Origin of the sequence: Campylobacter sp. 110 (assembly GCF_002383965.1) — a bacterium.
Taxonomy (GTDB): domain Bacteria; phylum Campylobacterota; class Campylobacteria; order Campylobacterales; family Campylobacteraceae; genus Campylobacter_D; species Campylobacter_D coli.
In genome coordinates, this window is sequence record NZ_NXBD01000019.1 from 1 (window position 1) to 48,206 (window position 48,206).

Here is a 48,206-nt window from a genome sequence, read left to right on the forward strand (position 1 = left end):
TCTTCTAATTCTCAAGCAGCTTCTTTAGAAGAAACTGCAGCAGCTTTAGAAGAGATCACTTCTTCTATGCAAAATGTTTCAGTTAAAACTAGTGATGTTATCACTCAATCTGAAGAGATTAAAAATGTTACAGGTATTATAGGTGATATTGCAGATCAAATCAATCTTTTAGCTTTAAATGCTGCTATTGAAGCTGCACGTGCTGGAGAACATGGTAGAGGCTTTGCAGTTGTTGCAGATGAAGTTAGAAAGTTAGCTGAGAGAACTCAAAAGTCTTTATCTGAAATAGAAGCTAATACTAATTTATTGGTTCAATCTATCAATGATATGGCAGAATCTATTAAAGAGCAAACTGCAGGTATCACTCAAATCAATGAGAGTGTAGCTCAAATTGATCAAACCACTAAGGATAATGTAGAGATTGCTAATGAATCTGCTATTATTTCTAATACTGTAAGTGATATAGCTAATAGCATACTTGAAGATGTGAAAAAGAAAAGGTTTTGATTGATTGTTCACTAACACCTAGTTTGAACTAGGTGTTAGTAGAATTTACAAATAGATAATTTAATAATTTAGTATTTTTTATGCTATGATTTTATTAATTTAAAAATAAGGACTATTAATGAATCTTTGGGATAAAAAAGCTAAGAGCTACGCAAGATACAATCAAAAACTCAATTCCATACAAGAGCAAAGTTTTAAAGAATTAGAAAAACTAAATATAAGCTTTAAAGATAAAAAGATTATAGATATAGGATGTGGCACAGGAGTATGGACTTTACACTTAGCACAAAATGCAAAAGAAATCACTGCTCTTGATAATGCAAAAGCTATGTTAGAAATTTTAAAAGAAGATGCTAACAAGCTCCAACCAACAAATATCAAATACGAAAATTGCACTTTTACAGAATGGATAAATAAAAATCAAAACGCTCAATTTGACATAGCATTTTTAAGTATGTCCCCTGCTTTGCAAGATAAAAAAGACTATTTAAACTTTATGCGATTGGCTAAAATTCGAATTTATCTTGGCTGGGCCGATTATAGAAAGAGTGATTTTTTAGATCCTATATTTAAACATTTTAATACAGAATTTAAGGGTATTTATAAACAAGATTTGGAAAGTTATTTGTTAGAAAATAATGTGAAATTTCATAAATTTATCTTTGATGAAACACGCATAGCAGAAAGAAAAAAAGATGAAGCCATAGAAAATGCCTTGTGGCATTTAAATATGAATGGAGTTAAAGCTTCTAAGCAAGATTTAGAAACTTTTGTGAAAGGCGATATCAAAGAAACCATACAATCAAAAATCAAACTTTTGGTTTTTTAATCCTTGAGATAAAATTCTATCTTAAGGTAGATATATAATCTTGTAATACTGAAATATTTTTATCAAAATGCTCATTTTATAAAATTAAACTTAAAAGTAATTTTAGATTATTTTAGTTATTATTTTTTTCTAATATTATAGGAGATTTTATGGATATAAATACTGTATTGATGATGATTTCAGACAAAATTCCATCCAATAGCTTGCCCCTTGTGCAAGATAAGCTTAAAAATGCAAGTGAAGATAAAATCAACTCTCTTGCTATCTTACCTTTTAAAAGTCATATTATAGGTTTGATCTTAGGTCTGTTTTTAGGTGCCTTTGGAATTGATCGTTTTTATAAGGGTGATATAGGTTTGGGTATTGCTAAACTTATAACTTGGTTAGTAGGTGTTGTTACCATTTGGATTTATATCGGTGGTTTAATTTTATTCGTTTTATGGATATGGTGCATTATGGATTGGTTTTTAGTATGGAAAGGCATCAAAAAAGACAATCTCAATAAAATCTTAGCTGTATTATGAAAATAGCAACTTAGATAAAAACTAGTTTTAAAACTAGTTTTTATTTTACTCTAAATTTTAAACTTTCCCCTGCCATAAAAGGAACTACTTTTTCACTTTCGTTTTTATATTCGTTTGGAACTTGCCATTCTTGATTTTCTAAAACAATGATTTTTTCTTTTTCAAAGGTTAAATTATGCACTTTACAAGCATTATCCGAAATAAATCTTTGTAAATTAGCTTCATTTGAATTTTTACTAAAAAGATCAGCCAAAACACAAAGTGCTACACTCGCACTAAATACACCCGCTGCACAACCGCAACATTCTTTTTCATGCTTAGAATGTGGCGCACTATCGCTTCCAAACATCACTTTTTCATATCCACCAAAAGCAAGCTCACAAAGCGCTTCTTTATCTTTATAATGCTTTGCTATAGGCTTGCAAAAAAGATGGGGCTGCATTTTTCCACCGATAACATCATCTAAAGTGATGATTAAATGATGTAAAGTAATGCTTGCATATAAATTTTCATAATCTTTCAAAAGTTCACATAAGGTTTGAGTCGTAATATGCTCCATAACAATCTTAAGACGCGGAAAATTTTTAGCTAAATTTTCATAGATTTTAGCAAAATTGCTTTCCCTATCCATCACAAAATCATTGGTTTCTCCATGCACTAAAAGTGGAATTTGTAAATCACTCATCGCTTTTAAAGTGGGTTTTAAATTCTCTATATCAAAGCTTGAAACCCCACCTTTTGAATTTGTGGTGATGCCCGCAGGATAAAGCTTGATACCAAAAATTTCATCTTTGGCACTTTCAAGAAATTTTTCATCATAATTTTTAAAAAAAAGAGTCATTAAAGGAGTGAAATTCTCATTTTCACAAGTATTTATTATACGCGTTTTATAAGATTTTAAACTCTCTAAATCACAAAGCGGTGGAACTAAATTTGGCATAATCACACCCGCACGAAAATCTTTAGCACTAAAAGGTGCAACCAAGCTTAGCATGTTTTTATCTCTTAAATGCAAATGCATATCTAGTGGGTTTTTAAGTGTCATTTTTTCTCCTAAATCAATCAGCAAATTTTATCCTATAAAGCTAAAAATAATAATAAAAAGTGGTTCTAAGATAAAGAATACTTAAAATAAAAATTTATTTTCTAATCACAAGGGATGCAAAATTGATAAAATCCATTTTTCAACTTTTTAAAAAGCTTTTTTTCTTCTAAAAATTTAAAAGTGGCGATGATGGTAGGTTTGCTTTGGTTTAATCGTGCTTCAAGCTCGCTTATTTTTATCATCACAAAACCATTTTCATCCGCATTTTCACATAGAAATTGAAGTAGTTCAAAGCGTTTTTTACCTAAAATTTCTCTCATTAAATTTTCAATTTTTACAGCCATAATTTTCCTAAGATAAATCCCCAAATAAAAAGTGCTAAACACACACTAAAAAACACTGCCGTACTCGCACAATCTTTAGCAATTTTTGCCTTTTCATGCCATTCATTTGTAATCAAATCCACACAAGCTTCAATAGCCGAATTTAAAGCCTCTATAATTAAAATAAGCATTAAAACACTTACTAATAATAAATGCTCCAAAAAACTAACTTTTAAGAAAAAACTAAAAACTATCGCAGGGATAATAATACAAAGTTCAATTCTAAACGCCATTTCATTTTTAAATAAAGCAAAAATCCCTTCTAAAGCATATCTTGCATTATTTAAAAAATGATATTTAAGCTTCATGGATTTGCCTTAAGTTTAGGATTTAATAAATCATATTCTGGCTCATAAACACTTGTTTTTACATCAAAATATCCTAAAAGAGTGCTAAAAAGATTATCTTGAGAAAGATTTAAGCTTTTGTGATTTTGGGCTGTGGTCATTAAATTTTCATCACTACTCCAAAAAATAACAGGGATGTGGGTTTGATAACTCGGCGCTATAGTATAAGGCATTCCGTGTAAATAAATTCCATTTTCACCCAAACTTTCTCCATGATCTGAAAGGTATATTAAAGAACTCTCATAATCTTTTTTTTCTTTTAAAAGTTTGATAATCTCACTTAAAAGATAATCCGTATAAAGCAAAGTATTGTCATAAGTATTGATTAAAGCTTCACTATCACATTTTGAAAGTTCATTAGTATCACAAGTTGGGATAAATTTTTTAAATTCGCTTGGATAACGCTTATAATAAGCTGGTCCATGAGAGCCTTGTAAATGAAGAACTATGATATTTTGAGTATCTAAGCTATCTAATCTTTCTTTTAAAAAAGGTAACAAATTTTCATCCCAATCACTAGAAAGTTGCTGTTTATCTGATAATCTATCGCAAACCCCTTTACACCCACCTGAATTATTATCTATCCAAGAAGCTTTTACGCCTGTTTTTTGCAAGATATCCATAACATTTTCTTGATATTCACTACTTGAATAGTTTTGACGCTTTGAAAGAGAAAACATACAAGGCAGACTCACCGCTGTAGCAGTGCCGCATGAAGAAAAATTATCAAAAAATACTACATTATTTTTATTGGTATAAAAATTGGTATCATTTTTAGTATATCCTCCAAGAGAATAATTCGCCGCTCTAGCAGTTTCACCTACGACTAAAACTAAAAGTTTTTTACTGCTATTATTTTCCCTAAAAGCATCATCACCTATGGTTTTAAATTCGGACTTTGGTTTTAAAAAACACACATAATAACGATATACAGCATAAATTGGATAAAAAGGAACATTATACATTCTTATTTCATTGTAAGTTCTAAAAAAAGGTATAAAGGTTTTACTTAAAGGCACAAAGGCGATTAAAAAGATAGAACAACCCAACAAAGCACTTAAAACTCTAACCCGTATCTTTTTAAAGAAACCTTGCTCTGTATTATTTTCAATACGAATTCTTAAAATAAAAACACAAAAAAGCAAGACGACAATAGCCAATAAAACCAAACGCCAACTTAGCAAATCTTTCACTTCTTTTATGTCAGTTTGCATAACATTTTGTATCATATCTGAATCAATTAAAACTCCATAAAAAGTGATAAAATAAAGACTGGTACAGGATGATAAAATAAAAAATATAGACAATATTTTAGTTAAATATTTTACAAAAATAAGTGAAAAAATCATATGAACCAAACCAAAATAAGCTACGATAAAAACTAAAGTAAGCAGTAAATTTTGGGATAATTTTTCATAAACAAATGAATGTAGATTAAAATTTAAAAGTGTAATGAGTATGGAATTAAAAAGTACAAATCCAAACCAAGAAAGTTTAAATTTAAACATATTCTCCCCTTAAAAATAACTAAAAAGCAAAGTTTAGAAAGAAAAAACTAACCATTAGTAATATTTTTTATTAATTATGATATTATTTTTATTTCAAAAATTTAAGGATTAACTGATGAAACTACTTTCATGGAATGTCAATGGCTTAAGAGCTATTTGTGATAAAAATGCGCTTGATTGGATAATAAAAGAAAATATTGATTTTATAGGTTTTCAAGAAATTAAAGCACATGAAGATAAATTTCCTAAAAAAATTTATGAATACCCTTTTAAGCATATGTATTCTAATTCTGCCAAAAGGGCTGGATACTCGGGTGTTATGAGCCTTTGCAATTTTGATAGTGAAGTTAAAAAATGTGAATTTTTTGATGATGAAGAAGGCAGAGTTTTAGAACATCGTTTTAAAAACATAGCACTTTTTAATATCTATTTTCCAAATGGACAAAAAGATGAAGAGCGTTTAAGCTTTAAGATGAAATTTTATGCAGATTTTTTAGTGTATTTGGATAAGCTTTTAAAGGATGGCTTTGAAATTATCATTTGTGGTGATGTCAATACCGCACACAAAGAAATCGATCTTACCCATCCAAAGGCAAATGCCAATACCTCGGGATTTTTACCGATAGAAAGAGCTTGGATTGATGATTTGCTAAAGCTTGGTTTTATTGATACTTTTAGAGAGATCAATGGCGATATCAAAGAAAAATACTCGTGGTGGAGTTATAGAATGAAGGCAAGAGAAAGAAATGTGGGCTGGAGGATTGATTATTTTTTCATTTCAAAGGGTTTAAAAGATAAACTTAAAAACGCTTTCATAAGAGATGATATTTTTGGCTCTGATCACGCACCTGTAGGTATAGAAATAGATATTTAATATCCCAAAAATGGGATATTATTTTTTAACGAATTTTTTTGCTTTTTCCCAAAGTCTTACACCGAGCTTTTTAGCTTTTTTGGAATTTAAATCTTTGTATTTTTCCCCTGCTGCTTTCTCAAGCTCAAGAATTTCTTGCTTAAAGCGATGCAGTTTTCTTTGAGTTAGTCTATTAAAATCATTGATTTTTGGGTTTTTCTTGATATCATTTAAAACCAAAAGCAATTGCTCCCTACTCTCAACAGCAAGGCGTTTAAATTTAGCAAAAAGATTATCAAGCTCATGCTCTAATAAATTTTCAACTATATCCTTTGATGGATTTTTTTGCTCTTTGATTTCTCTTTTTAAAAGTGCAATAAAATCATCTTCTATGCCTATTAACTCTTTACTTTTTAAACTCACATCTTCTTCGAATTTTGCGTAAGCAAGTGTGGTTTTAAATTTTTCCATTGCCAAAACAATACCATCCCTTGTGCCTTTAATCACGCCTAAACAAAGATCTTTTGCATAAGCCATAGATTCATTAGCTATTTCAAAAGCGGTATTTAAAACAATACTTGAAATTTTTAAAATTCTTTCTTTTTCAAAATGAGCTTCACAAATGGCATTATATACGAGATTTTTAGCTATTTCACTACTTGTAAGTTCTATATCTTCAGCCTTTTCTAATGTAGTTAAAAAAGCACTTTCAGCGGTTTCTTTTAAAATTCCAAGAATTTCTATATCAAATAAAATAGCATCATTTAAACCACCGCTAAATTCATCACAAAAAGAACATTCTTGTAAAATATTCTCGAATTCAAAAAAATTATCGCTGATTTGATTTTTAATCAAATTCTTTTGATTTTCAATCTGTTTGTTTAATAATTCAGCTTCGCTAATATACTCATAAAGCGAATTTTGAGCATCTACAATACTCGCCTTAACCAAAGCTTTGATAACCTTTGTAACATTTTCATCATCAAAAAAATCAAGTTTTTTTAAAATGGTTAAAAACTCAACCAAAAGAGAATTTAAAACTTTTTTTGTTTCATGAGGATTATGTGAAATTTGCTTATACGCAAGATTAAAACTTAAATCCTCAAGCAAGTCTTTCACTTCATCTTTTTTGAGATTGGATAAAGAATTCTCAAATATAATCAAAGTATTTTTCATTATAATCCCCTTCTTTCTTAAAGCACAAATTTGGCTTTAGCTTTTAATTTTTCAAAAATATCCAAACGATCCTTTTTGCTATCTACATAAACACTGAGTAAAAAACTTTGATATTTTCCACTAGAACTTGCATTAGAATGTTTGTATTTAAAATCTCTTTGTCCCAAAAGCTCTTCAAACAAAGCTCCTGCATGAACATGCGCTTCAAAAATCACCTTATAATCCCAAAAAGTAGGATAATTAACAATAGGCTCTTGTTTAAGATCGCACAAATTTACCACTTTTACCCCCTTCTTTGCTTTCAAGTATAATTTCACTTATTTTCATTGTTTTATCGATGGCTTTAATCATATCATAGATAGTTAAAAGTCCTATGCTAACGCCGCTTAAAGCTTCCATTTCTACCCCTGTTTTACCCTCGCATTTTACCGTTACTATAAGTTTAAAAGTATAATCTTTTGGAAATTCAACTATATCTGTCTCAACCTTAGAAATCATCAAAGGATGGCACATAGGGATAATTTCACTGGTTTTTTTAGCACCCATGATAGCTGCTATAACAGCGGTTTGAAGTACGGGGCCTTTTTTTGCAGTATTGTTTTTTATAGCCTTAAAAGCTTCTTCGCTCATACTGATCATACCGCTTGCTGTAGCCACTCTTTTACTTATATCTTTTTGGCTTACATCTACCATTTTAGGGCGGTTGTTTTCATCCAAATGAGTCAATTCCATCATCAACCTTTTTTAAAAAATATAAAAAATTATAGCAAAAGCAATCAAATTTAAGCTAAAATTAGATTTTATTTTGTTTATCAAGGAGTAAATAATGGCTTATGATGATGAAGATTTAGAATTTGATGATTATGAAGGTGAAGAGGATAAGTATGCTCACAATCATCACAAATCCTATAATTATGATGATGATGATTATGACTTTGATGATGAAGCAAATGATGATGATTTTTATGAAATGGATTAAAAATGAGAAAAATTCTTAGTAAAAAAGATATAAAAACGCTAGGACTTTCATCTTTAGGTGGAACCTTGGAATTTTATGATTTTATTATCTTTGCATTCTTTTCAAGTTATATTTCAAAAAACTTCTTCCCTGAAAATTTAAGCCCTTTTTGGCAACTTTTTAATACCTATGGTATATTTGCAGCAGCTTATATAGTAAGACCGCTAGGCGGTATAGTGATGGCACATTTTGGCGATAAATTTGGGCGCAAAAAAATGTTTATGCTAAGTATTTTGCTTATGGTAATACCAACTTTTGCACTGGCCTTTATCCCTTCTTATGAAAGTATTGGTTATCTTTGTGTAGTATTTTTAATGCTTATAAGAATAGCTCAAGGTATTTCCATAGGAGGAGAATTACCCGGTGCTTGGATTTTTGTATATGAGCATTCACCGCAAGGACAAAGAAGAACTTATATAGGCTTTTTAACAGCTTCTGTGGTGGGTGGAATTTTACTTGGAAGTATAGTATTTTTATTGATGCACAAAATTTACACTCAAGAAGAATTATACGAATGGGCTTGGAGAGTTCCTTTCTTTTTAGGTGGAATTTTTGGACTTATTTCAATATATCTTAGAAAATTTTTAAGTGAAACTCCTGTTTTTGAGCAAATGAGAAAAGAAAATGTTTTAGAAAAATTTCCACTTAAAGAAGTATTTAAAAGAGCAAAAGCAGGTGTTCTTATCTCTATGCTAATCACTTGGGTTTTAACAGGTTGTATTATTGTAATGATTTTATTTATCCCAAAATATATGGCAGAAATTTTACAATTTGATACCAATTTCCAAACTTATTTACAAATGGGTGGAATTTTCTTTATTTCTTTGGGTTGTATTATAAGTGGAATTTTAGCTGATAAAATAGGTATTTTTAAATCTAGTATTATTTTTTCCTTGTTTTTTGGCTTAGCTTGTGCGTTTTATTTTCACTTTCTTTACAATACAAATGCCGATATAACTCTAGTCAGTATTTTTTACTTACTAGCTTGTCTTTTTGGTGGAGTGATGAATTTTTGTCCTTTAATAATGAATGAAACTTTTGAAGCAAAGATTAAATTTTCAGGACTTTCTTTTTCTTACAATATCGCCTATGCCATTGCAGGAGGTATAACCCCTCAACTTACACTTTTATTGCATAAATTTGCATTTGCAAATTTAGATAATACGTGGCGTTTTTCTTTGGGTTATTATATGTTTTTAATCGTTTTATTGGCTTTATTATCAGCTTTTATTTTTAGATATCTTAATAATACCCAACGCACATACTCTCAGTGATTTTTATACGCTTTTCAAAAGGCGTGGGGCTAAAAAAATGGCATTTTTCTATGTAAATATGCTGATGATAATTTAGCCCTAAAAAATCATAAAATTTTTTTAAATTTACAAATTTAATACCATGAATTTCTTTTAAATCTAAAAGTTTATAGATTGAAGAATTATTTTTTTTTACAAGATGCGATGGAGCTAATCCTGTAAAAGAACAAAAGGCACTTGCTAGCACAAAACCACTTAAATCACTACATTGTTTTAAAACTTCTCGATGTTTTTCTAAAATGGAATTCTTGTGTAAAAAAATAATACGAGTCCCTTGATATCTACCAATTTCTACTTTTTTCCAAAATTTATAAGCATTTTTTGAAATTCCAGCTAAACGATGAAATTCCGCGTTTAAAACATAATGGTCTAAAAATTCATTAGGTGGTAAAATAATACTTTTCATTTATTTAATAAAACAAATTTTTTAGCCTTCTTTTATCAAGTTTTCTTTAACCTCTTTTGGAAGTTTTGAAATAAAATTATCAAGATTAAAATCAATCCCTTGACTTTGAGCCTCATTAATCAAAGCGATAGAAGCCTTGATATTAAAAGAAGAAAAATTATTATGAGGCGTAAAAAGATGATCAACAACTGAAAGAGCGTAAGCTGATTTTTTAACCTCATTTCTAGCTGCGTGCGGAGAGCGAGCAAAACAAATAGTTTCAACTAGCATATCATCAAATTTCCAACGATAAAGCAAAAATCCTAAGAATGAAATATGATCAACACCTAAAAATTCATTCTCTACCATAGATAAATCACTAAAATTATTTTTTTCCAATCTAGCCAAGAACTCGGCATCTTTTTTATTTTGAATAAGAAAATTAGAAAAAACTACAATACCAAGTCTTAAAAGCATAGAACAAGACACTAGTAAATGCGATAGCTTTTTATCCTCATTGCCCAACCAATCCATGATAAAAGAAGTTTCCTCGCTGCATTTATTTACAAATTCTGTCGTGCTTAATCCATAAGGTGATACATCGATTTTAAAACTATCTCTAATTGAATCTGCCATGATAGTATTAACGATATTACCTATACCCAAAAGAGAGACAACTTGAGCCAAAGAGGTGATTTCTCTTGAAAAACCATAAAAGGGAGAATTAGCCAAGCGTAAAAGCTTAGCAGTCATTAAAGGATCACTTGAAATAATATTAGCAATTTCATCAATTTTTACATTAGAACCCGATTCGTTGATATATTTTCTTAGTTTATTTATAGTATCAGGCAAAGGAGGTAAAACTTCAACACTTCGGAGTAAAATTTCATTCATATCAGTTGCCATATATTTTCCTTGGGCTATAATTTTTATTAATCTATTATTATAACTAAATTTTAATTTACTTATACGATGATTTTTAATATATATGCAAGAAAGTTTCTAAAATGGTCTTATTGTGTTACAAAACTCTATGGCTTATAAGTGATATTTTAATTTTATTATCATATAATTTTTATGATTTTATTAATAAATCCTAAATAAAATTAGTTTTTAATGAGTTATATTTTAAAATTTAAATGCAGTTTATATTGACAATCATGAGTTAAGATTTAAATCTTAACTCATTAAATTAAAGCGCTTTTTTTGCAGCTTCTGCGATTTTTGCAAAAGCAGCAGCATCATTCATTGCTAAATCAGCTAGAATTTTTCTATCAAGCTCAATGCCTGCTTTTTTAAGTCCATTAATAAATTTAGAATAACTTAAATCATTTAATCTGCAAGCAGCATTGATACGCACAATCCAAAGACGGCGAAAATCTCTTTTCTTGCGGCGTCTATCACGATACGCATAAACAAGACTTCTTTCTAATTGTTCTTTTGCTTTTCTAAAATGTTTGTGGCGTCCGCTATAAAAACCGCGTGCTAATTTTAGAACTTTTTTATGTCTGCGGCGTCTTACAACACCTGTTTTTACTCTTGCCATTTTTATTTCCTTTCATAAAGTGGCGTCCATTTTGGAGCTTGCCCTTAAATTTTTAGCAACTTAAGGAGAGTTTGAATGACTTATGTCAAAAACTTAAATTCCTAGCATTTTTTCTACAGCTTTTACATTAGTGCTGTGCACATATTTAGCTGTGCGAAGATCACGCATTCTTTTTGCAGGTTTCTTAGTCAAAATATGGCTTCTAAAAGCAGAGCCTCTTTTGATTTTATTTTTACCTACTTTGAAGCGTTTAACTGCGCTTTTTACGCTTTTCATCTTTGGCATACGCTTTCCTTTCGGATAAATTTTTAAATTTTTTCAAAAAGAAAATCTAAATGCTAGCAAATTTTTGCTAATTTTTGACTGAATTTTGTATTTAAAAAAACTTGGCACACCTTTTGCTTATAAAAAACTAGCAATATTTTTGAAAGATTTTAAAATGACTATAAATTCGGCAAACCCTTATCAAAATTTGGCCTTATCTAATCCTTTGCAAAATAGCCAAGCTTTGAATTTAATCAAAGATAAGAAAGGTTCAAATTTAGAAGAAAATGAAAACAATTTAGAAAATTTAAATTATATTTTTAACACCACTTCTTATGCAAGCGAATTTGGCTTTAGGATAGATGAGAGAGGTTTTTTTGAAAAAGACTTAAATAAAATCGCTAATATACCCGGATCTTATAATATCAACATCAAAAGTGTTAGAAATATAGCCAAAGAATTAACAAGACAAGATGCAACTTTAAATTATAACAAAATAGACCTACCCTATCTTTTAAACAGCTATTATAGCTCGCTAAAGTCTGTCAATTTAGAATTTAGCGAAAATGATAATGCTAATTTAAGTCGCGATATGATTTCAAAATTTGCTACCGGATTTTCCACTGAAAATGGGGAATTTTTAGGCAAAATTTCAAGAATTTACAACAATCAAGAAGAATTAAACTCCACGCTAAACAAAACTCTAAGCCTAAATACTTTAATGCTAGATAACAAAATTACTAATTTTCACTTCGATAGAGCTTTAAACAATACCTCATCTAATGAAATTTTAAAACCTTACCTAACCAAAAATGCTGAAGTTTCAAAATCAGGGCTTTTGATGAATTTTATTTATCATGATATCAAAACACAAAATGATAACGAGCTTAATTTTTTTATGAAACCTGCGAGTTTGGATCTCAATGCTCATACTAATTTTCAAAAAATCCTTAGAGGGGAAATGGATATAAAAGACTATATCAAACAACAAAACGAACAAAAAATGAGCTTTGATCTATATCTTTATGTGAATGGAGTAGATAAAAAAACCGCTTCTCAAGATAAGCTTTCAGTTTTTTTTCAACAATATGTTAATTATCAAAAAGATATGGATTTAAGAGAATTTGCAAATTCAAGCTCTATCTTCCAAATTTATATTGATGAAAATCATAGCGAATTTAACTCTCTTAAAGAAGAATATCAAAGCCAAAATAAAGATTTAGAAAAGCTAGATAATGCTAATAATATGCGTTCTAGCTCTATAGAAAATTTCTTAGATCGTCGTCAAAAACAAGCCAATTTAAATAAGATATTAAATTCTTATTTATCAGTATTACTTTAAAGTAATTTTATAAATATTTAAAAATACAAATTTTAATCCATAATTCTTTGTATTTTTTTACTTTAATATTCATATTTTTGCTATAATTTTTAAACTAGAATTTATATTTTTCTGTTATTATCCATTTTCATAAAAAGATAAAAAATATCCGAATTAAAATTTAAGGAAATTAAAGTGAAAGTATATTTAGATAATAATGCAACAACGATGCTTGATCCAAGTACATACGAATTAATGTTGCCATTTTTAAAAGACATGTATGGAAATCCAAACAGTCTTCACCAATGGGGCAGCGCAACTCATCCTGCCCTAAGAGAAGCTATGGATAAACTTTATGCGGGACTTGGCGCAAATGATTTAGATGATATAGTTATAACATCCTGTGCTACTGAGAGTATCAACTGGGTGCTTAAGGGTATATATTTTGATCATATTTTAGATAAAGAACGCAATGAAGTGATTATCTCTAGCGTAGAACATCCAGCAGTAGCTGCAGCAGCTCAATTTTTAAAAAGTTTAGGTGTAAAGCTTATAGAACTTCCAGTAAATGAAGAAGGAGTTTCTACTCCTCAAGATTTACAAAATGTAATCAGCGATAAAACCGCACTTGTTAGCGTAATGTGGGCCAATAATGAAACAGGAATGATTTTTGATATTCAAAAAATGGCAGAAATTGCTCATGAATTTGGAGCGCTTTTTCATACAGATGCTACCCAAGCAGTAGGAAAAATCAAAGTAAATTTAAACCAAGCAGGAGTTGATTTTGCTTCATTTTCAGCTCATAAATTTCATGGACCAAAGGGTGTGGGTGGACTTTTTATAAAAAAAGGACTTAAGCTTACTCCACTTTTACACGGCGGAGAACACATGGGTGGTCGTAGAAGCGGAACTTTAAATGTACCTTATATAGTGGCTATGGCAGAAGCTTTGCGTATTGCAAACACTATGCTTGATTTTGAAGATTCTCATATACGCCGTTTAAGAGATAAACTAGAAGATCAAATTTTAGCCTTGCCTGATACAACAGTGGTTGGAAAAAGAGAACACCGTGTGCCTAATACAATCTTAGCAAGTATTAAAGGAGTTGAAGGCGAAGCAATGCTTTGGGATTTAAATAAAAATGGTATAGCTGCAAGTACGGGCTCAGCCTGTGCAAGTGAAGCTTTAGAAAGCAATCCTATTATGGAAGCTATCGGAGCTGAAAATGACTTAGCGCATACAGCTTTAAGGCTTTCTTTGTCACGTTTTAATACTGAAGAAGAAATTGATTATGCAGCAAAACAAATTAAAAATGCAACACAGAGATTAAGAGCAATTTCTTGTACTTATGCTTATAATCCAAATAATTACAAATAAGGATAAAAAATGGGAAAAAATAGTTTAATTGGTGGATCTATCTGGGATGAATACTCACAAAAAGTTCAAGATAGAATGAATAATCCACAACATATGGGGGAATTTACAGAAGAAGATGCTAAAAATAGAAATGCCAAACTTATCGTAGCTGATTTTGGTGCAGAAAGCTGTGGCGATGCAGTAAGGCTTTTTTGGCTTGTAGATGAAAAAACAGATACTATTATCGATGCTAAATTTAAAAGTTTTGGCTGTGGAACTGCCATAGCAAGTAGTGATACAATGGTAGATCTTTGTATAGGAAAAACTGTAGATGAAGCAGTAAAAATCACAAATTTAGATGTGGAATTTGCTATGCGTGATAATCCAGAAACTCCAGCTGTTCCGCCTCAAAAAATGCATTGTTCGGTTATGGCTTATGATGTAATCAAACAAGCAGCAGCACATTATAAAGGCATAAGTCCTGAAGATTTTGAAGATCAAATCATAGTTTGTGAGTGTGCTAGAGTAAGTCTTGGCACTATTAAAGAAGTGATCAAACTCAATGATTTACACACTGTAGAAGAAATCACTCAATACACCAAAGCAGGTGCTTTTTGTAAATCCTGTGTAAAACCAGGAGGACATGAAAAAAGAGAATACTATCTGGTTGATATTTTAGCTGAAACAAGGGCTGAAATGGATAGAGAGAAACTTAAAAATGCTGTGAAAAGTGATGTAGCATTTGATGAAATGACTTTAGTGGGTCAATTAAAAGCAGTAGAAGCTGTTTTAGATGCAGAAATTCGTCCTATGCTCCATAATGATGGTGGAGATTTGGAAGTAATTGATATACAAAAGGCCGAAGGTGCAGCAATTGATGTTTATATTCGTTATCTTGGTGCTTGCAGCGGTTGTTCTAGTGGAAGTGGCGCAACACTTTATGCTATTGAAACTATCTTGCAAGAAGAACTAAGCCCAAATATTCGCGTTATGCCAGTTTGATATTTAGAATAGTAAGAGTATTTCTTACTATTCATCTTTTATCCTATTTTAGGCTTTAAATCAAGCGGGGGTAAATTTTCTATATAAATACTGCGACTTGGGAAAGCAAAAGTTAAACCATTTTTTTCAATTATACGCATAAACTCAAGCATTAAACTTTGTCTAGCTTCTCTAAAATCTTTTCCGCCTATTTCTTTGGTATAAAAATAAAGCTCTATATTAATACTACTATCTGCAAATTCACTTAAAGCCACATAACAAGCATTCTTATAACCCTCAAGATCATTGATAGAAACTAAATTTTGACGATATTTTGTTGTATGATCGCCATATTTTAATGCGCTATCCTCATCGTGAGCTACTAAATCACTTGTATGCAAAAATTCTCTTAGATCTTTTACGCATTGTTCTAGTTTTTCAGGAGTAGCATCATAACCAACACCCAAATACATTCTAACATGGCGACCCATGCGTCTTTTACTCCAATTTTTGATATTAGCTCCCATAATAGTTGAATTTGGTAAAAATACAAGACAATTATCAAAAGTTCTAATAGTAGTTTTTCTAAGTCCTGTTTCAACCACTGTTCCTTCTATGCCTGAAACCTCTACCCAATCTCCTTGATTAAAGCTATTATCAAAAAGTAAGAGTATAGAAGCAAAGAAATTTGCAATGATATCTTTCGCCGCTAAAGCAACAGCTAAACCACCAATTCCCAAAGATGCAATAATAGCCGAAATATTAAAACCAAGTTGAGCAAGAATATATAATAAAGCTATAATAATAATGACAAAATATAAAATTTTAATAATTAAATTGACAACTTCTTTTTTTCCACTTTTTTGAGCAAGTTTAGAAACCAATACCACGCCATAACCATCAAGTATCCTTAAAATCAACCAAGCGATTAAAACAACATAAACTATGTGGAAAAGATTACTTAAATTAATACTTAAAGGAGCAGGATAAGTTGCTATTGTAAGACAAAGTGAAATGGCGTAACAAATAAGCAAAAAACCCACAGGTTTTTTAATATTGTCTATAAAAATAACCTTAATATCATCTGCATCGCTTTTATTGCGATAAACTAAACGAACGAGGATAAAATAAACTATATTTGAAAAAAAGCGTCTTAAAGACATAAAAAAAACTAAAACTAAAATCGAAATAACTATCTTACCCGTATTTATAAAATCAATATTGGCTATTTCATTGATACGATCTATCCATACTTGAAGTTCAAGCAAAGAAAAAATATAATTACTTTCTAACAAGTCTGCATTCGCACGCAAATATTTTAAAATTTCTACATAAGCATCCACAGCATTAAAAATCATTTCTTCTTTATTGGAAATTTTCTCTAATTCAGATGGATTATTGATTTTAGCTTTATAAATACTAAGATCTATATTGGTTGAATTTTGCAAATTTTCCATTGCCTTATCGACCGTAGAGATTATACTTTCACTATTTGCTGCATTTTTAAAAAGTCTTTCAAGCTCAAATAAAGACGAATAAAAACTTTTAACAACATCTAAATACATAATATTTAAGGTTGTATCTACATAAACATAAGGTTTATTTATGCTCTTCTTTTGTAAATCTAACAAATTTTGCCTTGTTTTTAAAAAGCTTTCTACTGCTTTTTCATTGATTTGTTGCTTTACTATCATATCGGGCATTTTAGAAAGAATAGACTTTTTATCTTTTTCAAATTCACTTAAAATTCCATCATAGGAACTTGAATTTTCATCATTATTTTTTTTAAATTCTTTAATTTGGTGATTTAAATCGATATATTTTTGCACCAAACTATAAACACTCTTATCTTGCGCACTTGCATTAGTATCTATAAGACGAAATTCATCCCCCCAAAGACATGAAATACCTAAAAGAAACAAAATGATTATTTTTTTCATTGCGTTTTCCTATTTTGAATTAATTTAAAAATTTTAGCCTTAAAATCATACTCATATATTTCACCCGTTTCGATGATATAATACCAAGCATGTACTTCTATTTTTCCTTCATCTAAAGCTTCTTGCACGCCTGGATAAGTAAGTATATTTTGCAAAGAATTTACTAAATTTAATTTTTCTGTAAGCCATGAACGCATAGCCAAATCGTCTCTTGCAAAAATCATCACATCTTTTTTTATCGGATCTAACATAGTAAGCCATTTTTTCACGTTAGGAATTTTATTTAACTCTTCATCAGAATAGTATAATGCATTACAACCACCACAATTACTATGCCCACATACAACGATATTCTTAATGCGTAAAGAATTTAAAGCATATTCTATTGCTGAAGTAGTCGCTAAATAATCCTGACCCACGCGATAAGGTGGGACAATATTTGCAATATTTCGTATCACAAAAAGCTCACCTGGGCCTGTATTGGTGATTAAATTGGGGATCACTCTAGAATCAGAACAACCTATGAAAAGAGTATGAGGATTTTGCTTATTTTTAAGACTTTCAAAAAGTTCTTCATGCTCCTTAAAGTCTTCTTGCATAAACTTAATCGCACCGCTAATAAGATTATCCATATATCAACCTAATTGAAAAATCTTAAAATTATAACAAATTTTCAGCAAAGAATTTCACCTACAAGCAAACATTCGCAAATTAACTCTTTATTAAATTTTTTATGCTAGAGTTCGCTCAAGATTTAAGTTAAAATCGAAATCTTTTAAGGAGGATGAATATGAGTCTTTATGATAGAGACTATTCACGATCAAGAGAATTTGAAAACACTCGTTCAAGTGAACTTGGTATTTTTATTAAACAAACTTATCAACTTTTTGCGGCTTCTCTTTTAGCAGCAACTGTTGGTGCATATGTAGGAATTTATGCTTTAGCGGCATTTTTTATACAATCACAAGTAACCTTTTGGATACTTTTTGCTGTTGAAATAGGACTTTTGATTGCCTTGCAGTTTAAAAAACGCGAAGCTCCATTGAATTTAATTTTACTTTTTGGTTTTACTTTTTGTTCAGGCTTAACCCTAACGCCATTACTCATTTCTGTTCTTGCCCTACCAGCAGGTGGAGTAATCATCGCTCAAGCTTTTGCTCTAACAACAGTAGCTTTTGCAGCGCTTAGTATTTTTGCTATGAATACCAAAAAGGATTTCACACTAATGGGTAAAGCTTTATTTATAGTTTTAATCGTGGTTGTAGCGGCTTCTTTGCTTAATATCTTCTTCCAAAGCAGTTTATTAAATTTAGCTATTTCAGCCGTAGCAGCGATTTTATTTTCATTTTATATTCTTTATGATACACAAAATATTATTCGCGGAAACTATGAAACTCCAATTGAAGGTGCTGTAGCGCTTTATCTTGATTTTGTAAACCTTTTTGTATCTTTACTTAATATCCTAAGAAGTTTCAATAGCAGATAATTTTTGCGGGAAGTCCCCGCAAAATTCTTAAAATTTCAAATCTTTTCAAGTTTTATTTAGTTACAATATCTAACTCAAAAAATTTTTAAAATTTAGGAAAATTTATGATTACTCTTTTAACTATTTTGCAGTTTGTCATCGTCGTTATTATTTGTATAGCTGTTTTACTTCAAAAGAGCTCAAGCATAGGACTTGGAGCTTATAACGGAAGCAATGAAAGTTTATTTGGAGCAAAAGGACCCTCAGGATTTTTGGCGAAATTTACTTTCATCATGGGAATTTTACTTATTGCAAACACTATAGGTTTAGGATATTTATACAATAGTACAAGTAAAGATTCTTTAGCTGAAAAAATCAAAATTGAAACAAATACAAGCATTCCCACTGCTCCAAATGCTATAAACGTGCCAGCTATTCCAAGTGCTCCACAAATACCTAACGAATCAAATACAAGTAAGTAATTTATAAGGAAAAAATATGATTAATGAAATTTTAAACAAACAAAAAACTCAAAGTGAAAAAAGCTTAGAAGCTTTAAAAAAAGACTTTACTACCCTACGCACAGGTAAAGTCAATACACATATCTTAGATCATATTCAAGTAGATTACTATGGCTCTTTAACTCCTTTAAATCAAGTTGCAACCGTTTTAGCAAGCGATGCTTCAACAATAAGCATTACTCCTTGGGAAAAACCTATGTTAAAAACTATAGAAAGCGCTATTGCAGCAGCAAATATAGGGGTAAATCCAAACAATGATGGCGAAAGTGTAAAATTATTCTTCCCTCCAATGACAAGAGAGCAAAGAGAAGAAAATGTAAAACAAGCAAAAGCTATGGGCGAAAAAGCAAAAGTTTCGGTAAGAAATATTCGCAAAGATGCAAACGATGCCGTAAAAAAACTTGAAAAAGATAAAGCCATTTCAGAAGACGAAGCTAAAAAAGCTTATGATGAAGTGCAAAAATTAACAGATACCTATACTGCAAAAATCGATGAAAGTGTAAAAAATAAAGAAAGCGAACTTTTAAAGGTTTAAAAATGGATTTAGAGCAAATTTATAAAGATTGTGGGGCTTATTTACAAGGACATTTTTTACTCAGTTCGGGTAAGCACTCTGAGTTTTATCTTCAAAGTGCTAAAGTCTTAGAAAATCCAAAATTAGCAGCAAGACTTTGTGATGAGCTTGCTAAAATTATAGCCGAATTTAATATAGAATTTGACAGCATTTGTTCTCCTGCTTTGGGAGGAATTTTAGCAGGATATGAACTTGCTAGAGCTTGTGATAAACGCTTTATTTTTACCGAAAGAGTTAATGGAGAAATGACTCTAAGACGCGGTTTTGAGGTAAAAGAAGGCGAAAGATTTATCATTTGCGAGGATATCATCACAACGGGTGGAAGTGCTTTAGAAAGTGCTAAAATCATAGAAAGCTTAGGAGGAAAAGTTTTAGGTTTTGCAGCATTGGCAAATCGCGGTTTTTGCGCGGTTGAAAATTTAAAAAATCCTAGAAAACCGAGTGCAAAACTGCCTGATAATTTACCTCTTTTTACTTTAGGAAATTTTGATTTTCAAATTTATGATGAAAATGATTGTCCGCTTTGCAAAGAAGGAAGTAAAGCTATTAAGCCAGGAAGTCGCGGAAATTAAATGAAAACTAAGGCAAAAATAGCCTCTAGATGGTTAAGATTTAGGGCTTTGCTTATAGATATATTTTTAATTTATGTTCCTATCTTGTATTTATTTTATTTTTTATTGGGCTCTAAGGAGGCTTTTTTAAGCAATTCCTATATTACAGCCCTATGTACTTTCTTATTTGGTTTTATTCAAGCTTTGTTTTTGGCCTCAAAAGCTCAAAGTCCAGGGCTTAAAGCTTATGATCTTTATTTAATTGATCTAAAAACAGGAAAGAAAGTAACTTTTTTTAGAATTTTATTAAGATATATTATATTTATTATAAGTTTTGGGTTGATTTTTGGTTTATTTATAAGCTTTTTAAGAAAAGATAAATTAAATTTACATGATATTCTTACTCAAACTTGCATAGTCACAAAGATATGAAAGAAAGGTAAAAAATGCAAAGAAAAAGAATTTATAATCCAGGCTCAAATGAAACATTAACAGATCGTAAAGTTTTTAGCGGAAATCCTCATGGAATCTTAAATTTTACAAAAGCAAAATACACTTGGGCTTTAAAATTATGGGATTTAATGGAAGCAAACACTTGGTTTCCAAAAGAAGTAGATACGACTAAAGATGCATTAGATTATCGCTGTAATTTAACTGCAGGTGAAAAAAGAATGTATGATCTTGTTTGGTCTCAGCTCATTTCTATGGATAGCTTTCAAACCAACAATCTAGCTGATAATATCAATCCTTACATCACTGCTCCTGAAATCAATGCGGTTTTAGCACGTCAAGCTTATGAAGAAGCTAACCATTCAAAATCTTATGCAGTAATGGTTGAAGCCATTTGCGATAATACGGATTTAATCTATGAAATGGAAAAGCACGATGAAACCTTGCGCGAAAAAAATGATTTTATTTCAAGCATCTATGAAGAATTAGCGGGCAATGTAGATGATAATAAACTTCTTTTGGCCATGGTAGCAAATCAAATTTTAGAAGGAGTATACTTTTATAGTGGATTTACTGCGATTTACGCGCTTGCAAGAGCAGGTAAAATGCTTGGTTCTGCTCAAATGATTCGTTTTATTCAAAGAGATGAAATCACCCATCTTTTACTCTTTCAAAATATGATTAATTCGGTTCGCAAAGAAAGACCTGATTTGTTTAATGAAAACAATATCAACAAAATTTATGATATGTTTAAAAAAGCAGGTGATTTGGAAGTCAAATGGGGCAAATACATCACTCAAAATCAAATCATGGGTTTTACAGACGATATTATAGAAGAATACATCCACTATCTTGTAGATCAAAGACTTGTTGCTATCAATCTTGATAAAATTTACAATGCAAAACACCCTATCAAATGGGTAGATGATTTTTCTAAATTTAATGATCAAAAAAGCAATTTCTTTGAAAGTAAGGTCACAAACTATTCTAAAGGTAGTATAAGCTTTGATGATTTTTAAATTTCTTGGAAATTAATTTTTATGAAAAAAGATTCTTATACAAAACCAAATAACACCTTGCTTTGTGATTTTTATGAATTAACCATGATGCAAGGTTATTTTCTAAATGGTTTTGAAAACAAAACAGCTTATTTTGATATATTTTTTAGAAAAATTCCCGATCATGGCTCTTTTGCTATATTTGCAGGACTTGAGGATATTTTAGACTTTGTATCTTGTTTGCATTTTGATGAAGATGATATAGCCTATTTGCGCTCTCAAGGGATATTTAAAGAAGAATTTTTAAGATATTTGAAAAATTTTAAATTTAAGGGCGAAATTTATGCCATGCAAGAGGGCGAAATCATCTTTCCTAACGAACCTTTGATGATTATCAAAGCCAATGCTATTGAAGCACAAATTCTTGAAAGCTTTTTACTTTTAAGTATCAATCATCAAAGCCTAATTGCTACAAAAGCCAATCGTATCGTAAGAGCAGCTAAAAATCTTAGCGTGCTTGAATTTGGCACGCGAAGAGCCCATGGAAGCGAGGCGGCACTCAAAGGGGCAAGAGCGGCCATAATAGGAGGTTGCAAAGCTAGCTCTTGCACACTTGCAGGGAAAAATTATAGCATTATGACAAGTGGAACTATGGCGCATTCTTGGGTGCAAATGTTTGATGATGAATTGAGTGCTTTTTGTCATTATTTAGAACTTTATCCTCAAAATCCTACCTTACTCATCGATACTTATAATTACAAACAAGGGCTAGAAAACGCGATCAAAGCATTTAAAAAATTTAAAATCAAACAATGTGGAGTGCGTATTGATTCTGGAAATTTAAAAATACTTAGCAAAGAAATTCGTACTATCTTGGATAAAAATGATTTAAAAGAATGCAAAATCATCGTTTCAAATTCTTTAGATGAAAAAAGCATAAACAAACTGCTTAAAAATGATGCACCTATTGATGCTTTTGGGGTAGGCGAAAAACTCATCACTGCTTCAAGCGATCCTATTTTTGGCTGTGTTTATAAACTCGTTGCCATAGAAGAAGATAAACTCATCACGCCTAAAATTAAAATCAGCGAAGACAAACAAAAAATAACCCTACCGCATTTTAAAAAACTTTTTAGAATTTATGACAAAAACACTCAAAAAATGCTTTTTGATGAGCTTTATATTTATAATGAAAAATTACCTAAACTTGATGAAAATTTAGAAAGAAAAGAACTTTTAAAATGTGTTTTTAAAGAGGGTAAAATTCTTAATAAACAAAAAAATGTAGAAGAAATCGCTCTATATACAAAAAGTCAAATTTCAAAGCTGGATGAGAAATTTCTTAATTTTAACAACAAAGAAAAATATAAAATCAAACTTTCAAAAGATTTAACAAAGCTAAGACAAAATTTTACAAACACAACGCTATGAAATTTTGTCGATATAGCTCAAATGCTCCATTTGTCTATTTAAAATGGATAAATTTGAGCTTTTTTATAAAAACAGCGTTGTTAAAATTTTAAATCAATCCAAAAAATCATTTTTAAATTCAACATAATTTAAAGCAGATTGTTTTAAAAATGCCACTTCTTCATTGCTTAGTTCGCGTATAAGTTTTGCAGGGTTTCCAAGTATGAGTGATTTGGGTGGAAATTTCTTGCCTTTGGTTACCACACTACCTGCACCCACTATACTATCATCTCCTATAGCTGCATCATCCATAATCACTGCATTCATCCCCACAAGTACACGAGAGCCGATCTTGCAAGCATGGATCACGCAATTATGCCCTATAGTAACATCATCTCCTATATAGGTAGGAAAACCTGCATCTTTTAAACTTCCATCTTCATTAAACTCTCTATGCCACACATGGATAGTGGTTAAATCTTGTATATTTGTTCTTTTACCGATTTTAATAAAATTAACATCGCCTCTTAGAACACAATTAAACCACACACTGCTTTCATCACCTATCTCTACTTCTCCTATAATCTTAGCACCCTCTGCAACAAAGACATTTTGACCCAAATTTGGAATTTTATCTTTAAATCGAATAAGCATTTTCATCCTTTTTTATTTTTAGTATAACCAAAATATCAATAAGAAAAACAAATTTTTTAGTTTTTAATCAAATTTTGAAACTTTATTGGTTACAATTTGCCATTTACGAGGAGAAAAAATGAACGTATTTGAGCAAAAACGATGTCAAAGTATGGCCGAAGAAATCGCACAAAAAATATTCATCAACGAAGAACTTTTTAATGCTTTTTGTCAAATTCCACGCGAAATTTTTTCCCCGCTTAAAGCCCATGCTTATCGTCTTGATGCTTTACCTTTAGCTAATTCTCAATGGATCAGCTCTCCTTTAACCGTGGCTAAAATGACTATGGCTTTAAATTTTAAAGATGCGGACAGTGTCTTAGAAATAGGCTGTGGAAGTGGTTATCAAGCAGCGATTTTAAGCAAGGTTATCAGGCGTGTTTTTACCATAGAACGCATAGAAAATTTAGCTAAAAAAGCAGCACAAACCTTTAGAGAACTCGAGCTTTTTAATATTAATGTTAAATTTGAAGATGGACAAAATGGATGGAAAAATTATGCGCCTTATGATAGAATTTTATTCTCTGCTTATACGACACAACTTCCTGAAATTTTACTCGATCAGCTAAGCGATGGGGGCATACTTGTAGCCCCTATTTTGCACAATGGCAAACAATTTATCACTCGCATAACCAAAAACGGTACTCATTTACAAAAAGAAATTCTAGAAGAATGTCTTTTTGTACCCATAGTAGATGGAAAAGAATAAATTTTTATCAATAAAAAATTTATTCAAAACTTTTAAAAACCTTTCTTAGCTTCTCGCTCATTTCATCTATATGGCTTTTTTCTATGATCAAAGGGGGTAAAAATCTCAAATCATTCTCCCCACAACTGATAAGCAAAAGAGAATTTTCTTGACATTTTTTAATCACCTCAGCTACTTTTATACTGTTATCAAGACTAAGCCCTTGCATAAGACCCAAACCTTTTCTTTTTTTACAAAACCTGAATTCTTTGATAAGATTTTCCAAACTTTGCTCTAAATAAGGCGTAAGTTTAGAAACATTTTCTAAAATTTTTTCTTTCTTAAAAATTTCAAAAACCGCATTAACACCTGCACAAACTAAAGGATTTCCTCCATAAGTACTTCCATGATCGCCCGCTTCTAAGGATTTTTGTGCTACTTTTTCGCTCACTACAAAAGCTCCGACACTAAGCCCACATCCCAAAGCTTTAGCAGAAGTCATTACATCAGGTAAAATTCCTGAATGCTCGTAAGCAAAAAACTTACCACTTCGTCCCATACCGCATTGAATTTCATCAGCGATTAGCAATATATCTTTTTCATCACAAAGCTGTCTTAAAGCCTTGTAAAAATCTTTTTGAGCAGGATTGACACCGCCTTCTCCTTGCACACTTTCTAAAATAATAGCACAAGTTTTTTCATTGACTAAGCGTTCTACGCTTGAAAAATCATTGTATTTTGCAAATTTAACACCTGAAATTAAAGGCTTGAATGGTTTTTGGTATTTTTCATTAGCGGTTAAAGATAAAGCTCCTAGTGTTCTTCCATGAAAAGAATGTTTAAAGGCTATAAAATTTCCACCCTTAATACCTTTATTGAAAGCATATTTTCTAGCGACTTTCATCGCTCCTTCTATACTTTCTGCTCCTGAATTTGTAAAAAACACACGCTCTAAGCCACTCGCTTTAGCCAAATGCTTGGCTGCTTGGGCTATGTTTTCATTATAATATAAATTGCTAGTATGTAAAAGTTTATCAACTTGAGCTTTAATCTTAGCATTAAATTCAGCATGGTTATATCCTAAAGCACACACACCTATACCACTTGAAAAATCAAGATATTTTTTACCCTTATCGTCTAAAAGGTAAACCCCTTCTCCACTTTCTAAAACAATATCAAAACGCTTATAAGTAGGGATAATATGACTTTGCTCTTTATAATTCATTTTCATCCTTTAACCCACTAAAGTCCCAATACCCTCATCGGTAAAAAATTCAAGCAACAAAGAATGCTTCACGCGTCCATCTAAAATATGCACTTTCTTAACTCCACTTTCACAAGCATCTATACAAGATTTTAATTTTACATGCATACCGCCTTGAATTTTGTCAACCAAGGCTTTTGCTTGGGTTATAGAAATTTTAGAAATTAAAGAATTTTTATCTTCAAAATTCTCATAAAGTCCTGCAGTATCGGTTAAGAAAGCAAGTTTTTCAGCCTTTAAAGCTTTGGCAATAGCACAAGCTGCATCATCGGCATTGATATTGTAAGTATTGAAATTTTCATCCATTCCAATAGGAGCTATGATGGGTAAAAAATCTTTTTCTAAAAGATCTTGCAAAACACTTGAATTTACCTTTTGTAACTCGCCTACAAAACCTAAATTCTCATCCTTTTGCACGCATTCTAAAAGTCCCCCATCCTTGCCACAAAGCCCTATAGCTTTAACACCTAAATTTTGCAAGCTGTGAACTAAATTTTTATTGATATAATTTAGCACCATACTTGCTACTTCTGTTGTGGCTTGATCGCTCACCCTAAGTCCGTTATTAAACTCACTTTTTACGCCCAATTTTTCGCACATTTTAGAGATATCTTTACCCCCACCATGAACGATAATAGGCTTTAAGCCTACAAGCTTTAAAAGAGCTATATCTTGCATCACACAATGTTTAAGCTCCCCATTTTCCATGGCCGAACCGCCGTATTTTATAAGTATAATTTTTGAGCTGAATTTGCGTATATAAGGCAAAGCTTCGATTAAGACATTTGCTTTTTCTAAATATTTTTGCATGATTTACCCTCAAACATTAAAACTGGTTTGATTGTGAGAATTCAGCGATAAATCATAATAATTCGCATCTTCTCTTAAGGTAAAACCATAATGCTTCCAAAACTCATTACCCAAATCATTGCTCTTAAAGGCTATCAATGCGATCTTATTAATCTTCTCAGATTTCAATGCCTCAAGGCAAAATTTTGTCATTTCATGGGCTATACCCTTTTTTCTGTGATCTTTATGCACGCACACATGATAAAAACCTCCTGTGCGTCCATCGTGTCCACAAAGTATACTTCCAACAATTTCTTGATCAATCACAGCTACTGCGCTAAGGTTTGGGTTTCTATCTAAAAATTTTTCTATATTTTCTTTACTATCATCAATCGATCGAATTCCAAAACCTTTGATATCACACCAAAGCTTGTAAACTCCTTCATAATCACTTTTTTGCATTGCTCTAACTTGCAATTTTTATCCTTTACAAATTTGCAAAGAATTTAAGTCCTTCATCTTCATCAAAATCAAACATTAAATTCATATTTTGAACAGCTTGTCCTGCTGCACCTTTGATTAAATTATCAATAGCACCTAAAATAATAATACGATTTGTGCGTTCATCGATGCTGAAATTTATATCCGCAAAATTGCTTGATTTAACCCACCGAGTCTGCGGAAACGACTGCGGTGGTAAAAGCCTTATGAATTTCCTGTCTTGATAATATTTTTGATAAATTTCACGAATTTCTTTTTCACTTACAGAATGTTTTAAATTTGCATAAGCAGTAGTTAAAATTCCCCTTTGCATAGGTACTAGATGAGGGGTAAATTGTAAAGTGATTTTCTCTCCTGCTGCATAGCTTAAATGCTCTTCGATTTCAGGGGTATGACGGTGTGAAGCTAATCCATAAGCCTTGATATTTTCATTTACCTCACAAAAAAGATTTTCTACTTTTGCACTTCTTCCTGCGCCGCTGACTCCACTTTTTGCATCGATAATCACCGAATTTAAATCAATCATCTTTTCTTTAAAAAGCGGATAAAGACTAAGTATAGAGCAAGTAGTGTAGCAACCAGGATTTGCGATTAAATTTGCATTTTTTATCTCTTCTTGATAAAGCTCACAAAGTCCATAAACTGCATTTTTTAAAAGCTCTTGATTAGGATGAGTAAATTTATACCAAAGCTCATAATCTTTAGGATTTTTAAGACGAAAATCAGCGCTTAAATCTATGATTTTCATCTTTTTTAATAAAGACTCGCTAAAAAGTTTAGCACTAAATTCATGCGGAGTAGCGGTAAATAAGACATCAAGTTCAAGTTCATCTAAATTTTTATCTTCAAAATTTAAATTTAAAGGCGTGTTGGGATAAAGCTTCGTATAGCTTTGCCCCACACTTGAACTAGAACCTATATAGGAAATTTCTACTTTAGGATGATTCAGTAAGATACGCACAAGCTCATTACCTGCATATCCGCTTGCTCCCAAAATTCCTACTTTTAATCTCATTCCTAGTCCTTACTGAATTTCAAATGGCTTAATTATAGACAAAAAATGCTTAAAATAACACTTATGGGTTTATAAAATTTGATAGACTCTTACAAAAATACTCATATATCTCAAAAATTATCACGAAGCTTTTTGTATACAAAGACAATGGACGCTAAGATTTGCTACTAGATTTTAATGCCTTTTGATGGATTAATAAATTAAATATTTTTTTTTAAGTATGTATAATTGTTCGTGTATATGAATGGAACGATTTTTAAGATTGCGAGAGGCTCTAAAGGTCGGGTATTTTTGCTCTAAAATTTGACATTTACCTAAGCTTTGCAAACGCTTTAGAAATTTTTCTTTCTTTACAAAACCCTCACAATTATAAGAAAGCAGAATGATTTTGGCTTTTAAATCATTGATAAGCTCAAACAAAGCATCTTCTGCTTGTTTTTCTTTATTAAAAATACTTCGGTTCCAATCTCTTGGTATACCAGAAATCTTTGAAATTTCATCAGGCCTTTGATAATTTGCGATTAAATTAAGCATAAAATAATTCGAACTATAAGGGTGTTGATTATAAGGAGGATCAAGATAAGCCACATCGATATTTTCAAGCTCTTTTGCAAGTAAGTTAGCATCCTTTTGCACCACTTCAAATTCACAAGAAAAATTTGAAAAAATAGGCATTTTAAGCTCGATATCACCTTTGATACGCTTTAAGGCATTTTGCGCCTCTCCACCAAATTTACCCACTCCATCTCTACCCTTATAAAAACCCTTAAAAACTCCACTAGTATTTGAATGCACACTTGCTTCATAGATTAAAGGCGCTATAAAAAAATGCTTTAACTCTTCAGGAATTTCCTTTTCGATTTTTTGTCTTAAAGTATCAAGATATAAAGCATTTTTAAGAGTATAAAAAACGCGTTCATCTTTTTGGATGCAAGCCTCATTCTTTGGAGCATAGAGTTCACTTATAAAACCTGCTTGAAATTCTAAATTTTGGGTTAAAATTTTATGATAATGTTTTAAAAGCTCGGTTAAATTTTTATCTTTATTAGAAAGATAACATTTGTTGATAAGTTTGGAATAATTTTCTAAATCATTGGCTAAAATATAATTTGAGTGTGCTTTTGCAAAACGACTTACAACACCTGAGCCACTAAATATATCACAAAAACTAAATTTATCTTTACCAAGTTCTTTTTTAGCTACCTTAAAGCCCTTATTTAAAAATCCTAAAAGTGCTCTTTTATTGCCTAAATAAGTAATGATTTGTTCTTTTAAAAAAGAGGGATTTTCCTTCAAAATTTTTAAACCTTTAAAAAGCTTATCTGTAAAAACAGATTAAGCTTTTTTTGGAGTTACAAGCATATTAACATAGCGTCCTTCAAAATTTGGCTCTTTATCACGATTAGCATCATTCTCTATCATAGTCCAAATTTTTTCAAGCAAAGCTACACCTGCTTCAGGAGTCGCCATTTCACGCCCTTTTAAGAACACACGAAATCTCACATGCTTACCTTGTTCTAAAAATTCTAAAGCATGTTTTACTTTGTAATTTATATCATTTTGAGCAATTTTCACAGAAAGCTTGATCTCTTTTATATCAATTACTTTTTGTTTTTTCTTTGCTTCTTTTTGTTTTTTCTCTTGCTGATAACGGAATTTTCCGTAATCCATAATCTTACAAACAGGTGGCTTTGCATCTGCAGCTATCATCACAAGATCAAGTCCTAAACGATTTGCAATCTCCAAAGCCTCATCACTGCTAATAATACCATATGCTTTGCCATCATCACCTATACATCTGATTTCGTCCGCTCTAATTTCTTCGTTGAGCAATACTTCTTTTTCTTTACTCAAAAATGTACCTCACTCATTTTCTCCTTAACTAAGTTGATAAATTCTTCCAAGCTAAGATTTTTTTGCTCCTTAGCTCTTCTATCTCTTAAAGCAACGCTTCGCTTTGCCACCTCTTCATCGCCTAAAACCAAAATCATAGGCAATTTTTGTTTTTCAGCAGTACGAATTTTCTTGCTCAAACTCTCATTTTTCTCATATACTTCGCTATCGATATTTAATTCTAGCAAGACTCTTTGAATTTCCTTCGCATAAGCAGTATGAGAATCAGAAATCGGCACTATACCCACTGCGGTTGGTGCGATAAAAAATGGAAATTCCCCTGCGCAATGTTCAGTTAAAATTCCTATAAATCTTTCAAAAGAACCCAAAATCGCACGGTGAAGCATTACAGGTTGCTTTTTCTCGTTGTTGTTATCTGTATATTCTAGCTTAAAGCGTTCAGGAAGATTAAAATCTACTTGTATAGTTCCACACTGCCATTTTCTTTTTAAAGCGTCAGTGATTTTAATATCGATTTTTGGCCCATAAAAAGCACCGCCACCCTCATCAATGCCGTATTTTAAGCCTTGTTCATCTAAGGCTTCTTTTAAAGCTTTAGTAGCTGTGTCCCAAATTTCATCATCGCCTATAGCTTTAGCAGGTTTGGTTGAAATTTCCATCTCATAACTAAAGTCAAATAATTTCATCAAATTATCAACAAAGGCTAAAATTTCAAGCACTTGCTCTTTGATTTGACTTGGCATACAAAAGATATGCGCATCATCTTGAGTGAATTCTCTTACCCTAAAAAGTCCGTGTAAAACGCCACTTTTTTCATGTCTATGTACCACGCCATATTCAAAAAATTTCAAAGGCAAATCACGATAACTTCTTACATCGCTTTGATAAATTTTAATATGCCCTACACAATTCATCGGTTTTATGCCGTATTCTTGCTCATCAATTTGCGTAAAATACATATTTTCTTTATAATTTGCATAATGCCCGCTAATCTTCCATGCATCTGCTTTTAAAAGCTCAGGCCCACGCACAGGCTCATAACCACGCAAGCGATGAATTTTATAGAGCATTTGCTCTAGTTTTGATCTAAGTCTTGCACCATTACTTAGCCAAATAGGAAGTCCACCACCTATCTCATCATCAAAAGTAAAGAGTTTAAGTTCGGTTCCTAATTTTCTATGATCGCGTTTTTTAGCTTCTTCTATGATTCTTAAATGCTCTTTTAAACTCTCTTTATCTGCAAAAGCAGTACCATAAATACGCGTAAGCATTTCTCTTTTTTCATCACCACCAAGATAAGCTCCCGCGACGCGTGTAAGTGCAAAATTGCGTAAAAATTTGGTATTAGGCACATGAGGACCGCGACAAAGATCTTCAAATTCTCCTTGTTTATAAATACTTACTTTTCCATCAGGAATACGGAGTAAAACTTCTTGTTTTAAATCATCGTCTTTAAATTTAGCAATAGCTTCGTTTTTTGTGATTTCATATTTTTCGATTTCTTGTTTGGCTTCGGCTAATTCTTTCATCTTTTTTTCAATTTTTACTAAATCTTCTTCGCCGATTTTAGAATTCACACGAAAATCATAATAAAAACCATCCTCTATCACAGGACCTACAAAAAATTTCGCTTCAGGATATAAGCTTTTGATTGCTTGTGCCATTAAGTGCGCACAAGAATGGCGTATCACCTCTAAACTTTGTTTAGAATTATCAAAATAAATTTCTTTTAAATCAGTAGAATTCTTACTTTGAGAATCAACTATTTTTTCATCATCTAAGTATGCAATAACTTCTTTTTCCATAATTTTTAACCTTATTTTGCTCACTGACTCTGTGAGTGTTTATAAAGTTCTAATTTTAGCTTTCTAAGACTTAATTTTTTTTGAAATTCAGCTTATTTTTAAAAAAATCTTAGAATAAATTTAATATTTGTTTATAACTTAAACTCACTCCCAGAATTTAAAATTCCGCTATAATACAAATAAAAAAATAAAATTCCCAACACTATCCTATAAATTCCAAAAGGAATAAAATCAAATTTTGAAATGAATTTTAAAAAGAATTTAATCACAAAAACCGCTACCACAAAAGCTGTAATAAAGCCTATACTTAAAGGGATTAAAGCATTAGCGTTGCTAAGAAGTTCAGGTTCTTTGTAAATACTATAAGCAGTTGCAACTATCATCGTAGGGATAGCAAGTAAAAAGCTAAATTCAGCTGCTGTTTTGCGGTTAAGTCCTAATAAAAGTCCACCTATAATACTTGCTCCACTTCTTGAAGTACCTGGAATCATTGCTAGAGATTGGATAATACCTATGCAAAAAGCTTGTAAAAAACTCACTTTTTCTAAAGAATTGGTTTTGTATTCTTTATTTTTATGAGCTAATTCAATAACAATAAAAACAATACCACCTAAAATAAGCATCACAACTACTACATAGCCATTAAAAAGCTCTTTTAAATACTTATAAAGCACAAATCCTATAAGCCCTGTAGGAAAAAAACCAACTGCAAGTTTAAACCAAATATCAAGTCCTTTAAAAAGCTTACGCCAAAACACAAAAAGCACTGCTAAAATCGATCCTAGTTGTATAATGATTAAAAAACTTTTCCAAAATTCATTAATATCAATACCTAAAATAGTCGTCCCTAAAATCATATGTCCTGTAGAAGAAATGGGTAAAAATTCAGTCAAACCCTCAATGATTCCTAGTATTAAAGCATGTAAATTATCCATATTTTTCCTTAAAATAAAAAAAGAATTCTACAAACTTTTTTTAAACACGACAAAAATATAAAAACAATTTCTTAAAGCAGACGATAAAAATAAACTATTTGTATGAAAAAGCTGATTAATTTTGAGTTTTATTTCTCATTTTACTAGCTTGGGTAAGAATACAATTTTTTACTATTGGAGCATTTTATACTTTGGATCAAGATATTAAAAATAAAGTTACAAGATAAATAAACTAAGAAGAATTTTATAAAAAATTTAAAATTCTTCTTTATAAATGTTTTAAATTCTAATGAATTTTAACAATACGCTTGATAAAATAAAGTATGACTCCTATGAAAAATATCAAACCTAATAATTCATTATTGTGTATATTTAAAAAACTTAATTTCAAAGGACTTTCACTTCCGCCCATGCTAACAGAAAAAACAGTAATTGCAGCTATAATAACGCCAAAAATACTTTCCCCTACGATGAGTCCTGAGGCAAATAAAGTCCCTTTTTGTTCATGGGTTGCTATTTTTTCATTTTTGTGAGAATTATTTTGATATTTGTTTGCTAAATATCTCATCACAAAATATTTTAAAATTCCACCAATTACCAAAGGGATATTTACAGATGGTGGCAAATAAATACCAATACCCACAGCCAAAGGTGGTAAGGATAAATTGCCATTTTTTCTTAGTATCTTATCTATAATAATGATAAATATACCTACAACTACTCCAAATGCTATATAACTCCACTCGATATTGTGATTAAAAATTCCTTGTGCTATAGTGCTCATTAAATTTGCCTGAGGAGCTGCAAGCGCAGATGAAAGATCCATACCCTCTCTTGGCATAGCTCCAACAAAACCATAAGCTTGATAGAGTAAATTTAAAACAGGAACTATAGCTAAGGCCCCAAAAACACAACCTATTAGCAAAGCAACTTGCTGTTTCCAAGGGGTAGCGCCCACTAAATATCCTGTTTTTAAATCCTGTAAATTATCATTTGAAATAGCAGCAGTTGCTACAATTACGCTTGTAGTAAAAATAGCCAAGGCTATAGCAAATTTAGAAAGCATAGGATCATCAAATAAATTTGCACCCAAAAGTAAAATAATCAAGGATGAAACAATAATCCCAATAAGCCCAATTCCTGAAATAGGAGAAGATGAAGAACCCACAAGTCCAGCCATATAGCCGCAAGCTGCTGCTACGAAAAATCCTATCAACACAGCAATAAAAGTTCCAGCAAAGGCAAATAAAATTTGATAATAATTATTTAAATTTGCATCCGATACAAAACTATAAAAAGTAATGAAAAGTCCTATAGTCATAATTATAAAAAGTATAAAAATACTTTTTAAAGAAAGATCTTGATCGGTGCTTTCTTGGCTTTTTGTATTAGAAATTGTAACATTTTTAATAATTTCTTTAATGCCAGAAATCACTGGTTTTAAAAGCTCTATTAAAGTCCAAAGTGCTGCTATAGCAATCGCTCCAGTACCAATAAGTCTAACTTTAGCTGCCCAAACACTAGAAGCAAGTTCACTAGCATTTTTCACACCATCAAATTCAAAACTTGAAAGATAAGGAGTAAAAACTCCCCATGCTAAAAACATCCCTACAAAAAGTGCTATAGCACCTGCTAAACCTACCAAATATCCTGCTCCTAAAAGCGCTAAAGAATATCCTGCTGAAAAACCAAAGGCTATTTTATTCCAAATAAAAGCCAAACTGCTTTCACTTGCAGCAAGTTTAAAACCATTGCTTAACAAACTAAAAAAAGCAGCTATAAAAGAGCCTAAGGCTATTTCTTTTACACCTTGTTTGCCTTTTTTATCACTTTGATCTTTATTGACTACTTTTAAAATTTCAGCTGCTGCCCTACCTTCAGGATAAGCAAGCTTACTCTCAACCACCATAGCTCTTCTTAAAGGTATAGTAAAAAGCACTCCAAGTCCACCACCACAAAGACATATCATAAAAGTTTGCCATAAAGGAAATTCACTCCAATATCCGCACATAAAAAGTCCTGGGATAACAAAAATAACTGATGATAAAGTTCCTGCTGCTGAAGCTTGAGTTTGAACCATATTATTTTCTAAAATATTTGAAGTCTTAAAAAGACTCAAAACCGCCATGGAGATGACCACAGCTGGAATTGATGATGAAAAAGTAAGTCCCACTTTTAACCCTAAATATACATTTGAAGCTGTAAAAATAATAGTTAAAATACTTCCCAAAACCAAACCCCTTAAGGTAAGTTCTGGTAAATTTTGTTTTTTGTACATCATTTCTCCGTTTTAAAATTTTACTTTCAACTTAAAAAATATTCTTATAAGTTTAAATTTATAATTTTTCTCTAAAGCAAAATAAAATAATACAAAAAAACGCTTATATTTTTATAAATTTTTGACTCAAAAATATCATAAAACAATGAACTAATCATTGAAAAATCAAAAGTTCTTTTATTTTAATTATATTATCCCAACTACCTCAGCAAAAATCAAGCAAATAATACTTATACCCCATATGTAAAAAAAGCTTCTTTTGATATGATCTTTAATATTAACCTCTGCTAAACCACAACCTAGCAAAGTTGCAGGCACAACAGGAGAAATAAATGTCGCACAATTTCTTGCTATCACCATGATAATAGCTATAGTCAAAGGTTCAGCGCCAAAAGCCTTGGTTACACTCAAAACTATAGGCATCACTCCATAAAAATAAGAATCCGTACAAAAAATAATTGCCATTGGAACAGCCAATATCCCTACCATTAAAGGAATATAAGTACCTAAATAATCTGGAACGAAATTTAAAATCAAAACACCCATTTTCTCCATAATACCACTTTTATCAAATACGCCTATTAATATCCCAGCACCAATTAAAGTAATATACATAAGCATTGCGCCAGCACTTGCACGATCTAAAACTTTTTTAGCTATTTTTAAATTAGGATAATTAAGCGGTAAAATTATTACAAGCCCTATCATAAAGCAAATATAACTAGGAATAATACCACTAATTAAAAGCCCAATAACCCCAATAGTTACAAGTAAATTTAACCAAAACCATTTTTCATTATGGTGTTCGCTTTTTTCTATATTTAATTTTATTCCCGACAAGTTACCTGCGCCTGCGCCTCTTTTTATTTCTATCTTAGCAATCCAAATTGCCAAAAGAAGGGATAATACTAAACCTACAATCTGAATAGGTATAATATGGTGCCAAAGCAAATTTGCATCCATTCCTATATTAGTAGCCGCTCTTAAAGTAGGACCACCCCAAGGAATAACATTCATAACCCCCATAGCCGAAGTAATAATCAATAACATTGAAGTCTTTCTTATACTTAAACGCTCATAAATAGGTAATAATGCGGGTATTACAATAAGAAAAGTAGAAGCACCCGAACCATCTAAATGTACAGCAGCAGCAATAAAAACAGTAAGAATGCAAACTTGATATGCATTAGCTTTCATTTTTGATAAAAATGCATTTAAAATTTTAGTAAAAAACCACTTGCATTTAAAACACTAAAAAAGAGTATAGAAAAAACAAACAAAGCTGCCGTATCCGTTACGCTTTTGACTCCATCTTTAATAAAAACAACCAATGTTTTAATATCAAAAACACCTCCTTTAACCCCTAAAGCTACACCCACGCCAAAACCAAGCCGTTCAAGAATAAGTAAAATACAAGCTATACTAATACTTACACTTATAAAAGCTAATGCTGGAGTAGTATAATCTTTTAGCAAAAGCCAAACTATCAATCCTAACGAGAAAAAACCCAATAAAGCTAAAAAAATTTCTATATCCTATCCTTTTGTATCATTTTTATTCGATAATAAAATAGGATATTTTAACTCCAACTTATATGTAATTTAAATTTATAGCTTTTTAAAAAAAATATATTTTCTAAGTGTAACCATTATAAACAAGAATAAAAAAATAATTTTGAATTATTTTGCTATAATTATGAATATTTTAATTTATACTATCAAAAGAAAAAAATGAAATTTTTTAAACTTTCTTTCTTGGCTTTAGTTGCCTTTTTTTAGTGGCTTGCGGTTCTTTAAATCCTGAAGATTTAGCTAAAAATTTTACAAAAGATCTTTACAGTGGTGATACTAAATTTGTTATGAGTTACATTGATCTTAGCGAAGCTAAAAGCGATGAAAAAAACATTTGTTAGTGATAAAATCACTCAAGTTGTTGCTGAAAATGCAGCCAAAGCAAAAAGAATGGGTGGTGTTAAAGATATTCAAATTGAAGAAAAAACAATCAATAAAGATTCTGCTAAAATCAGAGTTTTAGTGTTATTTAACAATGATAATAATCAAAGCAGCAATGTTTTTCTTGCTAAAAAAGATAGAAAATGGCTTGTTTTACTTAAATAAAATTTTATATTTTTTCTTAATTTTATTTTTATTGATTGGAATTTTGGGTTTCTTTATAAATTCCAATCCTTCAAATCAAATCATCAAAAAACCCTATCTACCTTTTCTTGAAATAGGTGATCTTGTCTTTCGTGCAGGAATAGGAAGTGAAAGTTTTTTAATAGAAAATTTAAGTCAAAGCCCTTATTCTCATATCGCTATGGTAGTTAAAACTTCTCCAACTATACTCATACATGCTACAACAGATGATGACAAAAATGCTAAAAACCAAGTTATCTTAAGCTCTATGGATGATTTTTTAAAACTGAGTCATAAAATTGCTATTAAAAGATTAAAATTTGATGAAAAAACCAAACAAAAAATAGTTGCTAAAGCTTTGGAACATTTAGGCAGAAAATTTATCATAAGTACAGATAAAGATGCTTTTTGCTGCACTACTTTTTTAGAACAATCTATTAACTCCATTACCCCATTTCATCTTCAATATACTCTAATCAAAGCTCCTTTTAATGAAGGTTTATATCTTTTTCCACAAGCTTTTTTTGAAAATAATTAAAGCGTATTAATTTTATGAAAGTCAAAAATTTTTAATTTCACATTCACTTCACTTAAAAATTTTATAATGTCATCACTTTACATTAAGGAGAAATAATTATGAAAAAAAGTATTTTATTCGCATCAGCACTTTTAGCTAGCTCAATGCTTTTTGCAGATAGTCTAAAACTTCAAGGTACTATAGTAGAGGTTTATGATAATAATAAAACTTTACTTATAGATTCAATTTATGGCGGGCAAATGGCTGTAAGGATATTGCCAAATACTGAAATTGATATGGATAATTGTGGGATTTTTGGAATGGATAAACACGGAAAATTCAAAGATTTAAAAGTAGGAGATTTTCTTGAAATAAAACTTTACTATCCTGGATATTCATCTAATCCTACTCAAGCACCTGCGATTCCTGTGGCAAGAGAAATTGATATAGAGTGTTACAAAAAAGCTTATTAATTTGCTTACTTTTTAGTAAGCAAATTTAATTTCTTCAAAATTTAAACTTTTTTTAGCAAGGAATTTGTAAAATAGTACTTAAATTTGTTTAAGGAAAAAAGATTGAAAAAACTACTTATAATTCCTATTATTATCTTTCTTTGCTTCATTGCGCAAATTTTTTATATGGGACATATTAATGAAAGTTTTTTTTATAATCTTACTCAAACACAAAATCCCTATTATGAGATAAAAAATGTAAATTTCCATAAAGGTTTTTTAAATTCAAAGGCTGATTTTACCATAGAAGATAAGTATAATTTAGGTTTAGTTTCAAAGCTTGATTTTAAATTTAACAATAATTATTTTTCAAAATTTATAGCACAAGGAAAACTCAGCAATCCCTTCAAACTCTTAGATGATAAATTACAAAATAAAGAATTAGCTTGGTTTAAGATACAATCTATTCAAAATGATCTTAATGTATCAATTCAATTTCAAGATATCAATTTAAGCAATGAAGGTGGAAATGCATTATGGGAAAATGTTTTAACTGAAATTTTACTGGATAAAGAAGATTTAAAAATTAAAGCTATTTATTCAAAAATAGGTCAAGTTGATTTTTCTCAATTTTATGCAAAATTCTATCTAAAAAACCTAGACCATCAACAAAAATTTGAAAAACCTATATCGTTTTCTAATTTAATACAATTTAACGAAAGTGTAGAAGAGTTTAAATTTGATTTTTGCGAAATCAATAATCATACAATCTCTTCATTTTATAATAAAAATATCATTTATTTTGATGATAATAGTCAAACCTTGAAAATGCATTCTCAAGGCAAAGCAAATAATCTAAATATAGATTTAACTTCTCAAATTTATCAAAGTATTGATTTTGATCAAATTCATTTTGATCTCATTTATAGTCAAAAAAAACCTGATATTTCTGATGATAAATTGATTTTTAAACCTTCTAATGAAGAATTAAACTTGCAAATACAAAATATCACTTTAAAAAAAGATAATCAAGATATAAACATCAAAGGAAATATCTTTTTATCAATGCAAAGTCATAAAGCTCATATTCAAATTTCTAGTTTAAAATCGCCCGATGAAATCTTTACTTGGGGGCAATTTTTTGGAGGTTTAAATCAATACTTTATAAAAAATGAAGAGGGTATGTTTATCATGGATCTTCATTATGATAGTGATGCTAAAACTCAGCTTAAAATCAATGGCAATGAATTTACGGATATAAATTTAAACTGATGAGTTTAGCTTTAAATTTTCGTCCCAAAACCCTAGATGAAATTCTAGGCCAACAAGAACTTGTAGAAGTATTTAAAAAATTTATCAGTATGCAAAAACTTCCCCATAGTTTATTTTTTGGACCTGCAGGATGTGGAAAAACAACCTTTGCTAGAGTTGTAGCTAAGGATTTTGGGCTTGATTTTTATGAATTTGATGGTGGAAATTTCAAACTTGAGGATTTAAGAAAAATCATAGAAAATTACAAAAACAGCCTTTATAAACCTCTTATTTTTATCGATGAAATTCATCGCTTGAGTAAAACTCAACAAGAAATGCTTTTAATTCCTATGGAAAATTATCGCTGCATTGTTATAGGTGCAAGTACTGAAAATCCTTATTTTGTTTTAAGTTCAGGCATTAGAAGTCGCTCTATGCTTTTTGAATTTAAAAATCTTGGGCAAAAAGATTTAGAACTTTTATTAGAGCGAGCGCAACAAAAAATAGCATTTAAAATAGAAGATAATGCTAAAGAATTTTTACTAAAAAGCTTCGATGCTAGAGCAATGTTAAATTTACTTGAATTTGCTTTGGTTTTAAATGAAAAAGAAATCACTTTAGAAAATTTAAAAAAACTTCGCAACGGAGTAAATAGCGAGGGTGTAAGCTCAAAAGATACTCATTATATTTTAGCAAGTGCTCTTATTAAAAGTTTGCGCGGAAGTGACGTTGATGCAGCTATTTATTATCTTGCTCGTTTAATTGATGCAGGAGAAAGCGCTGATTTTATCGCTAGGCGTTTGGTGATTTTTTCAAGTGAAGATATCGGAAATGCCGATCCAAATGCTTTAAATTTAGCGGTTTCGACTCTAGAGGCTGTTAAAAATATAGGTTATCCTGAAGCAAGAATTATCCTAGCCCAATGCGTAGTTTATTTAGCAAGCACAATCAAATCTAATGCAAGCTACAAAGCTATCAATGAAGCTTTAAACTATGTAAAAAATAATGAAACTTTAGAAATACCTAATTATCTTAACAACAATCATCAAGAAAAACAAAACTATCTTTATCCACATGATTTTGGTGGCTGGGTAGAGCAAAAATATCTTAGTAAAAATTTAAAATTTTATCATAGCAAGGGCTTAGGAGAAGAAGCAAAATTGTTAGATAATTTATATAAATTAAAAAACCATAAAGCTTAATTTTATTATTTAAAATTTACAAAATAAATGCTAAAATCAATATTTTATTTTCAAGGAAAAAGATGATTAAAATAGGAATTTATGGCGCTAAAGGACGAATGGGAAAACAGATTGAAGAATGTTTAAAAAGCGAAACACAAGCACAAATTTCGATACTTTATGATAAGGGTGGAAATTTAGGAGAGCTTTTTGAAAAAAGCGATGTGATTATTGATTTTTCTTCCCCAAGTGGAACTCATGAGCTTTTAAATTATGCAAGAACTATACCTAAACCTTTGGTAATAGGTACAACAGGGCTTGATGAGAAAATTTTACATTTGATGCAAAGTGCTAGTGAAGTGATGCCGATTTTTTATGCGACCAATATGTCTTTAGGTGTTGCGGTTTTAAACTATCTTGCTAGTAAAGCCAGTCAAATGCTAAGAAATTTTGATATAGAAATTTTAGAAATGCATCATCGCCATAAAAAAGATGCACCAAGTGGTACAGCTATGACTTTAGCTCAAAGTGTAGCAAAAGCTAGAAATTTAGAACTTGAAAAAGTAAGAGTAAGTGGAAGAGATGGCATTATAAGTGAAAGAAGCAAAGATGAGATTGCCGTGATGAGTTTAAGGGGTGGCGATATAGTAGGACGTCATACAGTAGGTTTTTATGAAGAGGGAGAATTTTTAGAACTTAATCATACCGCTACTTCAAGGGCGACTTTTGCTAAAGGTGCGATTAAAATCGCTATTTGGCTTAGTAAGCAAGAAGCAAAAATGTATTCAATCAATGATTTTTTAGGAATTTAAAATGTGTGCAGTTGTAGGAGTTATTAATTCAAAAAATGCTAGTACTTATGCGTATTATGCGCTTTTTGCTATGCAACACCGTGGGCAAGAGGCAAGTGGTATTAGTGTGAGTAATGGTAAAAATATTAAGACTATTAAAGCTAAAGGTGAAGTGAGTCAAATTTTTAATCCCGATAATTTAAAAACTTTAGAAGGTGAAATCGCTATAGGGCATAATCGCTATTCTACCGCGGGAAATTCAAGTTTAAACGATGCCCAACCCATAGCAGCCACTTCGGTTTTAGGTGATATTGCTTTAGCGCATAATGGAAATTTAGTCAATAAAGAAGAAGTAAGATCAAGACTTATTCAAGATGGGGCTATTTTTCAAACCAATATGGACACAGAAAATATTGTTCATCTTATCGCAAGAAGTAAGCAAGAAAGTCTAAAAGATAGATTTATTGAGAGTTTAAAAGAATGTATAGGAGCTTATTGTTTTGTTTTAGCAAGCAAAGACAAGCTCTATGTTGTAAGAGATCCTTATGGGGTGCGTCCTTTATCTTTAGGGCGCTTAAAAGATGGAGGCTATATAGTTGCTAGTGAAACTTGCGCTTTTGATCTTATAGAGGCTGAATTTATACGTGATGTTAAACCAGGGGAAATGCTTATTTTTACTCAAGGAAATGATAAATTTGAAAGCATAGAACTTTTTTCTCAAACTCCTAGAATTTGCGCTTTTGAATACATTTATTTTGCTAGACCTGATAGCATAGTAGAAGGTAAAAGCGTGTATGAAGTGCGTAAAAAAATGGGCGAAGCTTTAGCTAAAAAATTTGCTTATAAAGCAGACTTTGTCGTGCCTGTGCCAGATAGTGGAGTAAGTGCAGCTATAGGTTTTGCTCAATATTTACAAATCCCTCTTGAAATGGCAATAGTTAGAAACCATTATGTAGGTAGAACCTTTATCGAACCTACTCAAGAGCTTAGAAATTTAAAAGTTAAATTAAAATTAAATCCTATGCATAAAGTTCTAAAAGATAAAGAAATTGTCGTAGTAGATGATAGTTTAGTGCGTGGGACAACTTCTAAAAAAATCATTTCCCTACTTCGTGCCGCAGGTGCAAGTAAAATTCACTTGGCCATAGCTTGCCCTGAAATTAAATTTCCAGATACTTATGGGATCGATACTCCAACCTTTGAAGAACTCATTAGCGCTAATAAAAATTTAGAAGAAGTACGCGAATATGTGGAAGCAGATTCACTTAGCTTTTTAAGTATCGAAGAATTAACTCAAAGCATAGGGGATGAGAGAAAATATTCTTTAATTAGCTTTGATGGAGATTATTTTATCAAATAATCTCTATTTTACATAAGAGGGATAAGTAAAGAAAAACAAATGTGTTAAATTTAAACCATAATGAAAAAATACACTAAGCCACAAACTCTTACTATATCTCCAAGCCATTCCATAAATCAAACCTGCCAAAGAAGCAAAGATTATCATCAAAATACCTGCTTTATAATGCGCCGCTCCAAATGCCAAACTTGCGACTAAAAGCGCTCCTACACCCCCTATCAAACCTTGTAATCTTTGTTGTAAATAACCCCTAAAAAATGCTTCTTCAACCAAAGCAACCAAAAATAAATTAGAAAATAAAAAATACACTATCCAAGAAGGAAAGCCTATTTCCATTTTAATTACACCCAAATACCAAGGGATAGATAAAAGTAAAAAAGGACTTGCAAACAATAACGCTGCTTGAAATAATTTTGGTTTTATTCTATTTAAATTCTCAAACAAACTCGGCATGAGTAAAAAAAAGTAAAAAAACACCCAAAGGCTTATCAAAACTAAAATATAAAGTAAAAGCACTGCTATGCTCACTTGCATGAACTTTATCTAGAATTTTTACATTATTAACACCTGGAATAAAATGCAAAAATAAAAGCAAACAAAATGCCACTATCAAAAGCTCTAAAAATACATTTTTATTATTTTTATAATACAAGGACAATAAAAAAAATATACCCACAAAAACAATAAAACTTATTTCTATGATATTATGATAATAAGCCAAAAATCCACTGATTGCCAATACTACAAAAGATAATTTTATTTTTTTAAATGAGAGCAAGGCCAAAGCTAAGACTAACAAGATAAAAGTTAAGATCATATTTTATTTCTCTTTTTTAATTTCATCAAATTTCGCAAAAATAGTATCACTTAAAAAATTAAATATCTATAAAAATCACTCATATAAGTGATTAAAAAAACCCAAGCAAAGCTTGTGTCAATCATAAAAAATATGAATTTATCATAAATAAACAATTTAATTTTTAAAATACATTTAAATTTCATTGATGATAAAATATCAGCCCTATGAGTTTGAAATCATAAGGAATAATATAGAAATATTAAATATTTACATATAGAATAAAAAATATCTTATTAATGAATAATTAATTATTTAAATAATAAAATAATACTATTATAATTATTATCAAGGATTGACAATGAAAATTTTCATTTCTTTTTTTGTCTTGGCGACATGTTTATGGGCTAAAGAAATAGCCTATACAGATGAAGTTGTATCGCTTTATCTTAACAAAGATGATACTAAAGTTACAGGAAGGCTTTTACCTACAAATGCTTTTGAAATTTTAAAAAGTGATAAAGATAGGGTTTTAATAAAAGTTGATGGATATGTAAATCCCAAAGCTCCTTCTGTGATTTATTTTAACGATTCCCAAAGAATCATTGTTGCTGCTTTTTCTAAAAATACAAAACTCAATTTCTCACAAACAAGTGCGGGAAAAATGGTAAATGGAATAAGGTGAGCCTTGAAATTTGGGCAGATAAAAAAGATTTTGCTAAAGACAATAAAGAAATGTTAAGTCGTGCAAAAAATCTTTTTGCTGAAAATTGCGGAATTTGCCATGCCTTACATCCTGAAAAAGAATTTACCGCTAATGCTTGGCCTGCTGTTTTTCGCTCTATGGCAGATAGAACAGGGATTGATAAAAAAGATAGATAGCTAGTAATACAATATTTACAAAAAAACGCAAAAGATTTTAAAGCAAAATAAAAGGAAAGGCTATGTTAGATAGAAGAAGATTTTTAAAAATTGGTGCAGCATTAAGTACTTTACCCCTTATTCCGACTTTAGGTGCAGGAAAAAGTGTAGAAGCTACAAAAGTAAGTCTTGGACTTGTAAAAAACGGTGAAGTCATCACGGCAGCTCAGATGGTAAAATCATTAAAAGTGAACCTTGGGAAAAAATCACTAAGATGGATAATCCTTTGCAGCATTACACCGCAGATATGGTTTATAAATCTCGCGTAAAATATCCTTATGTACGCAAATCCTATCTTGAAAACCCTGACAATCCTAAACCTGAACTTCGTGGAAAAGATGAATTTGTTCGTGTAAGTTATGATGAAGCTATAAAACTTATCGCAAAAGAACTCAAAAAAACAAGAGAAGCTAAGGGTACAAGTGCTATTTTTGGTGGAAGTTATGGTTGGAAATCAAGTGGTAATATGCAAAATGCTAGAATATTATTACATAGATTTTAAATGTTACAGGTGGTTTTGTTGGCGCTACTGGAGACTATTCTACAGGGGCTTCTCAGATTATTATGCCTTATGTGGTTGGTTCCATTGAAGTTTATGAACAGCAAACCTCATGGGAAAATATTTTAGAGCATTCTAAATATGTCGTTATTTGGGGCGCTGACCCGATTTCTACTTTACGCATTGCTTGGACTGCATCAGAACAAAGAGGTTTGGCTTATTTTGAAAAACTTAAAGAAAAGAAAATAAAAGTTATTTGCATTGATCCTGTAAAAACCGATACAGCTAAATTTTTAAATGCAAAATGGGTAGCACCACGCCCAAATACCGATGTAGCTTTGATGATGGGTATGGCAAGTCATTTGATTGCTCAAAATAAAGTTAATTATGAATTTTTAGAAAATTATACTACTGGCTTTGATAAATTTAAAGATTATCTTGATGGAAAAGAAGACGGTATCAAAAAAAGATGTTAAATGGGCAAGCAAAATTTGTGGTATCGATGAAAAGATGATTAAGAATTTAGCTGAAATTTTCTACGATAATCCTACTATGATTATGAGTGGTTGGGGTATGCAAAGAGCTCATTATGGCGAGCAACCACACTGGATGCTTGTAACTTTAGCTTCTATAATAGGACAAATCGGTACCAAAGGAGGTGGTTTTGGGCTTAGTTACCATTATAGCAATGGAGGTGTGCCAACTTGCAAAGGTGGGGTAATCGGCGGAATCAATGCTGGAAGCTTAGGAATTTGGAAAAATGGCAAATTTCAAGGTTTGGCTAAATCAAACCAAGCAAGCGGTGGCGCAGAATGGCTTCAAAATGCTGCAAGTTATTCTTTCCCTGTAGCAAGAATAGCAGATGCTTTACTTAACCCTGGAAAAACCATAGATCACAATGGTAGCAAAATTACTTATCCTGATATTGATTTTATCTACTGGGTAGGTGGAAATCCGCTCGTGCATCATCAAGATACCAATACCAATGTAAAAGCATGGCGAAAACCTCGTACTGTAGTAGTTAATGAAATTTATTGGACTCCAACAGCGAAAATGGCAGATATTGTAATGCCTGCAACTTCATCTTATGAAAGAGATGACATTACTATGAGTGGGGATTATTCTAATATGCATATAGTGCCAATGAAACAAGCCGTTGAACCGGTGGGTGAAAGCAAAGATGATTATATAATTTTTGCTGATATTTGCAAAGTTTATGGTCAAAATGTATACAATGCTTATACAGAAAAGGGCAAAAAAGCAAAAGACTTCATCAAAGAATATTATGATAGTGCTTTAAAACAAACTCAAAGCTTTGGTGAGGCTTTTGCTACTCCTATGCCAAATTTTGAAGAATTTTGGGCAAAAAACGAACCTATTACTTTTGAAGCCACTGCAGAAAGCTTAGAATGGACACGTTTTTCAGAATTTATAGAAGATCCAATCCTTAATGCTTTAGGCACAGAATCAGGCTTGATTGAAATTTACTCTCAAACAATCAAAAATTACAATTATGATGATTGCAAAGCGCATCCTACTTGATTTGAACCGATTGAATGGCTTGGAAATGCTACCAAAGAAGCACCTTTTCATCTACTCACGAACCATCCAAAAGATCGCTTGCATTCTCAGCTTTGCCACACAAGTTTAAGAGATACTTATGCGATAAAAGATAGAGAGCCGATTTTGATAAATACCAAAGATGCAAAAAAACTTGGTGTTAAAAATGGTGATGTTGTAAGAGTCTTTAATAAACGCGGAGAGGTCTTAGCAGGTGTAATTATAAGTGATGATATCATGCAAGGCGTCGTAAGACTATGTGAAGGCGCTTGGTATGATCCTGACGAAAATGGGCTTTGCAAATGTGGAAATGCAAATGTCTTAACCATAGATATTCCAAGCTCAAAACTTGCAAATGGTAATATAGCGCATACAGGACTTGTAAATATAGAAAAATTTACAGGCACACTTCCAGCTCTTAATGCTTTTAGCGCTCCAAAAGGTGCTATTTAACTCTATCTTAAAGAAAGTCTTAGGACTTTCTTTAGCTTAAAAACACATAAAAGCAATCTAATCCAAAAAAATTAAAACATCTAAATCAAAATGACAATTGTTTCAAATTTAATATGAATTAAAACCTTTATAGGCAAAATATGCGCTCAAAAATCAGTTCAGGAGTGTTTATGCAATTATCAATTCGTAAAAAAATGCTTATGTTGGGAGCCATCTGTTTTATTTCAATGTTGGCAACTTTTGCAATTTTTTATTACAACAATCTACAAGGAAGTCAAAAAATTGCCCAAACAACAAAAAATTTAATCAACAAGGAAATAGACATTAAAGTTGAACTTTTAACCAAATCAATGGCTATTGCTTTAGGGGATTTAATCAAAGATGTTGATGATGAAAAAGAAAAAATAAAAATTATCGCTACCGCAATTGAAAATTTTAGATTTGAAGAGGATCAAAGCGGATACACTTTTTTGTCTATCAAAAAACAACCGTCAAAGCCCATCCTGTTAGAAAAGACTTGATTGGCACAGATTTATATAATGCAAAAGATGAAAATGGAATCTTTTATGTTCGAGAATTATACCAAAGAGCATTAGATAAAGGGAGGGTTTGTTACCTTTCACTTTACAAAACCTCAACCCAATGGAGAAAATACAATTGCAGAAAAAACAGCATATAGCTATTTAATCCCTAATACAGATAATTTATGGATTTCCACTGGTGTATACAAAGACACTTTAGAACCTTATATTGATAGAAATTTGGAAGAATTGTTATCATTTTTTTCTGAAGGCTTTTTTGAGACTGTATTGTTTTCTATAGTCTTTATATTAATTATTATACCATTTATTTTTATATTCTATAGAAATTTAATTATTGGAATACAAGGAATAGATGCAAATATTACTTCCTTCTTCAACTTCATCAACCATAAAACCAAAAATGTTTCTACTATTGATGTAAAAACTAATGATGAATTTGGTCAAATCTCTAAAGCTATCAACGAAAACATTCTTGCTACTAAACAAGGTTTAGAACAAGATGCTAAAGCAGTAAAAGAAAGTGTTGAAACTGTAGGAGTAGTAGAAAGTGGTAATCTTACTGCAAGAATTACAAACTGCTGTTCAAAGCTTAACCACTTCTTCTAATTCTCAAGCAGCTTCTTTAGAAGAAACTGCAGCAGCTTTAGAAGAGATCACTTCT

Annotated in this window: 46 protein-coding genes and 8 pseudogenes; 29 read left to right on the plus strand and 25 right to left on the minus strand. The window is 30.9% G+C overall.

What is annotated here, in order from left to right; all coding sequences use genetic code 11:
- The 3 genes from BGS43_RS02080 to BGS43_RS02090 form a co-directional block, all read left to right on the plus strand.
- The coding region (locus tag BGS43_RS02080; RefSeq protein ID WP_228761795.1) for a methyl-accepting chemotaxis protein at positions 1–507 on the plus strand (507 nt) is incomplete at its 5' end.
- 118 nt (positions 508–625) lie between these two features.
- On the plus strand, positions 626–1,336 hold the full coding sequence (locus tag BGS43_RS02085) for a class I SAM-dependent methyltransferase (RefSeq protein ID WP_002790595.1): 711 nt from the start codon (positions 626–628) through the stop codon (positions 1,334–1,336).
- Positions 1,337–1,485: 149 nt separating this feature from the next.
- Positions 1,486–1,860, plus strand: a complete 375-nt coding sequence (locus BGS43_RS02090; protein ID WP_057045000.1) for a TM2 domain-containing protein — start codon at positions 1,486–1,488, stop codon at positions 1,858–1,860.
- Positions 1,861–1,900: 40 nt separating this feature from the next.
- Here the strand turns inward: BGS43_RS02090 and pyrC are convergent, their stop codons facing one another.
- From pyrC to BGS43_RS02110, 4 genes are all read right to left on the minus strand, one after another.
- On the minus strand, positions 1,901–2,905 hold the full coding sequence (pyrC, locus tag BGS43_RS02095) for a dihydroorotase (protein ID WP_042962368.1): 1,005 nt from the start codon (positions 2,903–2,905) through the stop codon (positions 1,901–1,903).
- Between the two features lie 101 nt (positions 2,906–3,006).
- Positions 3,007–3,249: a replication/maintenance protein RepL gene (locus tag BGS43_RS02100; protein WP_060786128.1), complete on the minus strand. Its 243-nt coding sequence runs from the start codon at positions 3,247–3,249 to the stop codon at positions 3,007–3,009.
- A complete protein-coding gene (locus tag BGS43_RS02105) occupies positions 3,240–3,596 on the minus strand; it encodes a diacylglycerol kinase (RefSeq protein WP_002825901.1) in 357 nt (118 codons plus the stop codon). Before BGS43_RS02105 ends, BGS43_RS02100 begins: the two co-directional genes overlap by 10 nt.
- The gene (locus BGS43_RS02110; RefSeq protein WP_096568626.1) at positions 3,593–5,143 is read right to left on the minus strand and encodes a phosphoethanolamine transferase; all 1,551 of its coding nucleotides are present in this window, start codon (positions 5,141–5,143) and stop codon (positions 3,593–3,595) included. The genes BGS43_RS02105 and BGS43_RS02110 overlap by 4 nt, the downstream gene beginning before the upstream one ends.
- Before the next feature lie 115 nt (positions 5,144–5,258).
- On the opposite strand from BGS43_RS02110, the gene BGS43_RS02115 reads away from it, so the two are divergent.
- Entirely contained in the window at positions 5,259–6,017 is a 759-nt protein-coding gene (locus tag BGS43_RS02115) for an exodeoxyribonuclease III (protein ID WP_002825898.1), read from the plus strand.
- 18 nt (positions 6,018–6,035) lie between these two features.
- Here BGS43_RS02115 and BGS43_RS02120 read toward each other — a convergent pair whose 3' ends face one another.
- The 3 genes from BGS43_RS02120 to moaC are packed head-to-tail and all read right to left on the minus strand — an operon-like array spanning position 6,036 to position 7,904.
- Entirely contained in the window at positions 6,036–7,172 is a 1,137-nt protein-coding gene (locus tag BGS43_RS02120; protein WP_025399278.1) for a hypothetical protein, read from the minus strand.
- Positions 7,173–7,189: 17 nt separating this feature from the next.
- A complete protein-coding gene (locus tag BGS43_RS02125) occupies positions 7,190–7,453 on the minus strand; it encodes an HP0495 family protein (RefSeq protein WP_002778007.1) in 264 nt (87 codons plus the stop codon).
- Positions 7,431–7,904 carry a cyclic pyranopterin monophosphate synthase MoaC gene (moaC, locus tag BGS43_RS02130; RefSeq protein ID WP_002825894.1) on the minus strand — a complete coding sequence of 158 codons (474 nt, stop codon included), beginning with the start codon at positions 7,902–7,904 and terminating at the stop codon, positions 7,431–7,433. Before moaC ends, BGS43_RS02125 begins: the two co-directional genes overlap by 23 nt.
- A gap of 94 nt (positions 7,905–7,998) precedes the next feature.
- On the opposite strand from moaC, the gene BGS43_RS02135 reads away from it, so the two are divergent.
- Together BGS43_RS02135 and BGS43_RS02140 are read left to right on the plus strand one after the other, a co-directional pair.
- Positions 7,999–8,151 carry a highly acidic protein gene (locus tag BGS43_RS02135; protein ID WP_096568629.1) on the plus strand — a complete coding sequence of 51 codons (153 nt, stop codon included), beginning with the start codon at positions 7,999–8,001 and terminating at the stop codon, positions 8,149–8,151.
- Positions 8,152–8,153: 2 nt separating this feature from the next.
- Positions 8,154–9,464 carry an MFS transporter gene (locus BGS43_RS02140; RefSeq protein WP_002825893.1) on the plus strand — a complete coding sequence of 437 codons (1,311 nt, stop codon included), beginning with the start codon at positions 8,154–8,156 and terminating at the stop codon, positions 9,462–9,464.
- On the opposite strand, the gene cheQ is transcribed toward BGS43_RS02140, so the two are convergent.
- The 4 genes from cheQ to rpmI all read right to left on the minus strand — a co-directional run bounded on the left by cheQ (position 9,433) and on the right by rpmI (position 11,719).
- Positions 9,433–9,909: a cheVAW transcriptional regulator CheQ gene (gene cheQ / locus BGS43_RS02145; protein ID WP_002825892.1), complete on the minus strand. Its 477-nt coding sequence runs from the start codon at positions 9,907–9,909 to the stop codon at positions 9,433–9,435. The genes BGS43_RS02140 and cheQ overlap by 32 nt on opposite strands.
- A gap of 21 nt (positions 9,910–9,930) precedes the next feature.
- A complete protein-coding gene (locus BGS43_RS02150; protein WP_096568632.1) occupies positions 9,931–10,794 on the minus strand; it encodes an HDOD domain-containing protein in 864 nt (287 codons plus the stop codon).
- A 286-nt stretch (positions 10,795–11,080) separates the two neighbouring features.
- Positions 11,081–11,434 carry a 50S ribosomal protein L20 gene (gene rplT / locus BGS43_RS02155; RefSeq protein ID WP_002825744.1) on the minus strand — a complete coding sequence of 118 codons (354 nt, stop codon included), beginning with the start codon at positions 11,432–11,434 and terminating at the stop codon, positions 11,081–11,083.
- Positions 11,435–11,527: 93 nt separating this feature from the next.
- Positions 11,528–11,719, minus strand: a complete 192-nt coding sequence (gene rpmI / locus BGS43_RS02160) for a 50S ribosomal protein L35 (RefSeq protein WP_002777995.1) — start codon at positions 11,717–11,719, stop codon at positions 11,528–11,530.
- Between the two features lie 154 nt (positions 11,720–11,873).
- Here rpmI and BGS43_RS02165 point away from each other — a divergent pair, with 154 nt between their 5' ends.
- The 3 genes from BGS43_RS02165 to BGS43_RS02175 all read left to right on the plus strand — a co-directional run bounded on the left by BGS43_RS02165 (position 11,874) and on the right by BGS43_RS02175 (position 15,377).
- Positions 11,874–13,040 (plus strand): hypothetical protein, encoded by a 1,167-nt coding sequence (locus BGS43_RS02165; protein WP_002825740.1) that lies wholly within the window; start codon positions 11,874–11,876, stop codon positions 13,038–13,040.
- 174 nt (positions 13,041–13,214) lie between these two features.
- Positions 13,215–14,396, plus strand: coding sequence for a NifS family cysteine desulfurase (locus BGS43_RS02170; protein WP_096568635.1), 1,182 nt, complete (start codon positions 13,215–13,217; stop codon positions 14,394–14,396).
- A 9-nt stretch (positions 14,397–14,405) separates the two neighbouring features.
- The gene (locus BGS43_RS02175; protein ID WP_025399280.1) at positions 14,406–15,377 is read left to right on the plus strand and encodes an iron-sulfur cluster assembly scaffold protein NifU; all 972 of its coding nucleotides are present in this window, start codon (positions 14,406–14,408) and stop codon (positions 15,375–15,377) included.
- A 38-nt stretch (positions 15,378–15,415) separates the two neighbouring features.
- On the opposite strand, the gene BGS43_RS02180 is transcribed toward BGS43_RS02175, so the two are convergent.
- On the minus strand, positions 15,416–17,296 hold the full coding sequence (locus BGS43_RS02180; RefSeq protein ID WP_057044996.1) for a mechanosensitive ion channel family protein: 1,881 nt from the start codon (positions 17,294–17,296) through the stop codon (positions 15,416–15,418).
- Entirely contained in the window at positions 17,293–17,928 is a 636-nt protein-coding gene (locus BGS43_RS02185; protein ID WP_025399282.1) for a carbonic anhydrase, read from the minus strand. Before BGS43_RS02185 ends, BGS43_RS02180 begins: the two co-directional genes overlap by 4 nt.
- Positions 17,929–18,086: 158 nt before the next feature.
- Between BGS43_RS02185 and BGS43_RS02190 the strand changes: the two genes are divergently transcribed.
- The 7 genes from BGS43_RS02190 to BGS43_RS02220 all read left to right on the plus strand — a co-directional run bounded on the left by BGS43_RS02190 (position 18,087) and on the right by BGS43_RS02220 (position 23,286).
- A complete protein-coding gene (locus BGS43_RS02190) occupies positions 18,087–18,782 on the plus strand; it encodes a Bax inhibitor-1/YccA family protein (protein WP_002777968.1) in 696 nt (231 codons plus the stop codon).
- Positions 18,783–18,886: 104 nt separating this feature from the next.
- The gene (secG, locus tag BGS43_RS02195; protein WP_044601104.1) at positions 18,887–19,243 is read left to right on the plus strand and encodes a preprotein translocase subunit SecG; all 357 of its coding nucleotides are present in this window, start codon (positions 18,887–18,889) and stop codon (positions 19,241–19,243) included.
- A 16-nt stretch (positions 19,244–19,259) separates the two neighbouring features.
- Entirely contained in the window at positions 19,260–19,817 is a 558-nt protein-coding gene (gene frr, locus BGS43_RS02200; RefSeq protein ID WP_002777964.1) for a ribosome recycling factor, read from the plus strand.
- 2 nt (positions 19,818–19,819) lie between these two features.
- Positions 19,820–20,428, plus strand: coding sequence for an orotate phosphoribosyltransferase (gene pyrE / locus BGS43_RS02205; protein WP_002825730.1), 609 nt, complete (start codon positions 19,820–19,822; stop codon positions 20,426–20,428).
- Positions 20,429–20,839, plus strand: a complete 411-nt coding sequence (locus BGS43_RS02210) for an RDD family protein (RefSeq protein WP_002825729.1) — start codon at positions 20,429–20,431, stop codon at positions 20,837–20,839.
- Positions 20,840–20,853: 14 nt separating this feature from the next.
- Positions 20,854–21,876 carry a ribonucleotide-diphosphate reductase subunit beta gene (locus BGS43_RS02215; RefSeq protein WP_096568638.1) on the plus strand — a complete coding sequence of 341 codons (1,023 nt, stop codon included), beginning with the start codon at positions 20,854–20,856 and terminating at the stop codon, positions 21,874–21,876.
- Between the two features lie 21 nt (positions 21,877–21,897).
- Positions 21,898–23,286, plus strand: a complete 1,389-nt coding sequence (locus BGS43_RS02220) for a nicotinate phosphoribosyltransferase (RefSeq protein ID WP_096568641.1) — start codon at positions 21,898–21,900, stop codon at positions 23,284–23,286.
- 93 nt (positions 23,287–23,379) lie between these two features.
- Here the strand turns inward: BGS43_RS02220 and BGS43_RS02225 are convergent, their stop codons facing one another.
- Positions 23,380–23,919: a gamma carbonic anhydrase family protein gene (locus BGS43_RS02225; RefSeq protein ID WP_002777958.1), complete on the minus strand. Its 540-nt coding sequence runs from the start codon at positions 23,917–23,919 to the stop codon at positions 23,380–23,382.
- Positions 23,920–24,037: 118 nt separating this feature from the next.
- Between BGS43_RS02225 and BGS43_RS02230 the strand changes: the two genes are divergently transcribed.
- Positions 24,038–24,667 (plus strand): protein-L-isoaspartate(D-aspartate) O-methyltransferase, encoded by a 630-nt coding sequence (locus tag BGS43_RS02230; RefSeq protein WP_002777957.1) that lies wholly within the window; start codon positions 24,038–24,040, stop codon positions 24,665–24,667.
- A gap of 19 nt (positions 24,668–24,686) precedes the next feature.
- Here BGS43_RS02230 and BGS43_RS02235 read toward each other — a convergent pair whose 3' ends face one another.
- The 10 genes and pseudogenes from BGS43_RS02235 to BGS43_RS02280 form a co-directional block, all read right to left on the minus strand.
- Positions 24,687–25,877 carry an aspartate aminotransferase family protein gene (locus BGS43_RS02235; protein WP_072230992.1) on the minus strand — a complete coding sequence of 397 codons (1,191 nt, stop codon included), beginning with the start codon at positions 25,875–25,877 and terminating at the stop codon, positions 24,687–24,689.
- 3 nt (positions 25,878–25,880) lie between these two features.
- Positions 25,881–26,720 (minus strand): acetylglutamate kinase, encoded by an 840-nt coding sequence (gene argB, locus BGS43_RS02240; RefSeq protein WP_002825726.1) that lies wholly within the window; start codon positions 26,718–26,720, stop codon positions 25,881–25,883.
- Positions 26,721–26,729: 9 nt separating this feature from the next.
- On the minus strand, positions 26,730–27,176 hold the full coding sequence (locus BGS43_RS02245; protein WP_002781870.1) for a GNAT family N-acetyltransferase: 447 nt from the start codon (positions 27,174–27,176) through the stop codon (positions 26,730–26,732).
- 10 nt (positions 27,177–27,186) lie between these two features.
- Positions 27,187–28,215 carry an N-acetyl-gamma-glutamyl-phosphate reductase gene (gene argC / locus BGS43_RS02250; RefSeq protein WP_096568644.1) on the minus strand — a complete coding sequence of 343 codons (1,029 nt, stop codon included), beginning with the start codon at positions 28,213–28,215 and terminating at the stop codon, positions 27,187–27,189.
- A 192-nt stretch (positions 28,216–28,407) separates the two neighbouring features.
- The gene (locus BGS43_RS02255; RefSeq protein WP_002777944.1) at positions 28,408–29,511 is read right to left on the minus strand and encodes a DNA adenine methylase; all 1,104 of its coding nucleotides are present in this window, start codon (positions 29,509–29,511) and stop codon (positions 28,408–28,410) included.
- Between the two features lie 39 nt (positions 29,512–29,550).
- Positions 29,551–30,069 carry a translation initiation factor IF-3 gene (infC, locus tag BGS43_RS02260; protein ID WP_002781867.1) on the minus strand — a complete coding sequence of 173 codons (519 nt, stop codon included), beginning with the start codon at positions 30,067–30,069 and terminating at the stop codon, positions 29,551–29,553.
- Positions 30,066–31,874, minus strand: coding sequence for a threonine--tRNA ligase (gene thrS / locus BGS43_RS02265; RefSeq protein WP_025399288.1), 1,809 nt, complete (start codon positions 31,872–31,874; stop codon positions 30,066–30,068). The genes infC and thrS overlap by 4 nt, the downstream gene beginning before the upstream one ends.
- A 131-nt stretch (positions 31,875–32,005) precedes the next feature.
- Positions 32,006–32,809, minus strand: coding sequence for an undecaprenyl-diphosphate phosphatase (locus BGS43_RS02270; RefSeq protein ID WP_002800958.1), 804 nt, complete (start codon positions 32,807–32,809; stop codon positions 32,006–32,008).
- Between the two features lie 286 nt (positions 32,810–33,095).
- Positions 33,096–35,090, minus strand: a complete 1,995-nt coding sequence (locus tag BGS43_RS02275; RefSeq protein ID WP_096568647.1) for an OPT family oligopeptide transporter — start codon at positions 35,088–35,090, stop codon at positions 33,096–33,098.
- A 183-nt stretch (positions 35,091–35,273) separates the two neighbouring features.
- A pseudogene (locus BGS43_RS02280) lies at positions 35,274–36,619 on the minus strand (CitMHS family transporter).
- Between the two features lie 245 nt (positions 36,620–36,864).
- Here BGS43_RS02280 and BGS43_RS02285 point away from each other — a divergent pair.
- The 7 genes and pseudogenes from BGS43_RS02285 to purF all read left to right on the plus strand — a co-directional run bounded on the left by BGS43_RS02285 (position 36,865) and on the right by purF (position 42,774).
- A pseudogene (locus BGS43_RS02285) lies at positions 36,865–37,204 on the plus strand (DUF4878 domain-containing protein).
- Positions 37,188–37,760, plus strand: coding sequence for a YiiX/YebB-like N1pC/P60 family cysteine hydrolase (locus BGS43_RS02290; protein ID WP_096568660.1), 573 nt, complete (start codon positions 37,188–37,190; stop codon positions 37,758–37,760). The pseudogene BGS43_RS02285 and the gene BGS43_RS02290 overlap by 17 nt, the downstream one beginning before the upstream one ends.
- A 98-nt stretch (positions 37,761–37,858) precedes the next feature.
- The gene (locus BGS43_RS02295) at positions 37,859–38,212 is read left to right on the plus strand and encodes a hypothetical protein (protein ID WP_044600802.1); all 354 of its coding nucleotides are present in this window, start codon (positions 37,859–37,861) and stop codon (positions 38,210–38,212) included.
- Positions 38,213–38,314: 102 nt separating this feature from the next.
- Entirely contained in the window at positions 38,315–39,463 is a 1,149-nt protein-coding gene (locus BGS43_RS02300; protein ID WP_096568649.1) for a hypothetical protein, read from the plus strand.
- On the plus strand, positions 39,463–40,644 hold the full coding sequence (locus BGS43_RS02305) for a replication-associated recombination protein A (protein ID WP_096568652.1): 1,182 nt from the start codon (positions 39,463–39,465) through the stop codon (positions 40,642–40,644). The genes BGS43_RS02300 and BGS43_RS02305 overlap by 1 nt, the downstream gene beginning before the upstream one ends.
- Positions 40,645–40,706: 62 nt before the next feature.
- Positions 40,707–41,435: a 4-hydroxy-tetrahydrodipicolinate reductase gene (gene dapB, locus BGS43_RS02310; protein WP_096568655.1), complete on the plus strand. Its 729-nt coding sequence runs from the start codon at positions 40,707–40,709 to the stop codon at positions 41,433–41,435.
- 1 nt (position 41,436) lies between these two features.
- Positions 41,437–42,774: an amidophosphoribosyltransferase gene (gene purF, locus BGS43_RS02315; RefSeq protein ID WP_096568657.1), complete on the plus strand. Its 1,338-nt coding sequence runs from the start codon at positions 41,437–41,439 to the stop codon at positions 42,772–42,774.
- Between the two features lie 3 nt (positions 42,775–42,777).
- Here the strand turns inward: purF and BGS43_RS02320 are convergent.
- Positions 42,778–43,591 (minus strand): annotated as a pseudogene (locus BGS43_RS02320) (CPBP family intramembrane glutamic endopeptidase).
- Between the two features lie 340 nt (positions 43,592–43,931).
- Here BGS43_RS02320 and BGS43_RS02325 point away from each other — a divergent pair.
- The 5 pseudogenes from BGS43_RS02325 to BGS43_RS02345 all read left to right on the plus strand — a co-directional run.
- Positions 43,932–44,452 (plus strand): annotated as a pseudogene (locus tag BGS43_RS02325) (cytochrome c3 family protein).
- A gap of 62 nt (positions 44,453–44,514) precedes the next feature.
- Positions 44,515–47,003, plus strand: a pseudogene (locus BGS43_RS02330) (molybdopterin guanine dinucleotide-containing S/N-oxide reductase).
- Positions 47,004–47,173: 170 nt separating this feature from the next.
- Positions 47,174–47,524, plus strand: a pseudogene (locus tag BGS43_RS02335) (hypothetical protein).
- Positions 47,518–47,682 (plus strand): annotated as a pseudogene (locus BGS43_RS10220) (hypothetical protein); the annotation flags it as partial. The pseudogenes BGS43_RS02335 and BGS43_RS10220, both read left to right, overlap by 7 nt.
- A 127-nt stretch (positions 47,683–47,809) precedes the next feature.
- Positions 47,810–48,206, plus strand: a pseudogene (locus tag BGS43_RS02345) (hypothetical protein); the annotation flags it as partial.

Excerpts from the sequence above, each read along its gene's own strand:
- rpmI (WP_002777995.1), bottom strand. The coding sequence starts at position 11,719 with ATGCCAAAGATGAAAAGCGTAAAAAGCGCAGTTAAACGCTTCAAAGTA.
- BGS43_RS02165 (WP_002825740.1), top strand. The coding sequence starts at position 11,874 with ATGACTATAAATTCGGCAAACCCTTATCAAAATTTGGCCTTATCTAAT.
- BGS43_RS02295 (WP_044600802.1), top strand. The coding sequence starts at position 37,859 with ATGAAAAAAAGTATTTTATTCGCATCAGCACTTTTAGCTAGCTCAATG.
- BGS43_RS02305 (WP_096568652.1), top strand. The coding sequence starts at position 39,463 with ATGAGTTTAGCTTTAAATTTTCGTCCCAAAACCCTAGATGAAATTCTA.
- pyrE (WP_002825730.1), top strand. The coding sequence starts at position 19,820 with ATGGATTTAGAGCAAATTTATAAAGATTGTGGGGCTTATTTACAAGGA.
- BGS43_RS02100 (WP_060786128.1), bottom strand. The coding sequence starts at position 3,249 with ATGGCTGTAAAAATTGAAAATTTAATGAGAGAAATTTTAGGTAAAAAA.
- BGS43_RS02230 (WP_002777957.1), top strand. The coding sequence starts at position 24,038 with ATGAACGTATTTGAGCAAAAACGATGTCAAAGTATGGCCGAAGAAATC.
- BGS43_RS02175 (WP_025399280.1), top strand. The coding sequence starts at position 14,406 with ATGGGAAAAAATAGTTTAATTGGTGGATCTATCTGGGATGAATACTCA.
- BGS43_RS02215 (WP_096568638.1), top strand. The coding sequence starts at position 20,854 with ATGCAAAGAAAAAGAATTTATAATCCAGGCTCAAATGAAACATTAACA.
- BGS43_RS02085 (WP_002790595.1), top strand. The coding sequence starts at position 626 with ATGAATCTTTGGGATAAAAAAGCTAAGAGCTACGCAAGATACAATCAA.
- BGS43_RS02270 (WP_002800958.1), bottom strand. The coding sequence starts at position 32,809 with ATGGATAATTTACATGCTTTAATACTAGGAATCATTGAGGGTTTGACT.
- BGS43_RS02210 (WP_002825729.1), top strand. The coding sequence starts at position 20,429 with ATGAAAACTAAGGCAAAAATAGCCTCTAGATGGTTAAGATTTAGGGCT.
- argC (WP_096568644.1), bottom strand. The coding sequence starts at position 28,215 with ATGAGATTAAAAGTAGGAATTTTGGGAGCAAGCGGATATGCAGGTAAT.
- BGS43_RS02105 (WP_002825901.1), bottom strand. The coding sequence starts at position 3,596 with ATGAAGCTTAAATATCATTTTTTAAATAATGCAAGATATGCTTTAGAA.
- rplT (WP_002825744.1), bottom strand. The coding sequence starts at position 11,434 with ATGGCAAGAGTAAAAACAGGTGTTGTAAGACGCCGCAGACATAAAAAA.
- secG (WP_044601104.1), top strand. The coding sequence starts at position 18,887 with ATGATTACTCTTTTAACTATTTTGCAGTTTGTCATCGTCGTTATTATT.
- BGS43_RS02180 (WP_057044996.1), bottom strand. The coding sequence starts at position 17,296 with ATGAAAAAAATAATCATTTTGTTTCTTTTAGGTATTTCATGTCTTTGG.
- frr (WP_002777964.1), top strand. The coding sequence starts at position 19,260 with ATGATTAATGAAATTTTAAACAAACAAAAAACTCAAAGTGAAAAAAGC.
- BGS43_RS02150 (WP_096568632.1), bottom strand. The coding sequence starts at position 10,794 with ATGGCAACTGATATGAATGAAATTTTACTCCGAAGTGTTGAAGTTTTA.
- BGS43_RS02225 (WP_002777958.1), bottom strand. The coding sequence starts at position 23,919 with ATGCTTATTCGATTTAAAGATAAAATTCCAAATTTGGGTCAAAATGTC.
- moaC (WP_002825894.1), bottom strand. The coding sequence starts at position 7,904 with ATGGAATTGACTCATTTGGATGAAAACAACCGCCCTAAAATGGTAGAT.
- thrS (WP_025399288.1), bottom strand. The coding sequence starts at position 31,874 with ATGGAAAAAGAAGTTATTGCATACTTAGATGATGAAAAAATAGTTGAT.
- BGS43_RS02135 (WP_096568629.1), top strand. The coding sequence starts at position 7,999 with ATGGCTTATGATGATGAAGATTTAGAATTTGATGATTATGAAGGTGAA.
- BGS43_RS02275 (WP_096568647.1), bottom strand. The coding sequence starts at position 35,090 with ATGATGTACAAAAAACAAAATTTACCAGAACTTACCTTAAGGGGTTTG.
- BGS43_RS02115 (WP_002825898.1), top strand. The coding sequence starts at position 5,259 with ATGAAACTACTTTCATGGAATGTCAATGGCTTAAGAGCTATTTGTGAT.
- BGS43_RS02120 (WP_025399278.1), bottom strand. The coding sequence starts at position 7,172 with ATGAAAAATACTTTGATTATATTTGAGAATTCTTTATCCAATCTCAAA.
- purF (WP_096568657.1), top strand. The coding sequence starts at position 41,437 with ATGTGTGCAGTTGTAGGAGTTATTAATTCAAAAAATGCTAGTACTTAT.
- argB (WP_002825726.1), bottom strand. The coding sequence starts at position 26,720 with ATGCAAAAATATTTAGAAAAAGCAAATGTCTTAATCGAAGCTTTGCCT.
- BGS43_RS02185 (WP_025399282.1), bottom strand. The coding sequence starts at position 17,928 with ATGGATAATCTTATTAGCGGTGCGATTAAGTTTATGCAAGAAGACTTT.
- BGS43_RS02110 (WP_096568626.1), bottom strand. The coding sequence starts at position 5,143 with ATGTTTAAATTTAAACTTTCTTGGTTTGGATTTGTACTTTTTAATTCC.
- BGS43_RS02220 (WP_096568641.1), top strand. The coding sequence starts at position 21,898 with ATGAAAAAAGATTCTTATACAAAACCAAATAACACCTTGCTTTGTGAT.
- cheQ (WP_002825892.1), bottom strand. The coding sequence starts at position 9,909 with ATGAAAAGTATTATTTTACCACCTAATGAATTTTTAGACCATTATGTT.
- BGS43_RS02090 (WP_057045000.1), top strand. The coding sequence starts at position 1,486 with ATGGATATAAATACTGTATTGATGATGATTTCAGACAAAATTCCATCC.
- dapB (WP_096568655.1), top strand. The coding sequence starts at position 40,707 with ATGATTAAAATAGGAATTTATGGCGCTAAAGGACGAATGGGAAAACAG.
- BGS43_RS02235 (WP_072230992.1), bottom strand. The coding sequence starts at position 25,877 with ATGAAAATGAATTATAAAGAGCAAAGTCATATTATCCCTACTTATAAG.
- BGS43_RS02190 (WP_002777968.1), top strand. The coding sequence starts at position 18,087 with ATGAGTCTTTATGATAGAGACTATTCACGATCAAGAGAATTTGAAAAC.
- pyrC (WP_042962368.1), bottom strand. The coding sequence starts at position 2,905 with ATGACACTTAAAAACCCACTAGATATGCATTTGCATTTAAGAGATAAA.
- BGS43_RS02140 (WP_002825893.1), top strand. The coding sequence starts at position 8,154 with ATGAGAAAAATTCTTAGTAAAAAAGATATAAAAACGCTAGGACTTTCA.